The sequence below is a fragment of the Dehalobacter sp. TeCB1 genome (assembly GCF_001707455.1).
GTDB lineage: Bacteria > Bacillota > Desulfitobacteriia > Desulfitobacteriales > Syntrophobotulaceae > Dehalobacter > Dehalobacter restrictus.
This window is the reverse complement of the sequence record NZ_MCHF01000034.1, coordinates 1-44,701: the sequence shown is the minus strand read 5'-3', so window position 1 is coordinate 44,701 and position 44,701 is coordinate 1. Positions and strand designations below refer to the sequence as shown.

The 44,701-nt window shown below is 45.3% G+C and carries 44 protein-coding genes, 2 tRNA genes and 1 other RNA gene; 41 read left to right on the top strand and 6 right to left on the bottom strand.

Going from position 1 to position 44,701, the window contains the following annotated elements; all coding sequences use genetic code 11:
- Window positions 1-256: 256 nt before the first annotated feature.
- The 30 genes from rpsU (at window position 257) to A7D23_RS09370 (ending at window position 29,028) form a co-directional block, all read left to right on the top strand.
- Window positions 257-433 carry a 30S ribosomal protein S21 gene (gene rpsU, locus A7D23_RS09515; RefSeq protein ID WP_015044591.1) on the top strand — a complete coding sequence of 59 codons (177 nt, stop codon included), beginning with the start codon at window positions 257-259 and terminating at the stop codon, window positions 431-433.
- Window positions 434-448: 15 nt separating this feature from the next.
- Complete coding sequence (locus A7D23_RS09510) at window positions 449-904, top strand: GatB/YqeY domain-containing protein (RefSeq protein ID WP_015044590.1); 456 nt, start codon at window positions 449-451, stop codon at window positions 902-904.
- Between the two features lie 218 nt (window positions 905-1,122).
- Entirely contained in the window at window positions 1,123-1,395 is a 273-nt protein-coding gene (locus tag A7D23_RS09505; RefSeq protein WP_019225745.1) for a YabP/YqfC family sporulation protein, read from the top strand.
- Window positions 1,396-1,397: 2 nt separating this feature from the next.
- On the top strand, window positions 1,398-2,600 hold the full coding sequence (yqfD, locus tag A7D23_RS09500; RefSeq protein WP_019225744.1) for a sporulation protein YqfD: 1,203 nt from the start codon (window positions 1,398-1,400) through the stop codon (window positions 2,598-2,600).
- A gap of 32 nt (window positions 2,601-2,632) precedes the next feature.
- A complete protein-coding gene (locus tag A7D23_RS09495; protein WP_019225743.1) occupies window positions 2,633-3,613 on the top strand; it encodes a PhoH family protein in 981 nt (326 codons plus the stop codon).
- Between the two features lie 6 nt (window positions 3,614-3,619).
- A complete protein-coding gene (locus tag A7D23_RS09490) occupies window positions 3,620-5,875 on the top strand; it encodes an HDIG domain-containing metalloprotein (protein ID WP_019225742.1) in 2,256 nt (751 codons plus the stop codon).
- A gap of 9 nt (window positions 5,876-5,884) precedes the next feature.
- Complete coding sequence (gene ybeY / locus A7D23_RS09485) at window positions 5,885-6,496, top strand: rRNA maturation RNase YbeY (RefSeq protein WP_019225741.1); 612 nt, start codon at window positions 5,885-5,887, stop codon at window positions 6,494-6,496.
- Window positions 6,497-6,511: 15 nt separating this feature from the next.
- On the top strand, window positions 6,512-6,877 hold the full coding sequence (locus A7D23_RS09480) for a diacylglycerol kinase family protein (RefSeq protein WP_019225740.1): 366 nt from the start codon (window positions 6,512-6,514) through the stop codon (window positions 6,875-6,877).
- Between the two features lie 232 nt (window positions 6,878-7,109).
- The gene (locus A7D23_RS09475) at window positions 7,110-7,535 is read left to right on the top strand and encodes a cytidine deaminase (RefSeq protein WP_019225739.1); all 426 of its coding nucleotides are present in this window, start codon (window positions 7,110-7,112) and stop codon (window positions 7,533-7,535) included.
- A gap of 96 nt (window positions 7,536-7,631) precedes the next feature.
- Window positions 7,632-8,549 carry a GTPase Era gene (gene era, locus A7D23_RS09470; RefSeq protein WP_025205220.1) on the top strand — a complete coding sequence of 306 codons (918 nt, stop codon included), beginning with the start codon at window positions 7,632-7,634 and terminating at the stop codon, window positions 8,547-8,549.
- Window positions 8,550-8,645: 96 nt separating this feature from the next.
- Window positions 8,646-9,287 (top strand): deoxyribose-phosphate aldolase, encoded by a 642-nt coding sequence (deoC, locus tag A7D23_RS09465; protein WP_025205221.1) that lies wholly within the window; start codon window positions 8,646-8,648, stop codon window positions 9,285-9,287.
- Window positions 9,288-9,416: 129 nt separating this feature from the next.
- Window positions 9,417-10,160, top strand: a complete 744-nt coding sequence (gene recO / locus A7D23_RS09460; RefSeq protein ID WP_025205222.1) for a DNA repair protein RecO — start codon at window positions 9,417-9,419, stop codon at window positions 10,158-10,160.
- A gap of 116 nt (window positions 10,161-10,276) precedes the next feature.
- A complete protein-coding gene (locus tag A7D23_RS16565) occupies window positions 10,277-10,399 on the top strand; it encodes a hypothetical protein (RefSeq protein ID WP_282432014.1) in 123 nt (40 codons plus the stop codon).
- Between the two features lie 105 nt (window positions 10,400-10,504).
- Window positions 10,505-11,383, top strand: coding sequence for a glycine--tRNA ligase subunit alpha (glyQ, locus tag A7D23_RS09450; protein WP_015044578.1), 879 nt, complete (start codon window positions 10,505-10,507; stop codon window positions 11,381-11,383).
- Between the two features lie 2 nt (window positions 11,384-11,385).
- Window positions 11,386-13,458, top strand: coding sequence for a glycine--tRNA ligase subunit beta (gene glyS / locus A7D23_RS09445; protein ID WP_025205224.1), 2,073 nt, complete (start codon window positions 11,386-11,388; stop codon window positions 13,456-13,458).
- Window positions 13,459-13,735: 277 nt separating this feature from the next.
- Window positions 13,736-14,398, top strand: a complete 663-nt coding sequence (locus A7D23_RS09440; protein ID WP_068883577.1) for a helix-turn-helix transcriptional regulator — start codon at window positions 13,736-13,738, stop codon at window positions 14,396-14,398.
- 24 nt (window positions 14,399-14,422) lie between these two features.
- Complete coding sequence (locus tag A7D23_RS09435) at window positions 14,423-15,253, top strand: pyruvate, water dikinase regulatory protein (protein ID WP_019225733.1); 831 nt, start codon at window positions 14,423-14,425, stop codon at window positions 15,251-15,253.
- Entirely contained in the window at window positions 15,246-17,909 is a 2,664-nt protein-coding gene (gene ppdK / locus A7D23_RS09430; RefSeq protein WP_025205227.1) for a pyruvate, phosphate dikinase, read from the top strand. Before A7D23_RS09435 ends, ppdK begins: the two co-directional genes overlap by 8 nt.
- Before the next feature lie 477 nt (window positions 17,910-18,386).
- Window positions 18,387-19,376 carry a deoxyguanosinetriphosphate triphosphohydrolase gene (locus tag A7D23_RS09425; RefSeq protein WP_019225731.1) on the top strand — a complete coding sequence of 330 codons (990 nt, stop codon included), beginning with the start codon at window positions 18,387-18,389 and terminating at the stop codon, window positions 19,374-19,376.
- Between the two features lie 126 nt (window positions 19,377-19,502).
- Window positions 19,503-21,338, top strand: coding sequence for a DNA primase (dnaG, locus tag A7D23_RS09420; protein ID WP_019225730.1), 1,836 nt, complete (start codon window positions 19,503-19,505; stop codon window positions 21,336-21,338).
- Between the two features lie 61 nt (window positions 21,339-21,399).
- On the top strand, window positions 21,400-22,485 hold the full coding sequence (gene rpoD / locus A7D23_RS09415) for an RNA polymerase sigma factor RpoD (RefSeq protein ID WP_199269253.1): 1,086 nt from the start codon (window positions 21,400-21,402) through the stop codon (window positions 22,483-22,485).
- A gap of 161 nt (window positions 22,486-22,646) precedes the next feature.
- Window positions 22,647-22,721: transfer RNA gene (locus A7D23_RS09410), tRNA-Asn, on the top strand.
- Window positions 22,722-22,729: 8 nt separating this feature from the next.
- Window positions 22,730-22,804 (top strand) — tRNA-Ile (locus tag A7D23_RS09405).
- Between the two features lie 66 nt (window positions 22,805-22,870).
- Complete coding sequence (locus tag A7D23_RS09400) at window positions 22,871-23,734, top strand: class I SAM-dependent methyltransferase (protein WP_242837019.1); 864 nt, start codon at window positions 22,871-22,873, stop codon at window positions 23,732-23,734.
- Complete coding sequence (locus tag A7D23_RS09395; protein ID WP_019225728.1) at window positions 23,719-24,870, top strand: Nif3-like dinuclear metal center hexameric protein; 1,152 nt, start codon at window positions 23,719-23,721, stop codon at window positions 24,868-24,870. Before A7D23_RS09400 ends, A7D23_RS09395 begins: the two co-directional genes overlap by 16 nt.
- A gap of 387 nt (window positions 24,871-25,257) precedes the next feature.
- Window positions 25,258-25,622: RNase P RNA component class A (rnpB, locus tag A7D23_RS09390), an RNA gene on the top strand.
- Window positions 25,623-26,392: 770 nt separating this feature from the next.
- A complete protein-coding gene (locus A7D23_RS09385) occupies window positions 26,393-26,779 on the top strand; it encodes a hypothetical protein (protein WP_242871514.1) in 387 nt (128 codons plus the stop codon).
- Window positions 26,779-27,147: a hypothetical protein gene (locus A7D23_RS09380; protein WP_019225726.1), complete on the top strand. Its 369-nt coding sequence runs from the start codon at window positions 26,779-26,781 to the stop codon at window positions 27,145-27,147. The genes A7D23_RS09385 and A7D23_RS09380 overlap by 1 nt, the downstream gene beginning before the upstream one ends.
- 584 nt (window positions 27,148-27,731) lie before the next feature.
- Window positions 27,732-28,190 carry a MarR family transcriptional regulator gene (locus A7D23_RS09375; protein ID WP_019225724.1) on the top strand — a complete coding sequence of 153 codons (459 nt, stop codon included), beginning with the start codon at window positions 27,732-27,734 and terminating at the stop codon, window positions 28,188-28,190.
- Between the two features lie 4 nt (window positions 28,191-28,194).
- On the top strand, window positions 28,195-29,028 hold the full coding sequence (locus A7D23_RS09370) for a DUF6544 family protein (protein WP_026071861.1): 834 nt from the start codon (window positions 28,195-28,197) through the stop codon (window positions 29,026-29,028).
- 77 nt (window positions 29,029-29,105) lie between these two features.
- Here the strand turns inward: A7D23_RS09370 and A7D23_RS16560 are convergent, their stop codons facing one another.
- Window positions 29,106-29,240 carry a hypothetical protein gene (locus A7D23_RS16560; RefSeq protein ID WP_019225722.1) on the bottom strand — a complete coding sequence of 45 codons (135 nt, stop codon included), beginning with the start codon at window positions 29,238-29,240 and terminating at the stop codon, window positions 29,106-29,108.
- 68 nt (window positions 29,241-29,308) lie between these two features.
- Window positions 29,309-29,689 carry a hypothetical protein gene (locus tag A7D23_RS15855; RefSeq protein ID WP_026071860.1) on the bottom strand — a complete coding sequence of 127 codons (381 nt, stop codon included), beginning with the start codon at window positions 29,687-29,689 and terminating at the stop codon, window positions 29,309-29,311.
- A gap of 174 nt (window positions 29,690-29,863) precedes the next feature.
- Here A7D23_RS15855 and A7D23_RS16405 point away from each other — a divergent pair, with 174 nt between their 5' ends.
- On the top strand, window positions 29,864-30,022 hold the full coding sequence (locus A7D23_RS16405; RefSeq protein WP_019225721.1) for a hypothetical protein: 159 nt from the start codon (window positions 29,864-29,866) through the stop codon (window positions 30,020-30,022).
- Between the two features lie 41 nt (window positions 30,023-30,063).
- Here A7D23_RS16405 and A7D23_RS09355 read toward each other — a convergent pair whose 3' ends face one another.
- A complete protein-coding gene (locus A7D23_RS09355; protein ID WP_019225720.1) occupies window positions 30,064-30,588 on the bottom strand; it encodes a hypothetical protein in 525 nt (174 codons plus the stop codon).
- Between the two features lie 234 nt (window positions 30,589-30,822).
- On the opposite strand from A7D23_RS09355, the gene A7D23_RS09350 reads away from it, so the two are divergent.
- The 7 genes from A7D23_RS09350 (at window position 30,823) to A7D23_RS09320 (ending at window position 37,234) form a co-directional block, all read left to right on the top strand.
- Window positions 30,823-32,409 (top strand): LCP family protein, encoded by a 1,587-nt coding sequence (locus tag A7D23_RS09350; RefSeq protein ID WP_019225719.1) that lies wholly within the window; start codon window positions 30,823-30,825, stop codon window positions 32,407-32,409.
- Between the two features lie 449 nt (window positions 32,410-32,858).
- Entirely contained in the window at window positions 32,859-33,659 is an 801-nt protein-coding gene (locus A7D23_RS09345; RefSeq protein ID WP_019225718.1) for a DUF5685 family protein, read from the top strand.
- Window positions 33,660-33,676: 17 nt separating this feature from the next.
- On the top strand, window positions 33,677-34,246 hold the full coding sequence (locus A7D23_RS09340; protein ID WP_019225717.1) for a DnaJ domain-containing protein: 570 nt from the start codon (window positions 33,677-33,679) through the stop codon (window positions 34,244-34,246).
- 26 nt (window positions 34,247-34,272) lie between these two features.
- The gene (locus tag A7D23_RS09335; RefSeq protein WP_019225716.1) at window positions 34,273-34,683 is read left to right on the top strand and encodes a Zn-finger containing protein; all 411 of its coding nucleotides are present in this window, start codon (window positions 34,273-34,275) and stop codon (window positions 34,681-34,683) included.
- A 379-nt stretch (window positions 34,684-35,062) separates the two neighbouring features.
- Entirely contained in the window at window positions 35,063-35,509 is a 447-nt protein-coding gene (locus A7D23_RS09330) for a DUF2975 domain-containing protein (RefSeq protein ID WP_019225715.1), read from the top strand.
- 14 nt (window positions 35,510-35,523) lie between these two features.
- The gene (locus A7D23_RS09325) at window positions 35,524-35,742 is read left to right on the top strand and encodes a helix-turn-helix transcriptional regulator (RefSeq protein ID WP_019225714.1); all 219 of its coding nucleotides are present in this window, start codon (window positions 35,524-35,526) and stop codon (window positions 35,740-35,742) included.
- Window positions 35,735-37,234: a DUF4173 domain-containing protein gene (locus A7D23_RS09320; RefSeq protein WP_019225713.1), complete on the top strand. Its 1,500-nt coding sequence runs from the start codon at window positions 35,735-35,737 to the stop codon at window positions 37,232-37,234. Before A7D23_RS09325 ends, A7D23_RS09320 begins: the two co-directional genes overlap by 8 nt.
- 213 nt (window positions 37,235-37,447) lie before the next feature.
- Here the strand turns inward: A7D23_RS09320 and A7D23_RS09315 are convergent, their stop codons facing one another.
- The gene (locus tag A7D23_RS09315) at window positions 37,448-38,335 is read right to left on the bottom strand and encodes a metallophosphoesterase family protein (protein ID WP_025205229.1); all 888 of its coding nucleotides are present in this window, start codon (window positions 38,333-38,335) and stop codon (window positions 37,448-37,450) included.
- A gap of 173 nt (window positions 38,336-38,508) precedes the next feature.
- Between A7D23_RS09315 and A7D23_RS09310 the strand changes: the two genes are divergently transcribed.
- Window positions 38,509-38,655, top strand: coding sequence for a small, acid-soluble spore protein, alpha/beta type (locus tag A7D23_RS09310; RefSeq protein WP_019225711.1), 147 nt, complete (start codon window positions 38,509-38,511; stop codon window positions 38,653-38,655).
- Window positions 38,656-38,818: 163 nt separating this feature from the next.
- Here A7D23_RS09310 and A7D23_RS09305 read toward each other — a convergent pair whose 3' ends face one another.
- Window positions 38,819-39,511 (bottom strand): DUF4412 domain-containing protein, encoded by a 693-nt coding sequence (locus A7D23_RS09305; protein WP_025205230.1) that lies wholly within the window; start codon window positions 39,509-39,511, stop codon window positions 38,819-38,821.
- Window positions 39,512-39,701: 190 nt separating this feature from the next.
- Between A7D23_RS09305 and A7D23_RS09300 the strand changes: the two genes are divergently transcribed.
- On the top strand, window positions 39,702-40,169 hold the full coding sequence (locus A7D23_RS09300; protein WP_025205231.1) for a DUF1232 domain-containing protein: 468 nt from the start codon (window positions 39,702-39,704) through the stop codon (window positions 40,167-40,169).
- Between the two features lie 47 nt (window positions 40,170-40,216).
- Window positions 40,217-41,347 carry an aldo/keto reductase gene (locus tag A7D23_RS09295; protein ID WP_025205232.1) on the top strand — a complete coding sequence of 377 codons (1,131 nt, stop codon included), beginning with the start codon at window positions 40,217-40,219 and terminating at the stop codon, window positions 41,345-41,347.
- 21 nt (window positions 41,348-41,368) lie between these two features.
- Here A7D23_RS09295 and A7D23_RS09290 read toward each other — a convergent pair whose 3' ends face one another.
- Window positions 41,369-44,377 carry an EAL domain-containing protein gene (locus A7D23_RS09290; RefSeq protein WP_242871513.1) on the bottom strand — a complete coding sequence of 1,003 codons (3,009 nt, stop codon included), beginning with the start codon at window positions 44,375-44,377 and terminating at the stop codon, window positions 41,369-41,371.
- Window positions 44,378-44,701: the final 324 nt, after the last annotated feature.

The window sequence follows — 44,701 nt, the reverse complement described above, 5'->3', positions numbered from 1 at the left end:
ATTATAACACATTACCACAAATTGCTCAATACTAAATAGCAATAATTTGACGATTTTCTAACAAAAAAAGCCCTGTTTTCAAGGCTTTCAAAGATTTTAATATTTATGCAAGTGTCAAAGACCCGGAAAAACCGTCAGATTAGGACTGAGTTGTGTTTTGATATGCCAAAAAAGCAGGCTCCTTCCAGCTTGACGTGTCCATATTCATCCTTTATAATTATTTCGTATCATTTACCAGTGGAGGGAGGGATAAAAAATGAGTGAAGTCAGAGTCGGTAAAAATGAATCCCTGGATTCCGCACTCCGCCGGTTCAAGCGAAATTGTCAACGTTCGGGGGTATTATCGGAAGCTCGCAAACACGAGCATTACGAGAAGCCAAGCGTTAAGAGAAAAAAGAAATCTGAGGCTGCGCGGAAACGTAAATTCAAATAAGGGAGTTGGCTCCAATTGTCCCTGAAGGATCGTCTGATTGAGGATATGAAGACAGCTATGAAGGCCAAAGAGGAGGGGAAGGTTAGACTTTCTGTTATCCGAATGGTACGGGCTGCCATCAAATACGCTGAGATAGACAAGAAAATGGAGTTCAACGATGATAATCAGGTTATCGAGGTTCTTGCCCGCGAGTTAAAAATGCGGCGGGATGCGATGGAACAGTTTGCCAACGCGAACAGGCCCGACAAAGTTCAGGAGCTCGAAGAGGAAGTCGCCATCCTAATGGAATACTTACCTCAGCAGCTCACTGAAGGGGAAATCCGCGAAATAGCTAAAGAAATCATCGCTGAAACCGGTGCCCAAGGCCCCAAAGATCTGGGGAAAGTCATGGGAATTATTACGCCGAAGATAAAAGGAAGAGCCGAAGGGAAGCTTGTGAATCAAGTCGTGAGAGGACTCCTGGGTTCCTAAAAAAGAGTAGTGAAAAACTGCCGCTAAAACATAAGCGGCAGTTTTTTTGTTTTAATTGGCGTTAAATTTTGCGTCCATTAAGCTATCATATTAAAAGTGAGCGAGCATCTGCTCTTTTATTTTCCTTTGCTCTCCTTTGTTCCTCTGGTTCTCCCGCTAACTGCTTGGACTATTCTCTGCTCCTGATGCATAGACATGCTATGAAGGGAGTGGTAAGCGTGCTGAAAAGGCTTCAAAAACATGCTGGTGAGATCCTGGAATTTCCGACGGATGTCCTGAATAACGGACCTAAAATAACCATTATCGGACGCAGTGAGATCATCATAGAATATTTTGATGAAGTGGTCGGATTTTCGGATCAGGAGATTACTTTGCAGACTTCCGAGGGTAAACTCTGTCTTAACGGAGATAAATTTATCCTTACCACTGTGCAGGATCATGAGATCAATATCCGCGGCCGGTTAACCGGACTAAGCTTTGGGGAGGGCTGAAGGTGTTCGGAAAATTTGGCAGGTACCTGCACGGAAGGGTAACCATTCAAGCGCAGGGTAAGAATTTAGCCGGATTTATTAATGAGGCGCTTAAAGACAGGATTGAATTTTATAATGGAAAAAAATTGACGGATAGCTTTTTGGCCGAAATCAATGCTGCAGATTTCAGGCGTTTGCGTAAGGCAGCCAAAAAAGCAGGAATCAAAATCAATATCCGGAACAGGTACGGATTTCCGTTTGTAGCGCTACGCTGGCAAAAACGCAAGGGCCTGATTTTTGGTGTTTTTATCATCATTGCAGCACTCACGGTTCTTTCTCAGTATGTGCTTTCCATTAGTGTGGAAGGAAACAGCAGGGTGTCAGCGGATCAGATTATTGCCGAAGCCGGGAAAGCCGGCTTAAATAAATGGGTGCTGAAAAGTTCTCTTGACCTTGATCAGATGAGCAAACAAGTTCAGGAGAGCATGCCTGACCTGGTCTGGATGACGATGGAAGAGCGCGGAACGAATATTAAAATCAGAGTCGTCGAAAAAACCCTGCCGCAAACCGTTTTATTCCGGGGAGATCTCCTGGCAGCCAAAACAGGTTATGTGGAAGATGTGATCGTCATTCAGGGGCAGGCGCTAATCGCTGAAGGACAGCTGGTTACCGCCGGACAGGTTTTGATCAAGGCTGCAGGAGGAATGACGGAATACAGCTTTGACGTATCTGGTCAGAACAGAACCAAACAAAACGCGACCGATGCGCCGGCGGCCAAAGGGTTTGTCCGGGCAAAGGTCTGGTACAGCGCGGATAAGATTATTCCCATGGAAGAGGATAGGACGGAAAAGACGGCAAATAGGACCAATGGCTGGGGAATAAAAATAAATAATCGTGTAATAATGATAATGAATCAGGATAGCCCCTATTCCGATTCGATCCAAGAAACCTGCACATATGCATTGCCCAGTTGGAGGAATTGGCGTTTTCCTGTCGAATTGTTAAAAGTACATTATGAAGAAACTCAAAAAGTACATGTAAGCCGTGCGGCAGCAGAAGCAAGGAAGCTTGCCGAGACCCTGGCCAGGGAGGAATTGAAACAAAAACTGCCTTCAGGGGTCAAAGTACTGCATGATAAGGTCCGGATCCTTTCATCCCAAAAAGGAACGGAACATGTCAGGGTTGAAGTTGAGACCTTTGAAGATATAGCGGTATATAAAAAATAAGCAAATATCTTTGCATTTGGAGGAACTCACATTTGCGTAATGAATCAAAACTCAACCTGAAAGATAAAGAAGAAGCATTAAACCTGTTTGGTCTCGAGGACGTCAACTTAAGATTTCTGGAAGAACGTCTCGGCTGTCAGATTGTTTTTCGCAGTGAAGAGATGACGATTTCAGGCGAAGAACAGCAGGTCAAGCTTGCCGAAGCAGTCCTCAAACAGCTTCTGGACTTAATTCGGAAAGGCAATACACTGACCCTGGCAGATGTAACTTATGTTGTTTCCCAGGTGGAAGAGGGCAGCGCGAAGGATATGGCTCAAAACCTCACCCATATCATCGCGACGACGCAAAGGGGGCGTCCGATCAAACCCAAGACGCTCGGACAGGCCAAGTATGTTAAAGCCATTGCTAAGGATTCACTCGTCTTTGGCATCGGACCCGCCGGCACAGGAAAGACCTATCTGGCGGTGGTCATGGCGGTCAAGGCGCTGAGGGCCAAAGAAGTGAACAGGATTGTTCTCACCCGGCCTGCGGTGGAAGCCGGAGAAAAACTCGGTTTTTTGCCCGGGGATTTGCAGGAGAAGGTCAATCCGTACCTCAGGCCGCTCTATGATGCGCTCTATGATCTTCTTGGACCGGAAACGACCGCGCGGTATATTGAGAAAGGTACGATTGAGATTGCTCCGCTGGCCTATATGCGCGGGCGTACGCTAGACGATTCCTTTATTATTCTGGATGAGGCCCAAAATACATCCCCGGAGCAAATGAAAATGTTTTTGACCAGACTCGGGTTTGCCTCGAAAGCAGTGGTTACCGGCGACATTACCCAGGTTGACCTTCCCCGCGGTAATTATTCAGGGCTGATTGAAGTACAACATATCCTGAAAGGTATCGGAGATATTTCCTTCCATTACTTTACTTTGGACGATATTGTACGTAACCCGCTTGTACAAAGCATTATTCACGCTTACGATGCGCAAGATATAAAAGAGGACAAGCAGTCCGGTAAGGATTGATGGGACTTGAATAAAAAATTGAAAACAATGCTTTTGCCTAAAGAGACCAAGAATGCTATGACAAAATACCAGATAGCATTATTTCTGCTGTTCTTTATTCTTTTAACCGCGATATTGGCCTCGGATCTTTTTCAGTCTAAATTAAATATTGAATCCGGTGAACCCAGTCCGGAATTGATTACGGCACCTTATGAAAAGAAAGTGACGGATCTTGCCAAGTTCCAGGAGGAACAGAAAGCAGCAGCGAATGCGGTCGAACCTGTTTATATGGCCGATGACGGTCAAATCTCCAACTTGTCAAAAGATTTGGATCGGACATTCGAGATTCTGGCGGATCAGAAAGATTCTAAGGACAGTCTTACTGAAAAAATGGACGAGCTCCGCAAGAGAGTCCCTTTCAGCGAATTATTGGACAGCACGCTTGGAGCGCTGCTGAATTTGTCTGATCACGAGATTGTAACTGCCTCTGGAACTGGTTCAGTTGTCATCCTTGGGATAGCAAGCAATGCCGAAAGCGGAGCGAGATCTCAGGCAGAAGTATCACTCTTGCAGGACCGAATGATTGAACAGATCAATAAATCTAGCATGACTGAACCTGTGAAAGAACTTATAAATGAATTTATCGAGCAGTGTGTGATCAAACCGACACTGACCATTGATAAAGAAGCGACAAAGAAAATGCAGGATATTGCCATTTCCGACGTTAAACCATCCATCCGGACCTATCGAGAAAATGAAAAAATTATCGGACCGGGGGAAATTGTTGATGATCAGGTTTATCAGGCCTTGCAGGCGTATGGATTGATCAAAGTAAAATCTCCGTGGAAGCCGGCTTCCGGAATTGCAATTATTGTCTTGGTTTCAATGATCATTTTGATTTTGTTCGCCTACCAGTTCAGTCCAGACACGTTTACCCACTGGCAAAGGATGGTGCTGATCGGACTCCTCATGATTGTTGCATTGGCCATGGGTAAAGCCTTTATGGCGATCAGTCTTGGGGACAATGAATTAAATACTTTGACGGCTATCCTGATACCTGCGGCCTGGGTTACGATGACGGTGACACTCCTGCTTGGCGTTAAGATTGCAGTTCTGGTAGGCGTCATTCTGGCTATTTTCACCGGAATGATGGCAGATCCAGGGAATATGGGAGCAGCAGGTTCGCTGGCAGCCTTATTTTCTTTGCTTAGCGGTATTGTCGGTATACAGGGTGTTGCCAAACTGGACCGCCGTTCTGAGCTGGCCAGGGCAGGATTGTTTGTGGCTTTGGTAAACATTGCCCTTGTAAGCGGTGTTGCCTTGATCCTTCAGATCAGCCCAACCGATTGGCTGATCGGCTGCATACTGAGTGTTGCCAACGGATTTTTGTCGTCTGTTCTTACCATGGGTATTTTGCCCTGGCTGGAACAGGGCTTCAACATTACATCGGCTGTAAGACTGTTGGAATTATCCAACCCGAATGCGCCACTATTGAAAAGCTTATTGATCGAAGCGCCAGGGACCTACCATCACAGCGTCCTGGTCGGGAATCTAGCCGAAACTGCCGCTGAGGAAATTAAAGCCGACCCTGTGCTGGTCAGAGTCGGCGCACTCTATCATGATATCGGCAAGCTGAAAAGACCGTACTTCTTTATAGAAAACCAGTTTTCCAAGGATAATCCCCACGAGAAGATTGCCCCGACGCTTAGTTCGCTGATTATCATTTCCCATATCAAAGACGGGCTAGAAATGGCCAAAGCGCATAAGCTTCCATCCAATATTCAGGATATTATTGCGCAGCACCACGGGGACAGCACGGCATCGTTCTTTTACCATAAAGCACTCGAAGAGAATCCGGATATTTCGGAAGAAGCTTTCAGGTATGACGGGCAGCGTCCCCAGTCTAAAGAGGCGGCGTTGGTTCTTCTGGCGGATAATGTTGAAGCAGCCGTTCGTTCCCAGAAGGACAGTTCGCCGGGAAAAATTGAAGGATTGGTGCGTAAGATTATTAAGGAGAAATTTGATGAGGGCCTGCTTGATCAATGTGACTTAACCTTTAAGGATCTGGATAAGATATCTATAGCTTTTGTTAAGGTTCTAAGCGGAATATTCCATTCCAGGATCGAGTACCCTGAATTGCCGTCCGCCAAGACCAAAGTGGCAGAGGAAGCGGGCACTGATCAGAAACAGGAGGAACCCAAAACGCAAAAAGAGAATGAGTCTCCGGCTAAGCAGGACAGCGAGCCTGGTTCGCCGTCTGAAAAAAATAATTCTCACGAATAGGGGGAGAAAATGGAACTAGATATCAGTTGGGAAGAGGATTCTGTTGCAGAAGATGAACAAAATAAAATAGCAAAACTGCTTCGTACGGGCATTCAGAAAGCGCTTCTTGAGGGAGGCGGCCAGGATGACGCTGAGATCGGACTTGTCCTGACCAATGATGAATCCATTCATCTCCTGAATAAGACGTACCGCGGAATTGACAGCCCCACGGACGTCCTGTCTTTTGCCCTTCGGGAAAAGGGGGAAGGAGAGCCGGAGATTTATTTTAGTCCTCAGTCGGACAAAGATAAGAAAGAACGGGTTGAGTATTCTCTCGAAGAAATTATCGACGAAGAAGATCAAGACCTCGACGAATACGAAGCAGATAATTTTGAGGAGTACGAAGAGGATGACGATGATTTGAGCTACTGCGATACAACTCTCGGTGATATCGTGATTTCTGTCGAAAGAGCCCGTTCTCAGGCCATTGCGTATGGGCATTCCTTTGCCAGAGAGATTGTTTACCTGGCAGTGCACGGAACACTGCACCTTCTGGGGTACGATCATGGCAGTGAGGAGGATTCCAGTGTCATGAGGCGTCTGGAGGAACAGGTTATGGATCAGCTGAGCCTGCTGCGCTGACAAGGGGGAAGAATAATGCCGGATATCCATAAGCCTGCTGGTTTTATTGGCAGCTGCAGACGGTCTTTGCAAGGGATTGCTTACTCGCTGAGAACAGAAAAACACCTCAGATTTCATTTTTTTGTCGCTGCGGTTGTTGTTTTGGCCAGCGCTTACTTTCGTCTTTCAGGCGTTCACTGGCTATTTATTATTTATGCCATTGGCAGCGTTCTGGTGGCGGAATTGTTCAATACCGCGTTGGAAAGCGCGATTGATTTGGCTGAACCCGGGTACCATCCCCTTGCCGGCCTCGGCAAGGATGTTGCTTCCGGTGCCGTACTGGTTGCCGCCATACAGGCCGTGATTATCGGAATCATTATATTCGGATCTTATATTTTTTAGAGTAGACCTGTGGGACAAATACCGCTTTTCGGCTGTTGCGCCATCCTTGACTTGTCGCTCCTTGCCCTCCATGGCACCGCGACATTAGGCCATCCGTGGCCGTCAAAAGGCCGCGCTTTGCACTCTATGCTCCGCTCACAGCGGAACTGTAGCCCTCAGACTGATCTTAAGATTGTTTAAGGAAGTCTGCAAGTCGTAGCGTTGTTATTATCTAAGACGGGGGCGGAATGAGATGAAGAACGAACAGGTTTTGGACATCAACCAGGCTGCGGAGCTGATTCGCCAGGCGCATCAGGCTTGTGAAGATGCTTATGCCCCTTACTCCTGCTACAAGGTTGGAGCCGCCGTTCTCTGGGAATCCGGAAGAATTACTTCCGGTGTCAATGTCGAGAATGCTTCCTATGGCCTGACTGTCTGTGCGGAACGTAATGCTGTGTTCCATGGGATCGGTTTGGGGGAAAGGCGGATCAAAGCGGTTGCTGTCGCAGTTCCGCTCGAGGAAATACCGTCCCCATGCGGTGCCTGCCGACAGGTGATCCGGGAATTCGCATCGGATTGCCTTGTTTTGCTCAGCAATGGCAGCGGAGAAATCAGGAAAACCCGTTTGAAGGATCTTCTTCCTGATTCGTTTGGCCCGGAGTTTTTAAAAAGCATTTAGGTTAAGAGACCACATGTTATACAGCTATAGGATATATAACGATAGGATACACAATTTTATGATACGAGACTTTATGATACAAGGAAGGTAAAGCATTTGAACAAGCAGGATAAAAAAGGTTTTCGATCGGGTTTTGTTGCGGTGATCGGACGGCCCAATGCGGGGAAATCGACCTTGCTGAATACGCTTTTGGGTCAGAAAGTGCTGATTATATCTGATAAGCCGCAGGCAACCAGAAACAGAATCCGGTGTATCCTTACCGAAGAACGCGGGCAGATCATCTTTTTTGACACGCCCGGTATCCATAAACCGAAGCACCGTCTGGGTGAATACATGGTCGCGGCCGCCAAAAGCACTTTGCAGGGCGTCGATTTTGCGATATGCGTCGTCGATGCCTCTGTACCGTTTGGATCGGGGGATGAATACGTGCTTCAGGTCATTAAGGACAGCGGAGTCCCGTGCATTTTGGCCTTAAATAAAATTGACCTGATCTCCAAGGATCAGCTGCTGGAGAAAATAGCCGGCTTTGCCAAAATAGCAGATTTTAAAGAAATTGTTCCAATTTCAGCTTTACAGTCCGAGAATACCATAAAGTTAATGGATCTGATTTTTGAAGCGCTTCTGCCTGGCCCAATGTATTTTCCGGATGATGTCGTCATTGACCAGCCGGAAAAGTTTGTCGTTGCAGAACTAATCAGAGAAAAGCTGATGAACCTGACCAGAGAAGAAGTCCCGCACTCCGTCGCGGTCGTGGTCGATAAGATGGAAGAGAAAAAATCCCTGATTAAGATAGAGGCTGTGATCCTCGTCGAGCGTGATTCCCAGAAAGGAATTGTGATTGGCAAGGAAGGAAATGTCTTAAAAGAAGTCGGAAGGCTCGCCCGGGAAGAAATTGAAACGCTGCTTGGCAGCAAGGTATTCCTTGAACTTTGGGTCAAAGTCAAGAAGGACTGGCGCAACCAGAATAACCAGCTCAGGGATCTGGGATATAATCTGAAGGACCTGAAAGAATAAATGTCGCGGGGTACATTAGGTTTACAAAAAATAGGGTATCTTAGCATATTAGCGATACGGGAAAGTATAAAAGAACGCTGAAGGGAAGGTAGATTTATGAATATCGCCGGAAGAATTGACCATACGCTTCTGAAACCTGAAGCGACGGAGAAGGATATCGTTGATCTTTGCCATGAGGCTGTCAAACACGGTTTTGCTTCCGTTTGTGTAAATCCCGTGTATATTTGTACCGCCGCACGCCTGCTGCACGGAACCAGTGTCATACCGTGCACGGTCATAGGTTTTCCACTTGGAGCTGCGTTTATCGAAATAAAGATGCAGGAGATTCTGGCAGCAAAAGCCCATGGTGCGCGGGAAGTTGATGCCGTGATGTGCATCGGCAAAGCCAAATCCGGCGATTGGAAGGCCGTACAGCGTGATGTGAATTTGATGGTTCAGACGGCACAGGGCTGCGGTCTAAAAATAAAAATAATTATTGAAACCGGGCTTTTAAACGAGGACGAAAAACAAAAAGCAGCTGAGATTGTCCGGGAAGCCGGAGCAGACTATATCAAAACATCGACCGGTTATTTTGGTGGCGCAACAGTTGAAGACGTCAAGAACCTGAAAAACTGGGCAGGCCCTGGTGTTAAAGTCAAAGCATCCGGCGGAATCAAGACGAAAGAGTTTGCCTTGGAACTGATCAAAGCAGGTGCCGACAGACTCGGAACCAGTTCCGGGATCGTAATAATCCAGTAGTATTTAGTTCTTAGATGTATTAACTGTTTAGTCAATAGAAATTACATAAATAGGAATGCTACCCAAATAGATAGCATCTATTGAAGATATAATAGGGAATAAAGACACGACCGGGGATGATGTTGGGAGATGGCAGTCTATCAGGCGGATGCGATTGTGATCCGCAGCAGGGAGTATGGTGAGTCGGACAGGCTTATCACGCTTTTTTCAAGGGAAAAAGGAAAACTGGAGGCTGTGGCCAAGGGGGTTCGGAAACCCAAAAGCACCCAGAGGGGCGGGACGCAGCTTTTCACGTATGCCGATTTTTTGCTGTACAGGGGGAAAACACTGGATACGGTGAATCAGGCTCAGCCCCGAGAAAACTTCATCCATCTCTGGGACGATTTTGATCGGACGATCACTGCGTCGGCAATGGTCGAACTGCTGGATATTTCTACTGTCAGGGAACAGCCTGATCCGGAACTGTTCACCCTTACCTTAAGCTTTCTTTTTTTGCTCAAACATCTTGACCCGTATATGGCTCAGGCCGCTTATGCGCTCAGGCTCATGCACCTACAGGGGTATCTGCCGTCAATGGAGGGTTGTACCGAATGCGGCGGAGACCTTTCCGGCGAGCAGGTCTATTTAAGTGCGGAGGCCGGAGGTTTTCTTTGTGCGGCCTGTAAAAACAACCGGATCGTCATAGCGCTGAACCCGGGAAGCCTGGCCCTGATGCGCCAGCTGTACCAGGCCGATTTCGTGAAGATTGATCGACTGCGCTGGAACAAAAAAATGCGGCAGGAAATCCTCGAAAGCCTTTGCCATTACTGTGAACAGAAATTTGAACGCAAACTCCTAGCCTGGAGACAAGGCAGTGAGTTCTGGAACAAGTGAGTTCTGGAAGAATTGACAGTGAAGCTTTATTGGCATATAATATCTCAGATAAAGGTTATACTGCATATAAGTAGCTTCCTTTTTATGAAAATATTTTGTCCGCATAGATGGAAAAGATGCCTGCAATAGCCGCTAAGAGAGTCCGGGAGGGTGAGAGCCGGACAGGTGAAAACAGGTTGGGCAGTCTGGAGCGGATCAGGTTCAAAGAGGATTCCAAGTTATCTGACAAAGTTACGTAAGTATATTGGAATCAAGCAGGGTGGAACCGCGGGAAATACTCTCGTCCCTGCAGCAATTATTTGCTGTATGGATGGGGGTTTTTATTTTTGAACGGAGGAAATCATATGAAATTTCAAGATCTTATTCTGGCCCTTAACCAGTTTTGGGGGGAGCAGGGATGTATTATTGCTCAGCCCTATGATATTGAAAAAGGTGCAGGAACGATGAACCCGGCCACTTTTTTACGGGCGCTGGGACCGGAACCCTGGAATGTGGCTTATGTGGAGCCGTCCAGACGTCCGACCGACGGCAGATACGGTGAAAACCCGAATCGTCTACAGCACTATTTTCAGTACCAGGTCATTCTGAAGCCTTCGCCGGATAATGTTCAGGAGCTTTATTTGGAAAGCCTGGAGCGGCTCGGAATTAATCCGGCCGACCATGATATCCGGTTTGTGGAAGACAACTGGGAATCCCCTACACTGGGGGCCTGGGGCCTTGGTTGGGAAGTTTGGCTGGACGGCATGGAAGTCACGCAGTTCACCTACTTTCAGCAGTGCGGCGGCATTGACTGCAAACCCGTCTGCGCAGAAATTACGTATGGGATAGAAAGACTGGCGACCTTTATTCAGGGCAAGGACAGCGTCTTTGATATTGAGTGGGTCGGAGACATTAGCTACGGTGATATTTATCTGCAGAATGAAATTGATTTTTCACGCTACAACTTTGAAGTGGCTGACATCGATGCGCTGCGGCAGTGGTTTGATATGTACGAGAAGGAATCAGAGCGGACCGTCCAGGCAGGCCTGGTCGTGCCGGCCTACGATTATGTACTGAAATGCTCTCACGCGTTTAACCTTCTGGAAGCCCGGGGGGCGATCAGTGTGACGGAAAGAACCGGGTACATTGCCAGAGTAAGACACCTGGCCCGTCTGTGTGCCCAGGCCTATGTCACCCAGAGGGAAACACTTGGGTTTCCTTTACTGAAAAAAAGGGGGGAATAAAAATGAGCAAGGACTTTTTACTGGAAATCGGCATGGAAGAAATGCCCGCCAAATTTGCACCAGGTGCAGTGGCCCAGCTGGAGAACAATGCCCGAAAAATGCTGGCGGAACTGCGTTTAGCGTATAAGAATCTGCAGTGCTATGTGACACCGAGGCGCCTGGCGCTCTATGTAGAAGCTCTGGCTGAGAAACAGCAGGATATCAGTGAGGAAGTCAAAGGACCTGCCCAGAAGGCAGCGTTTGATGCTGAAGGCAAACCGACCAAAGCTGCTGAAGGATTTGCGCGCGGACAGGGCGTCAAGACCGAAGACTTTTTTTTGAAAGAAATCAATGGCGTGCCCTATGTGTATGTTGTAAAATACCAAAAAGGCGAAGAAACCGAAAAGCTGCTGTCACAGGTCTCGCTGAATCTTGTTACGAGCCTCAACTTCCCGAAACCGATGCGCTGGGGAGATTATGAGATCCGTTTTGCACGCCCGATCCGCTGGCTTATCTCCTTGTTTGGCGACGAGGTAATCCCTTTCAGCTATGCCGGAATTCAGGCCGGAAGAACCTCACGTGGACACCGTACGCTTGGCAGCTATATCCGGATTGTTCAGCCGGCTGAATATCTGAATGCGCTGGAATCGGTTTTTGTGCTGGCTGACCAGGAGAAAAGAAAACAGAATATCTGGAGCCAGATCCAACTGTTGGCCGCTAAGGTCGGCGGCAAAGTCGACCAGGACGAGAACCTGCTGACTGAGATCTGCCATCTGGTGGAATATCCGACCGCTCTTCTGGGCGAAGTCGATGTCAAATATATGGTCCTGCCGGGAGAAGTCATCACCACGCCGATGAAGGAACATCAGCGTTATTTTCCGGTCAAGGCGGAAGACGGCAAGCTGCTGCCGTACTTTATTACGGTACGGAACGGCGACAGAACCTCACTCGATATCGTGAAAGAAGGTAATAAGAAAGTGCTCAAAGCCCGTTTGGAAGATGCCGCTTTCTATTACCGGGAAGATCTGAAAAGTCCGCTGCATACCCTGATTCCGAAACTGGACAGGGTTGTGTATCACGAGAAACTTGGTACTGTCGGACAAAGGGTCGCCCGTCTTCAGAAACTGGCTGTTGCGATTGCGAACGAAATGGGTCTCGATACAAAAGAAACAGAACTGGTTGACCGGACGGCCTATCTGGCTAAAGCAGATCTTGTGTCGCACATGGTTTACGATTTTCCTGAACTTCAGGGAATCATGGGTGCGTACTATGCCGGAAGCAATGGCGAAGCCCCGGCCGTTTGTGCTGGAATCCTTGAACATTACCGGCCGCGTCATGCCGGAGACGCGTTCCCTTCCTCTGTAACCGGGAAAGTGGTCAGTCTCGCTGATAAACTTGATGCGATCGTCGGTTCTTTCGGGATCGGCATCCAGCCGACCGGTTCGCAGGACCCCTATGCGCTAAGGCGTCAGGCGCTTGGAATTGTCGGACTGATGGTTCAAGACGAACTGGACCTGTCTCTTCTGCGGCTAATCGAAGAGTCCTACAGTATATTCACCGTGCAGGGAATCACGCTGGAACCGCTGGAGAAGATCAGACCGGCCCTTCTGGACTTCTTCGTCCAAAGGGTCCGCTACCTGCTCCAGGAATCCGGACTGCGCTATGATACGATTGACGCTGTCATGGCCCACGAAACAGAAAAGCCTGCTCATCTGATGAAAAAGGCCGTAGTACTCGCCCAAGTCAGGGATGAAGCTGACTTTGTCTCCTACAGCAACGCCTATGTCCGTTGCGTGAACCTCTGCAAGAAAGCAGCTGCCGCTGCATGGCAGGTTTCCGATTTACAAGTAAGCTCGGAGCTGGCGCTCGCCGAATGTTTGCACGAAAAAGCTCCACTGATTCGGACGGCTGTGAACGATGCGGATTTCAGGAAAGCCTACGCGTTTGCTACTGAGATCGTACCATTGATCGAAAAACTGTTTGAAGATGTCATGATCATGGTCGAAGATGAAGAGCTCAGAAATGCTCGTCTGGGATTGTTGAAGAGCTGTGTGGAAGCCCTGGGCTGTCTCGGAGACCTGACACTTCTTGCGTAGGTTCACCCTCGTTTTCAGAGGGATGACATTGATCGTCTGTATGTCTCTGTATGTCTGATTCTTCTGAGGGTTGATTTAGATTATTTCTGGAGGTATTTTGGATATTTTTCTAAAATGTATTTTTAATGTATTTTTTGTTTTTCTTTTTTAATGATAAGGCTTTCCTTTTTTTGAATATGTTATATAATATAGAAATATGACATACTATATCATTGGATTACCATCAATGTGCTACGATATTTGAGCTTTAGTTTCTATTTTCCGGAGGGTGAGAAAAATGCAGCTTTCCGAGCGCCAGGAGAAGATCCTCGAACTTGTGAAAAAATCCAGCCCGATGACGGGAGAACAAATAGCCAGTCAGCTGAATTTGAACAGGGCGACGTTAAGACCTGATCTGACAATTCTGACCATGGCGGGTGTATTGGAGGCGCGTCCCCGAGTCGGCTATTTTTATAATGGAAATGCGGGACCTTCACCTATCGCCCAAAGGTTCAGGCAGCTCAGAGTCGGTGATTTCAAATCAATTGCAGCTGCGGTCAAGGAGAGCGTCTCGATTTACGATGCAGTCGTATCCATGTTTACCAACAATGTCGGCAGCCTGATCGTGATTAATGATGAACGTGAGCTTAAGGGGATGGTTTCCCGCAAGGATATCCTGAAGGCTTCACTTGGCAATATGGATCTGCACGGGATGCCGATCAGTGTCATCATGACCAGGATGCCGAATATTATCATGGCTGCATCCGATGAATCCGTACTCGAGGCCGCCAGAAAGCTGGTACAGCACCAAATTGATACGCTTCCGGTCGTCGAAAGCTATATCAATGAGGGAGGTCGCGAAAGTTTTGAGGTAGTTGGCAGATTTACAAAGACCAATGTAACCAGCCTGTTTGTAGAACTGGGCCAGGATAAATTTCCAAATACCGCAAAGTGGTTTTAGAGGAGAAAGCGAGGGGGTGTTTTGGTGACCGATCAAATCCCGGTAATTTATGTAATTTCCGATGCGCTGGGAGAGACGGCAGAGTTTGTCAGCAGAGCGGCAGCAGCACAGTTTAACGGAATAAAGACAAAAATTCGCCGGGTGCCTTATGTTCTGGACGAAACGCATATTGATGACATCCTGGAAGAAGCGGTAGAGGAACAGGCAATTCTCGTTTACACGCTGGTCCTGACAAATTTGAGGCTCTACATAGAACGACGGGCCAAGGAAAAAAATCTGATCACCATCGATATTTTGAGTCCGCTGATTTCGGCATTGGCTGATAAAACCGGACTTGATCCCAAAAATATACCCAATGTTACGCACCGACTGGATGAACAGTACTTTCGGAAGGTAGAGGCTGTGGAGTTTGCAGTTAAATATGACGATGGCAAGGACCCGCGAGGACTGCTGTATGCTGATGTCGTCCTAATAGGCGTGTCCCGGACCTCAAAAACACCGCTAAGCATGTACCTTGCCCATAAAGGGATTAAGGCTGCGAATATCCCGCTGGTGCCGGAAGTGACACCGCCCCGGGAACTGTATGAAGTTCCCCGGAATAAAGTCTTCGGGTTGATCTTAAGCCCGGAAAAACTGAACCAAATACGCAGTGAACGGCTGAAAACGCTGGGACTTGGAGCATCTGCCGATTATGCCAATCTGAACAGGATTATGGAAGAGCTCGACTATGCCAAACAGATCATGAAAAAGATTGGCTGTGTAATCATAGATACCACCAATAAAGCGGTCGAAGAAACCGCAAGTGTGATTCTGCAGAAAGTAACAATAAACGGGGAGTTGAGAAAAGATGGTTGACAAAAAATATGTGTACTTGTTTCGTGAAGGCAGTGCCGACATGAAAAACCTTCTTGGAGGCAAGGGAGCAAACCTGGCTGAAATGACCAACATCGGACTGAATGTCCCGCAAGGCTTTACGATTACCACGGAAGCCTGCCTCGAATACTATGACTGCGGCGAGCAGCTGCCCGGAGGATTATGGGAACAGATCCTTCCCGCGATCCAGGATGTCGAGAGGGCAAGCGGCAAGAGATTTGGCGATCCCGAAAATCCGCTTCTGGTTTCGGTCCGTTCCGGTGCGAGGGTTTCCATGCCTGGGATGATGGATACAATCCTGAACCTCGGTTTGAACGAAGGAACAGCCAGCGGCGTCAGCAAGGCAACAGGCAATGAGAGATTTGCTTTTGACTGCTACAGACGCTTTATCCAGATGTTTGGCGATGTCGTACTTGGAATTGCCAGCCACAAATTTGAGAATATCTTGGAAGAAGTCAAAGAAAAGCAGGGTGTGACGTTCGATTCCGAGCTTTCTCCGGAAAGCCTGAAAGGACTTGTGGTCAAGTTTAAAGCGCTTGTTAAGCAGGAGACCGGTGTACCATTCCCTGATGATCCGTATGAACAGCTTAAGGAAGCGATCACCGCCGTTTTCAAATCCTGGAACAACCACCGGGCGATCGTGTACCGGAAAGCCAATGGTATTCCGGACAGCTACGGCACCGCCGTCAACGTCCAGTCGATGGTATTTGGCAACATGGGTAATGACTCCGGTACGGGCGTGGCCTTTACCCGGAACCCGTCAACCGGTGAAAAACACTTGTATGGGGAATATTTGATGAATGCCCAGGGTGAAGATGTCGTTGCAGGCATCCGTACACCACTTTCGATTGACAGCCTGCAAAATGACAATCCGGAAATTTACCGCCAATTCAGCGAGATCGCCAAGAATCTGGAAAACCATTATAAAAACATGCAGGATATCGAGTTCACGATTGAGAAAGGCAGACTCTACATACTCCAGACCCGTAACGGAAAATGTACGATTTCTGCTGCAATCCGCATTGCTGTTGAACTTTGTCAGGAAGGCCTCATCACCAAGGAAGAAGCAGTTGAGAGAATTGATCCGCATCAGCTGGAAAAACTGCTGCACCGCAGAATCGATGATGCCGCGAAGCTCGATGTTGTAGCGACAGGACTGCCTGCCTCACCGGGAGCAGCTTCCGGCAAGATTATCTTCAGTGCGGATGAAGCCGAAAAGCTTGGTCAGGCCGGAGAAAAAGTCATCCTCGTTGGTACGGAAACCACCCCGGACGATATTCACGGCATGCTTGCAGCCCAAGGGATTCTGACCAGCAGGGGAGGCATGACCAGCCACGCTGCTGTTGTAGCCAGACATATGGGCAAACCTGCAGTCTGCGGTTGTGATGCATTGAAAATTAACCTTGCCGACAAGATCTTTATGATTGGCGATGATGCTTATCCCGAAGGTACCGAGATTACGATCGACGGCGCAACAGGCAGGGTCATCAGAGGAACTGTTCCGATGAAGGATCCTGACTTAAGCGGTGAATTCCAAAAAATTCTGGAGTGGTCTGATGGAATCAGAAAGCTTCAGGTTATGGCCAATGCAGATAATCCGCCTGATGCTGCCAAAGCAAGAGAATTCGGCGCCCAGGGCATCGGACTTTGCCGGACGGAACACATGTTTATGGATCCTGCCCGTATCCCGATTGTCCAGAAGATGATTCTGGCTCAGACGCTTCCCGAAAGAGAAGCTGCCTTGGCTGAACTTCTGCCGATGCAGGAAGGCGATTTCTACGGCATTTTGAAGGCCATGCACGGACTGCCGGTGACGATCCGTCTGCTGGATCCGCCTCTCCATGAATTCCTGCCAAATGGCGAAGAACTTGCTCTCGAGATTCAGGAATTAAAACTCACGGCCAACCTGCAGGATGAAAAAGTCCAAAAGGAAATCAAGGATAAAGAGGTTCTGCTGAAGAAAGTCCGCGGTCTCCAGGAGATGAATCCGATGCTCGGGCATCGCGGCTGCCGTCTTGGAATCTCGTATCCGGAAATCTACGCGATGCAGTCCAGAGCTATTTTTAAAGCTGCAGCTAGACTCGTGAAAGAAGGAGTTGACGTGCGTCCGCATGTCAAGATCCCGCTTGTCATTCATCATAAAGAACTTGAAATTCTGCGCAAGCAAACCGAGGAAATCGCTCAGGAAATCATCAAAACCGAAGGCGTCAAGATCAACTACCAAATCGGAACGATGATCGAAGTGCCGAGAGCGGCGCTTACCGCAGACGAAATTGCACCGTTTGCCGAGTTCTTCTCGTTTGGAACCAATGACCTTACCCAGACTGTTTTAGGCTTCTCCCGTGACGACGCTGAAGGCAAATTCCTGCCCGACTATTTGAACCAGAATATCTTGGCCAATAACCCATTTGCAGTCTTAGACCGGGACGGCGTTGGCAGGATCATGAAGATCTGCGTCGATCTCGGACGTAAAGCAAATCCGGGCATCAAAATCGGAATCTGCGGTGAACACGGCGGAGATCCTTCCTCAATCGAATTTTGCCAGGAAATCAACCTGGACTATGTCTCCTGTTCACCCTTCCGCGTACCAATTGCCCGCCTAGGCGCTGCTCAGGCTGCCTTAAAGAATCGGGCTTAAGCGGCACTGCACGATATCAAAACCTAGACCAATGGGAATGACGTCATCAATAACATTGAGGCGTCATTTTTTTTTGTTTGGGTGGTTGTAGTTGTAGGCTGTATTGTGGTACCCAGACCTACCTACCCGAATATTGAGAGGTCTTGTCACTATAATGTCTTTACGTAATGTGGTAAGCAATCAGCCCCAGAGCGCAGTTAACTGACAATTTAACGTGAAAGATGACTTTTGCAGTATTTTGTAAATATTTTATTTTATGATACAATTTAATACTTTAAGCAGGATTTTTAAACTTAATGTTGAATTAAACAGTTAAAGAATTGAAAGAACGTCTGAAGGTTTTTTGTGAAAAATAAAAGACGAAGTACAAAGTCTTAGCTTATTCCGCCAGAAAGTGGCGGAATTGTGGCCTCAGGTGCTATTTCTTTTGTTTTCGCGTCTGATCCCTTTTGATTCTTGTGAAGAAGGTGGTTGTAGATGTCCCAGTCGATCAGGTTAAGAACGGAGGAACATGAATTTCAGCGGCTCTCGCCTCTGGCAGCGAAAAGTGCCGAAGCAAGGAGAACGAGAGAAGAAGTCGAATGCAGCGTTCGAACCAGGTTTCAACGAGACAGGGACAGGATTTTGCACAGCAAGCCTTTTCGCCGTCTGAAACACAAAACGCAGGTCTATATTGCTCCTGTCGGAGATCACTATCGAACCAGGATGACGCACAGCCTGGAAGTCGCACAGATCTGCCGGACTATCGGCCGGGCGCTGAGCTTAAACGAAGATCTGATTGAGGCAATTTCCCTGGGTCACGATGTCGGTCATACACCTTTTGGACACGTCGGAGAAGAAACGCTGGCCTCCCTGATCGGCCATTTTGAACACAATGAACAGTCGGTCAGAATCTACACTGTCCTTACCGGAAACGGCGAGGGCCTAAACCTCACGGAGCAGGTTCTGGACGGAATTCTACACCATACCGGTCCTGGGATGCCCAATACATTGGAGGGGCAGATTGTAAGGATTGGAGACAGGATTGCCTATCTCTGCCACGATTTTGACGATGCTTTGCGCGCTGAGATTCTGTCCGTGAACGACCTTCCGGCCACGATCAGAAAAGAGATCGGCTCCAGCACCAGCGAAATGATCACGACCATGGTCCTCGATATGATTCAGGCTTCCGAAGGCAAGGACACGATTTGTCAGTCCGCAGAAATCTCCGCAATCATGAAAGAATTCCGCGACTTCATGTTTGAGAGAGTATACTACAGCAGCTCACTGCAGGAGGAACGAAGCAAAAGCCGATTGATTTTGGGAATTCTTTTCGATTACTACCTGCATCACCCGGAAATTCTGCCTGAAGATTATCTGAGATGGACAGGGGGAGATCTGAAACAAGCCATCACTGACTATGTTGCGGGTCTGACAGACAACTATGCCATCAGCATCTTCAAACATCTTTTTATTCCTAAAGAGTAGCAGGGAGATAAAGTACTAAACAAAAAGTGCAAAAAATTGTCTCAAAATAAGAAGGAAAAATAAAAAGTTTATCGAAAAAGATAAAGACTTGTCAGAAAAACGTAAATCCATGAAGGGCGTGCTGGTATGGATTATAAAATATCTGAGGATTTTATCGAAGAAGTACGCCGCCAAGCTGACATTGTTGAAATTATCTCTGAACATGTGGTGCTGAAACGTACGGGCAAAAACTATCAAGGGCTTTGTCCGTTTCATTCTGAAAAGACACCGAGTTTCAATGTAAATCCCGATCGTCAGATGTTCTACTGTTTTGGCTGCCACACCGGCGGAAATGTTTTTTCTTTCCTGATGAAGAAAGAAGGCTTAGCCTTCATCGAAGCTTTGAAGAAGGTAGCCGGGAAGTATGGGATGGCGCTGCCGGAAAGAGAGCTTTCTTCGGAGGAAAGGAAGAACGAAGCCCAGCGCAGCCGCTGGCGGGAGATTCATGAGTGGGCTGCCTGCTACTACCACGACGTGCTTCTGCATCGTCCCGAAGGACAGGATGGACTGGCTTACTTTGAACACAGAGGGATTGGCCCCGAAGTCATCCGGGATTTCCGTCTTGGGTTTGCGCCGGACAGGTGGGATGGCTTGATCAGGGAGCTTGCAGACAAAGGAGTCGCACCGGAAGAACTGGCTGAATTCGGGCTCGCTGTCCGTAGGGAAACCAGTGAGCAGGAAATCAGTTATTACGACAGGTTCCGCAACAGGGTGATTTATACTATCCTCGATGTCAAAGGGGCTCCGATTGCTTTTGGCGGAAGGGTGCTCGATGATTCTACACCTAAATATCTGAATTCACCGGAAACAAAATTTTTTCATAAAGGACGCAATCTTTACGGCATTCATCTGGCTTCCCGGGGAATCAGGGAGGCAGGGTATTCTTTACTCCTTGAAGGGTATATGGATACAATCGCAGCGCAGAGAGCAGGCTTCACAAATGCTGTCGCCTCACTCGGAACCGCCCTGACTAAGGATCAGTCCAGGCTGCTTAAAAAATATTCAGGCAAGATCGTAATCGGCTATGACTCGGATAAGGCAGGGATTCAGGCAGCCCTGCGCGCCGGTGAGATCCTTCTTGATGAAGGCCTGAACATTCAGGTGCTGCTGCTCGAGGATGCCAAGGATCCTGATGAATTCCTGAAAAAGCACACCGTCGCTGAATTCCGCAAGAAACTCGAAAATACCATTACTTTCATCGAGTTTAAATATAAAATGCTGATCCGGGACACCCCCCTGCGGACCATACCGGATAAAGCAGAGCTGATCAGAAAGCTTGCTCCCGATATCCTTAAAGTTTCAAGCGTAGTTGAGAAAGAAGGATATGAAAGATATCTAAGTCTGGAGCTCGGTCTCACGCTCGAAGCAGTTCAGCACGAGATCGACAGCTTGACGAAGAAAACCAGAGGAAACAGGGGTAATTCCGAAATTTTTTCGCAACAACAGGATATTTCTGTAAAAAAAAGAAATACTATAGAAGGGACGGACATTGACAGTTCTAACGAATCTTATGTCCATTTAGGAGTTTTCCGGGCCGAACAGACCATTCTCAGAATCATCCTGGAGAATCCCAATTATAAAAATCAAGTAGCCGACAACCTGGATAAGGAATTTTGGAGGCTGCAGGAACATAGATATATCTTCGAGAATTTCCCGGAAAACAGTTTGAATCTTATCAATGATGACAGCTGGTATGAGAAGGTTCAAAGGCGTCTTGCCGAAATATATGAATTGTCCATCGATTTCGATAAAGCCGATATGCTCCTTAAGGACTGCATTGCTTTGATTAAGGAGACAAAGAAGAAAGAGACGATCGAAGATTTGCAGGCCAAAATGATTTTGCTGGAAAAAACTGGAGATATGACTGGGGCGCTTGTCCTGCTCCAGGAGATAGGAGAGCGGTTGAAACGTGGCGAGAAATAATAAGAAACAATTTGTTGCGAATTATCCGCTGGAAGGGGAGAATTCCGTGACCGTAGATGAAATGAAAAAGGAAAATGTCTCGACTTTAATTGAGCTGGGCAAAACCAAGGGTAATCTTACCTATGATGAGATTGCCAATGCTTTGCAGAAGGTCGACCTTTCTGAGGACCAGATTGAGGAGATCTATGACCAGCTGAGCGGGCTCGGTATTGATGTTGTTGACGACAGCGTCGAAGTGGTTATCGACAAAGAAACAAAAGATCTTGCCGACGAGATCGCTAATGAAACAGACATTGACCTTTCCATTCCTGAAGGTGTGGGGATCGACGATCCCGTCAGGATGTACCTGAAGGAGATCGGCCGGGTTCCTTTGCTGACAGCGGAAGATGAGATTGAACTGGCTCTCAAGATGGAGGCCGGGGATGAAATGGCCAAGCGCCGTCTGGCGGAAGCAAACCTGCGTCTGGTGGTCAGTATTGCCAAGCGCTATGTGGGCCGCGGCATGCTTTTCCTGGACCTGATCCAAGAGGGCAATCTTGGTCTGATTAAAGCTGTGGAAAAATTTGATTACCGCAAAGGCTTTAAATTCAGTACGTATGCAACCTGGTGGATCAGACAGGCCATCACGCGCGCGATCGCCGACCAGGCCAGAACGATCCGCATACCGGTTCATATGGTCGAAACGATTAATAAACTGATCCGGGTCAACAGACAGCTCCTGCAGGAACTGGGCCGCGATCCAACCCCGGATGAAACAGCCAAGGTCATGGAGATACCGGAAGAACGTGTGCGGGAGATCTTAAAGATCGCTCAGGAACCTGTTTCTTTGGAAACACCGATCGGGGAAGAGGAAGATTCCCACCTCGGAGATTTTATTCCCGACGAGGATGCTCCGGCTCCCTCTGAAGCCGCGTCATTCATCCTGCTCAAGGAACAGCTTGAAGAGGTCCTTGAGACGCTCACCCCAAGAGAAGAGAAAGTCCTCAGACTGCGTTTCGGACTCGATGACGGACGCACCAGGACTTTGGAGGAAGTCGGCCAGGAATTCGGCGTAACCAGAGAAAGAATCAGGCAGATCGAGGCCAAGGCGCTGCGCAAGCTCCGCCATCCAAGCCGCAGCAAAAAATTGAAGGATTATTTAGACTAAAAATCAGGATTTTCTTAAAAAATTCTTGTTATGCTAAAGACAATAAATAAGACTAAAAAGGATTAAGAAAAGTTGAGATGAATCCAGATAACGCAAGATAAAATTGATAAAACATGCTTGACCATCGCGCAATAATTCCGTATAATAAACGTCGCAGGCTTTCCTCGATAGCTCAACGGTAGAGCAATCGGCTGTTAACCGATAGGTTGCTGGTTCGAATCCAGCTCGGGGAGCCATATTTTTTGGGCCTATAGCTCAGCGGTAGAGCGGCCGGCTCATAACCGGTTGGTCCCTGGTTCGATCCCAGGTGGGCCCACCACCAAAAATAATGAATTTGAAATCAAAAACAAAACTCTGGTGCAAGCCGGAGTTTATTGTTATAGGGATGATAACATTGAGGAATACAATGGTTTCAGAACAGCAAGATAATAAACTGGAAAATAAAACGGCCATAAAGCTTGGCTCCCGCCTGGAGACAATTGCGTCACTGGTGCCCGCCGGCGCCAGAATCGGGGATATCGGTACGGACCACGCCTATCTGCCTGTCTATCTGGTACAGGCCGGAGTGATTTGCCAGGCTGTCGGGGTAGATGTCCACAGAGGGCCTTATGAATCTGCTGTCGAAAATGTTAAAGCCTATGGATTACAGGACAACATCCAGATCCGGCACGGAGACGGACTGATTCCGCTGGAGTCGGGAGAAGTCGATACATTGGTCATTGCCGGTATGGGCGGCGTGACGATCCTCGAAATACTCGCCACGAAGCCGGACGTACTGCAGAGTGTTCAGACATTGATCCTTCAGCCGCAGGGCGCAGAAAACAGGGTCAGATTCGAACTGCTTTCTGAGGGTTGGAGGCTGAGCGAAGAATGTCTGACAGAAGAAGACGGCAGGCTGTATACCGTCATTTGCCTGTCCCGCTCAGAAGGTCTGGATAGAGAGGAAGTCGAACAGCGGATGAAGCAGGTCATTCAGGATATTGCCGCGGACTGTACCGGAGTGCCTGCGTTGGAAGCAGCAAAGGATCTGGAACAGACGCTGCGTAATTTCATCTGGCAGCTCGGACCGCTGATCATCGAACGCAAAGAACCCCGGTTAAACGACATCATTGCCGACACCACGAGCAATCTCAGAAGAGTCGTTCTGGAAATGATGCGCACAAACAGGGCTGCAGTTTCCCAGAGAGCAGAACAGATGAGGCAGGAAATCGCCATGATGGAGGTAATAAAAAGATGGCTGTATCAGTAGGCCAGGTTGAACAACTCATCGAAAAGATAGCGCCGCGTTCCTGGGCAGAAGACTGGGACAATCCCGGACTCCTGGTCGGCAGCAGCGCCCAGCGCGTCAATAAGATTTTACTGACGCTGGACGGAACCATGGAAGCCGTCGAAGAAGCTGTTTCGGAAAAAGCTGAACTGATTGTTTCCCACCACCCGCTGCTGTTTAAACCGCTGAAGAATCTCCGTATGGACAACCAGGCGGCCTTGGCCCCCCTATCGCTTTTCCGCAATGGGATCTCATATTATGCTGCCCACACGAATCTGGATCAGTCGTATTTGTCATCGAGCCTGACGTTTGCGGAAATGCTCGGACTGCAGAAAAAAGAGTTCCTGGAAACCACCTCTGCTGAGAAACTGATTAAGATCGTCACTTTTGTTCCGGAAGAACACGTCGAGACCATCCGGAAGGCTCTGACCGCCGAAGGCGTCGGCAGTGGAATTACCGATGGCGAGCACAGTGATGCCTACAGCGAATGTTTCTTCCAGACAAACGGTGAAGGCATGTTCCGGGCGCTGGACGGAGCCGAGCCAACTATAGGAAAAGTTGGAGAGCTGACCAGAGTACCCGAGATCCGGCTCGAGAGCATTGTCGAAGAGCGCAGCCTTGGCAGGGCGATTAAGGCTTTGCATAAGGCACATCCGTATGAAGAACCCGCTTACGACCTGATACCACTCCGAAATACCGGGAAACCCAGAGGATACGGGGTGATCGGAACATTACTGAAACCTGTCAGACTAGCCGATTTGTGGGAAGGATTTCTGAAGCAGCTTACGGAGAAGTATGGCCATGACTGTTCTTCAGTGCGATTGGCAGGAGATCCTGACAGAAAGATCAAAAAAATTGCCATTTTAAATGGCAGCGGAAGCAGTTTTGTGGCGAAGGCTGCCTTTAAGGGTGCTGATTTATATATCACAGGAGAGATCGGCTACCATAACGTGCTGGATTGTCTCGAATCAGGTATGGCCGTCGGTGAGCTCGGGCATTTTCTTAGCGAAATCCCAATGATCCATGCACTTTACGATTATATTAGAGCCGATCGAACAATGGATGACGTAGAAGTGGTTATCAGCGCGGCGAGCAAAATACCGTGGTTGAAGCGTTGATAAAGTTATCAACATGACTGAATTGTCTGAAAGATAAATCTATAGTTGGTTCCAATAGCGTCCTGGTTATTTTTGGGCGGATGATCATAAGAACTCAAAAGTTATGCACAATTTGTTCACAACTTGTGCATAACTAAGAATTAAAATAATTACAAAATTATAGGGAAAATTTGATTATAGTGTTATAAATTGTAGCTTGAATTTTGTTTTTGGAATGATATACTGTGATTACGCCGTAATTTGTCGAAGCAACTAATGTCGAAACAAATCATTGAATTCCTGATATACGCTATATGAAATAGGCAACAAATTGATTACGGCGATTTACTTTAGATACGCTTAAGAATTATTTGACCAAACACAAATAATCTAGTAAGATTGGATAGCGAAGTCAACCGGATGGTCGCGGGGACAAGTGCCGAAAGGTCGTCTCTGAGGAAAGTCCGAGCTCCACAGGGCAGGGTGCCGGGTAACGCCCGGCGGGGGGAGAATCCCTTTGAGGAAAGTGCAACAGAGATATACCGCCGCTGCCAAGCGGTAAGGGTGGAAAGGTGAGGTAAGAGCTCACCGGCAGTCAGGTAACTGGCTGGCCCTGCAAACCCCACCTGGAGCAAGACCAAATAGAGGAACGATGGAGCTGCCCGCTCTGTTCCCGGGTAAGGTCGCTTGAGACTGTCGGTAACGGCAGTCCTAGATAGATGATCATCACCTCGCAAGAGGTACAGAACTCGGCTTACAGGTTGACTTCCGCTATATTTCCGGGTAACATCTTTCAATTAAACGAATTTTGGGCTGGTTGCCCTGTCTTATAACTTGGTCTGGGACCAAGTTTTTTTATTTGTCAAAAAGGCTATAAGGATATAGAAATTTTCAGCTGCAATTTAGTATTTTTCCTTGTTCCTTTCTGTGGACCTTCGGAATACGCCGAAAAAGATGTGGCAACCATCGCCTTGGACAATATGCCCGCCGCTTATCACAAAGGAAGAAAGATTGCCATACATCGGATATCGTACCAAAAGAAAGATCCGATCATCAACGCCCACCAATACCGATTGATATTATTTACCAATAGACATAAATTTACATCGGTGTTGACAGGTGATATCTTTTTTTTAACTCATGTCTCCATTATAACTTAGTTTTTTAAAATTTGTGTTTGACTCATTGGGGTCATTATACACAGCCCCGTCCACTGGAACTTGCAACGGTGTTTCCGTTTAAATACATATTAGTATTAATTTGACAGTTATATAGCAAATATTATATAGTATTTACGATATCATAAAAATAACGTCATAAAAATAAAGGAAAAGGAGTATAAGCATTTATGAAAAGTGAATAAAATTATATAATATAAAAAGACTCGCATCAGTAAATATGAAATTAGTTAGTTTAGTTTTAAAAAACAGAAAGGGGAGTATGGTATCGCGTTTTTCAATATATGGATATCATACAAAGTATTTCTATGATACAAAAAAGGAAAATATTTACGTCGGTTGCGGTTGGTCTTGGAGTATTGTCTTTGGCTGTACTATTATTTGTAAATGTTAATAGAGCTTATTCAGACAGCGTTAATTCTCAAGAAGAATCTGCATTTGAAAATTTAGCAGTAGAAACTTTAAAAATAGACACAAATAAGGCTAAGCCTGTATATATGAGAGAAATATATGACGATAATGTTTCTGAATTGAATTCTGATTTAAGAAATAAATGTCAAGATGCTCTTAAATCTTTAACGAAAGATGGGACTCACAAAATAGGTGACTTCATGCCAGTATTTTTCATCGAAGGAAATGATAAAGTATCAATAGCAATTAAACATGATGACGGAACCTTAACTCTTGATGAATTTGATATATCAAAACATGACCCAATTAAATTAAATCATATAGCCAGAGAGGTGAAATAATGAATGGAAAAAAATTAAAAATTACCGTATTAATATTGGCATTTTGCCTTTTATGTTCCAATGCTGCATTTGCTTGGAATATGGCCTGTGATTCTGAACTCAGTAGCGGTATAATAAATATTGGAGGTTATTCTGTCACTAGTACTGACATAGTATGCGATGAAGTTGAAGCATATAGTGAACTTTATCGTAACTATACTCTTGTAGATTATGATTTTGTATTGAATTACGACGTTACTTGGGCACAAACCGAGGTTTCTGTCGGTAACCCGCTTGGAATACAGCATTTTGCGATTTATGGAGATCATCGATCCAAGGATGGTCAAGTGGAATATAATGATAGTAGTTATAGTATGAGAGACATTTAACTCTTAAAGGTAGAACAGACCGGGGATGATTGTGAATTAAAGAATTAATTATAAATATAATAATTTACAATTGGGCATACAAATAATTTTTTTACTCCCGCGCAGGATAGGGCAACGCTGGGGAGCGACCTCAGCGGCGCGTGAGGTTTTGCAGGGCGGTGTATTCATTCATGAAGCACCGCTTTTTTACGGCCCTGGAAAACCAAGCGATAAACCCAGGGGGTTCGGGGGCAGCAATGTCGTCAACTTAAGAACTTATATTACACTTTTTCCCCTAAATTTAGGATGCCTTATGCAAGGCAAGCTGGAAGGCTGAGGTTAAAAACAGAAGATGATATTGCCGATCTAGTGAAACAAGTCAGAAAAGAAATGTGGTAAACCACTTATTTCAATAACCGTAGAATTTGCAAGCGCTTGCAAATTCTACAAATTGAGAAATTTTGCCGCATCGAAGGTATAATTTTTTCGCAACAAAGGTTTACAGCAAAAGGATTGACAAATAGGTAACATGTTACATATACTAAAAAAGTAACATGTTACCTATTTATATGGAGGCAGTCAAGAACGATCTGGAGGTGTATCAGATGGACGAAATGAAAAAGCAGGCCAATATCTTCGGAATGATCTTTGTTTTAGCTAACAGGCTACAAGTACTTGGGGATGCTTTTGATCAGAATATTACCATTAAGCAGTGGCTTTTTTTAGTCAGTGTAGCCCGTTTTGAAGAACCGCCGACTGTTAGCGAAGCAGCTGATTATATCGGTTATTCCAGGCAGAATGCCAAACGTCTGGCAGCGACGCTCGAAGAAAGCGGATTTATAACCATCTCCAAAGACAAAAATGATGCCAGAGCTTTGAGAATTGCACTCACCCCCAAATTTAACACCTATTTTGGCGAACGGAGACACAGGGAATTAGCATTCATGCAGAAGCTTTTTAACGGATTTGACCCTGAATCAACAGATGGATTTTACCAAGGGCTAGTCAAGATCGGTCGCAATATCGAAATGATGGAGAATGAAAATGAAAAGATTAAGGAGTAAAAAAATGATAACGTTAGGTGTTGTTACAGGTATTCTTGCAGCGATTATTTTGCTGGCCGTCGTTTACTTTATCCAACCTTATTCGTCTTTAAAATCAGACTTTAATAAGACGGCTGCCCAGCTTATTTCCGAGACCCGACCGGAAACAGAAATGTTTTCGCAGCAGGATATCGCCCATCTGCCTGAGCCTGTACAAAAATATTTTAATCACTGCGGCTATATCGGTACTTCCAAAATGTCCTGGATGAAAACCGAATTTAAAGATGTACCTTTCTCCACCGGCGTGGATAAGGCAACGCTTACCATTGACTATACGCAGTACAACTTTGTTGAAACGCCGAACCGCTTGGCTTTCATTGACAGTGCGATGTACGGAATACCTTTTCAGGGCTTCGACAGCTACAATCAGGGCGTGGGCTCCATGAAAGGCGTGATCGCCAAAGCCTTTACGCTGTTTGACCAAAAAGGTGTCGAAATGGATAAGGCCTGTCTGGTAACGGTTCTCGCAGAGAGTTTGTATGTACCGAACATTGCCTTACAAGACTACATCACTTGGGAAGCGATTGACGATACGCATGCCAAAGCGTCGATTACTTCCTTCGGTATAAGTGCGAGCGGCATCTTTACCTTCAATGAAGTGGGAAAAATGTTTGAATTTACCACCAATGACCGAATGGCTGTAGGTTTTGACGGCAGTAAGCAAAGCATCCCCTGGTCGGCGGTATATGAAGGTTATGAGAGGAATGAGAACGGCATTTTCAAACCGACCATTTTAAAGGCAGTCTGGCATTATCCGGAAGGTGACCTGACATATTTCAACGGAAAAATTTCTTCTTAATCAAGGTAAATTAAACGGTTATAAAAAGAAAAGCCCTCATATAAAATTAAGAAAATAAATAAATTTAGAGAAAATATTTATCGTTTAGCTTCAAGCCGTTCTAGTCTTTCAGAAACACGTTGATTGGTTTCGATCTGACTCTCGCGGAAATCGAATAAAGCATTGACTTTTCCAGAAAGATCATGCTCCACACGCGCTTGGCTTTGGCGCATATGGATGATGTCCCCCTTAATCGTTTGTATGTCCTGCTGCATCAGCTCTTGGCTAACAGCAATTGTATCTATACTCGTCCAGATTTGCTGCTGGCCTGCCTTGAGCTCTTGCTGATTAGAGTGAAGTTTCTGCTGGCCTGCCTTGAGCTCTTGCTGATTAGAGTGAAGTTTCTGCTGGCGCCTGCCTTGAGCTCTTGCTGATTAGAGTGAAGTTTCTGCTGACTTGCCTTGAGCTCTTGCTGATTAGAGTGAAGTTTCTGCTGACTTGCCTTGAGCTCTTGTTGATCAGAGTGAAGCTGCTGCTGACCGGTCTTGAGCTGTTGCTGATCAAAGTGAAGTTGCTGCAGCCCTTCTTCAAACCGATCCTGCCGGTTATCAAGTCGTTCCATTCTTTTCCCAAGAGAACCCAATTGATCCAGTACCAGTTCCTGAAATTGATCGTTATCCATCTGGTTTACCCCCTTTCAGTTGAGGTTACTTCCTACTGTCCTTATTATACCATATAATGGATGATATGAGAACGTATGTTTGCTTGAAGTATTTTTGTTTTTGCCTTTGGACAAAGATATAAGTATATTTTATAGTGTTTCTAGTGTAATGGAAATGGTCTGGATGACCAATTTATGTTGGCAACAGCATTGTCTAGGACAAATTTTATAATCGAGTACCTTCAGGCTGGCTTTTTAGATTACCTGACTGAAGATCAAAAACTTTTTATTTTGAAAATGGCACAAAAAAAACCGCCGATGAGCGGTTTTGTTTCTCCCAAAAGTTATACCTGAGGTCTATAGATCTCTTGTTTAACTGTTGAAATTTAAATTATCTAGATCAAACGTACATTCATATTCACGGTTGGATGATCTTCAACGGAATCTTGGATGAGATTATTACTATAGGATTTTTGGGATTTTTGGTGTTTTAGATACTGAGCATAGTGTTGCAGCCATAAGGCATGAAATTCCTTATCAATCTTAAAGTCTATGAGCTTATCTAATAAATCTGAATTCAGGTTTTCTTCTACTAAGTCAGCGTATATTTCCAACATCTGATTTTCTAAGGCAAACCCAATCTTACAGATATTTTCCTGCCCGGCTAATTCAATCGCCTCCCCGATAATGCTCCCGGCAATGTCAGCAATACTTGCTGTGATTAGCGGGATGTCTATGTTATGTTCACGAAAAAGCTCAGTAAAAAATTCAGCATGCTTTTTATCAGCTTCGACGATTTTGAATAGAGCTTTGTTAAATATCGGATCGTCGCTTTCAGACAATTGGGACTGATAATAATGGATCTGAAGGTTCTCCAGCTCGTAGATCCTTTTTAATTTTGCTGTTCGTTTTTCATCCATTTTAAATCTCCTATAGAAGAGTAAGTATTCATTAGTTTTCTCTGGTTTTGTAAAAATTATTTGCCAACGATCTCTCAAATTGCATGCCGAGAATAATGGTACTATCTCAAAGATCAGATCAAATCGATTTCACTAAGCAAGAAATGTTGGATACTGCGATAAAATTTATTGCTTGGTTGGCAGAATAACAAAAAATTGGTATTGATACATGCGGTAATAAGTGGTATGTTTTTTATGGCACAAAATCAAAATGGGGTGAATGTATTGGTTGAAAAAAAGAGAAAGAAGAAAAAACTGAAAAAAGTTTTTATGATCATAGCACTGGTAATCGCAGGCATTGTTGCCGGGACGGCAGCATTTGCCTTCTATTTCGCTAAAGGAGGCAATCTGCCCGGCGACAGTGTGAATTTGAACAATCGGGTCAGTATTCTTTTGATCGGGACGGATAAAAGGCCAGGGGCAAGTTCTTACAATTCGGACTCGATCATTGTAGCCAGCTTTGACCCGAAGACGAAACTTATTTCCTTACTGTCCATTCCGAGAGACACCCGGGTAACACTCCCCGGATCAAAAAGCTATTGTAAGATCAATGCCGTTCCCATGTTAAAAGGGATTCCGGAGCTGGAAAAACAGGTTACCGAACTGACCGGTATTGAGCTGGATGGGTATGTCCTGACGAATTTTAATGGGTTCAAGGATATGATCGATACGCTGGACGGGATCACCATTGACGTGGAAAAAGACATGAAATATGAGACCGGGGATAAAGAGGACGGCTATATCAACCTAAAAGCCGGGGTACAGGAATTAGACGGGACAAAAGCGCTCCAATATGCCCGTTTCCGTCATGACGCAACCGCCGATATCGGGAGAACCGCCAGGCAGCAGAAAGTACTGACCGCTGTGGGTAAAAAAATGCTTCAGCCTGCCACCCTATTAAAATTGCCCGAGCTGATTCCGGAATTAATGAAGGCTGTGGAAACAGACTTGTCTCTGAAAGATCTCCTAAAACTCGCCGGGGCGGCCAAGTCCTTTGAAGATGCAACGATCGTGACCCAAACACTGCCCGGCGATGCAATTAATCTTGATGGGTTAAGCTACTGGGAGGTAAACAGAGACGCAGCCAAAGAAGTCGCTCAGAACCTTCTTTTAGGTAAAACCACTGATAAAGTCTGGGACAGCACGGTCCTTGCCTCCTTGGATCCGGAAGTTAAAGCCCACCTTGCGGCCCCGTCTACGGCAGCTGCGATCGATATACCGGAAATATCCGGCGTAACTGCACCTGAACCGGGGGCGATACCCGTGACAACGATCCAAACGGAGCAGTATTCAGGAACAATCACCTGGTCGCCTGCTGACAGTACCTTTGTTGACGGCCAGGAATACACGGCGACGATTACGCTTGTTCCTAAAGCAGGGTATACCTTAAAAGGCGTCGGTGCGAACTTCTTCACCGTACCGGGAGCAGCAGCGCATAATGCTGCAGGATCCGGGGTCATTACGGCAGTGTTCAAGGCGTTACCACCTATAACGTCAGCAGCCACCATCGACATTTCGGAAATAGCCGGGGTTACACCGCCTGCACCGGGAGCGGCACCTGTGACAGCGACCACCGAAACGGAGCAGTATACCGGGTCGGTCACCTGGACGCCGGCCGACGCCCCCTTTGTGGAAGGCCAGCAATACACAGCGACCATCACGCTGGTTCCGAAAGAAGGATATACATTGGAAGGCATTAGCGCAAACTATTTCACAGTGCCGGGTGCAACAGCGACAAACGCGGCCGGATCGGGGGTCATAACAGCGGTATTTCTACTATGATGCCGTATACCAATACCGTATTAACCAGCCGGGGTTGTCCAACAAAACTGCCTTTGAAGTCAGGCTGAAGAGATCCTGATTTCAAAGGCAGAATACTGCGTACGGCGGAACGGTTTTGGTCAAGTTTTGTTTATAATGGCAATTCGGGGGAACGCAGCCTTTTGTCCGCTGCTGTTCTGAGTTACCGGGAAAATGGAGGTTATATTCATTTTTATATTAGCAGTAAATTTTCGCAAAACAAAATATTCGTAGTTGCATCAACATTTTCCTTCTGGTATAATTGCGTTATCGTAAATCAAAGGGGAGTAGCTGGATAATAAAGTCGTCAAGACGGATTTCGATCCCGGCTTTATTGCAATTGACTGATTGTAAGCGAGACCTTTGCCCTTGGGGGTGAAGGTTTTTTTATTTATATTTAAATATGATATGAATGAAGTCAGGTGAAAAATATGTTCGGTTATGTCGTCGCCAATATCGATAAGCTAACTGCCGAAGAAAAACTACACTATCGGTCGTGCTACTGCGGTTTATGCCAGACGCTGGGAGACCGTCACGGCACCCTTAGCCGTATCACACTAAACTATGACATGACTTTCCTCGTACTGTTCCTTTCCGCGCTTTATCAGAAAGATACCACCATTCAAACCGGGCGATGCATCATGCATCCCCGCAAACCTCACTGCTATTGGCATAACGAGATCTCAGATTATACCGCCGATATGAGTATTGTCCTGACTTATTTCAAATTTCTCGATGATTGGAAGGACGAACGGAAGATCCTGTCGCTGGGTGAAGCCAAGCTGTTCGAAAAGAAATACAGGCAGGCTGCCATCCGCCATCCCAGGCAATGTGCTGTCATCAGTGAGTGCTTGAACACCCTTTCCGACATAGAAAAATCAGGGGAACTGAAACCGGATATTCCTGCAGGTTGTTTCGGCAGACTCATGGGCGAAGTCTTCGTTTTCCAAGAAGATGACGATGCCCAAGATTTACGTAACTTTGGAGAATCGCTTGGCAAATTCATTTACATTATGGATGCCTGTCTTGATCTCAAAATGGACATCCAAAAGGAATGCTATAATCCGCTGACTGCGTTGTCAACAGATCATTTTCCGCAAATATTAAATCTGCTTATGGCCGACTGTATGGAAAAATACCGGCAACTGCCAATCAAACGCGATCAAAACCTTATTGAAAACATTCTCTATTCAGGCGTTTGGACAAGGTATGAAGCAGCGAAAAGAAAGTAAAGGGGAGATAAGAAAGAATGATATCCGATCCTTATCAAGTACTTGGTGTTCCTCAGACGGCTGCGGATGATGAAATAAAAAAGGCCTATCGCAAACTGGCCAAAAAATACCACCCGGACCTGAACCCCGGCAATGCGGAAGCGGCTAAAAAAATGAGTGAAATCAATGCCGCTTACGAACAGATCAAAAGCGGAAACCCCTACCCAAACACCTATTACAACGGGAGCAACGCTTCCCGAGAATATGCTTCCTCAGCGTATGATTCGGTAAAACACTATATCAATTTGGGCTATTTTCGCGAGGCGTTGAATATTCTGGCCAGGATGAGTGACCGAAGTGCCGAATGGTACTATTGCAGTGCTGTTGCCAATGCCGGTATCGGCAACATCATCACTGCGCTGAACCACGCCGAAACAGCCGTACGCATGAATCCCGGCAATCCGGAATACCAACGCATCTTGAATATGCTGCAACGCGGCGGACACGTTTATCAGCAACAAAGACGCGGCTTCGGCATGCCGAATGACACGCTGGACAAACTCTGTTTTGGCTTATGTATCGCGGACCTTTGCTGTCCGTTCTGTTGATGAAAATAGCGTAAGGAGTGTGGGCAATGGGTAATTTGAAAAATAAGCTGACACGTTTGATGATTGGCCGGTACGGCATTGATCAGTTGTATTATGCTTTACTTGGGGTCTGGTTTGTATTACTGATCGCCAATACGTTTATCCGTTCAGGAATCATCAGTATTTTGATGGGGGCTGTTCTGGCTGGAATGATCTTCAGAACCTTATCCCGGAACATCTATAAAAGACGCCAGGAAAACGATAAATTCATGAAAATGTGGAATAGGATTAAGGCTGAAGGTTCTTTGACGATGCGCCGAATCAAAGAAATTAAAACCCACCGTTTCCGCAAATGCCCGCACTGTAAAAGAGTACTTCGGCTGCCGCGGCGAAAAGGCAAACATACAGTAAAGTGCCCTTGCTGCCATCATGAATTCGAGCTCTGTATCCGCTTATAACTAAGAACAAATAAATTTGATCATCGTAGTACTTCATAAACAGTAAGAACTAAAAAGAATAACCTTGGAACTTTCAAGTCATTCCAAGGTTATTTTTTTTGGTTAATATTTTGCTTTGATGATCTGTTTAATATTTTTTTCCATAGAAGAACGAGTAAATCAAACTGCAAGTGGGTTACAAAGCTGCATTTTGTTTTCGTTACAAAGACCGCGTTTTGATTTACAAAATGGCATCTCGCCTTTCAATTAAGTTTTCAATTTAGTCGTTTGAGTTTATCTATAAACAACATAAATATATTGATAAATGATAAATTAATATTGACTTACAATAATATACCATTTACAATAGAACCAAAATAGATAGAAAGGGTATGATACAATGTGGAATCCAAGTAAGTCCGTAAGACTATCTTCCATTTGTACCAAGATCGCCATTGTCCTGGTCATATGTGCAGCTTTTGCTATGCCGAATTTAATCCCTACATATGTAAACTATACAGGAAAAGATCCTGAAATCATTCATTCCTTGCTCCTAACGGTCTATGCCTGTGTTCTGCCGGGGATGTTATCGTTGATCTGTCTTGGCAGGCTTCTTTCCAACATCAGGCGGGAAGAAGTGTTTATAGAAAAAAATGTCAAACTCCTGCGGGTGTTGTCATGGTGCAGTTTTGTCGTCTCCGCCATTTTGTTCATCTCAGGATTTTATTATATTCTTTTTGTGATTATAGCCGTTTGTGCCGCTTTTTTAGGGCTGATCCTGAGAGTGATCAAAAATGTTTTTGAACAGGCGATTGTTATCAAAAGAGAAAATGATTTTACGATTTAGGGGAGGGATTCTCATTGATTGTCGTTAATCTCGACGTTATGATGGCAAAAAGAAAAATTTCTGCCGGTGAGCTGGCGGATAAAATCGGAATCACTCCGGCTAATCTTTCAATTCTAAAAAACAATAAGGCAAAGGCTATCCGCTTTTCGACCCTGGAACAAGTTTGCAAGGTTCTGAATTGCCAGCCCGGAGATTTATTAGAGTATCGGAAAGGAGAACAGGAAGATGAATAACAGGGAGATGAATAACAGTACGGATACGGCAACCTATACAAGGAGTGATATTGTTTTCGCATTGGCAATGCTGGTCTGCGGCTTCTTATATTGGAATCTGATCCTGGCTGCCGGTCTTGGTGCGGGTGTTACCTTATTTGCAGCAGTATTCTGTCTGTCTACCGTCCTATATCTGAAATCAGGTAAGTTCCGTCAAACAAGAACGAGCTGGTTATGTTTCATTGTCATTATCCTGTCGTCCCTGGTTTTTTTGCTTTTTGATAATATCCTGATCAAAGGACTGAATTTTATCTTTCTTACAGCCGCTGTCATCTATTGGATCAGCCTGTTTACGGGCAGAAACCTGGAGAAAAGGATCTCCGCCTATATCCTGGGCGATCTTTTTAATCAGGTTTTGGTCATCCCATTCCGCAATTTTGCCTGCTGCTTTGGCGCGGTCAAGAGACTGTTTGGCAGAAATCAAAAGGGGAAATCCCTTCTGGCCGGCGCGGTTGGTATTCTTGTGATGATTCCGATCCTGGCCGCAGTCATCAACCTATTGACACGAGCCGATGCTGTTTTCGCAGGGATGATCGCCAATCTGCAGTTTTCGGTATCGATGAATATTATCGTCCAGATATTGATGGGAATTCCCGTCGCCTGTTATCTGTACGGATTGATTTACGGCGACCGGCATGGGAGGAATACGGGATATGTCACCATCGAGACTGTTGACAAAACGGCCGCTGCTTTCCGTTTTTCCCCGGGAGTGACCGTATACACCGCCTTGACAGCGTTGAATCTTGTCTTTGTGGTTTTTTTTCTTTCTCAGATCACCTATCTTTTCTCGGCATTCAATGACCGTCTCCCGGAACTCATGACGCATGCGGAGTATGCCCGCAGAGGTTTTTTTGAACTTTGTGCGGTAGCCGGGATCAATATGGTCGTGATTACGGTGGCCCATCTTATTGTGAAAAGGGACAAGGTGAGGATTCTGCAAATAGAAACAGCCATTTTATGCCTTTTCACCCTGATGTTGATCATTACGGCCATTAGCAAGATGGTGATGTACATCCATTATTTTGGTTTGACCCCGCTGCGTGTCTATACGACTTGGTTTATGCTTGTGCTGCTCTTTCTGTTTGCGGTGATTGCCGTCAGACAGTTTAAAAAATTTAACGCAGCCAGGATCATGCTGGTCGGATTTGTAGTGTTTTTCATGATCCTGAGCTACGGGAACATCGACGGCCGAATCGCTGCCTATAATATTGACAGGTACAGTAACGGAACCCTGGAGAATCTCGATGTGCAGGCTTTGTCCGGCTTGTCTGATGCAGCGGTCCCGTACATCTACACCTTATACCAGGAAACAACGGATCAGAGCCTGAAGGCGGATCTTAAAGCAGCCATTGATCAATCAGCTGGATCTGCGCTTGGAGCGTCGCGTCAAGAAACATTCCGGGATTTCAATTTTCAGCGGCATACGGCGGAAAGCATCAGAAATATGCTCTGATAGCTCCGGCAGCCAATACAAAAGGGCTGTAACACCACTTAGCCCCAAATGAAGGATAGGTTATTTTAAATCGCTATCCAACGGCGTTACTTACAGTCCCAGTCATCAATAAGGAGCGGACGCTGTCAATGATCGGCGTCATGGTTTCGGTTGGCGCAAGTGCGGAGCTTGTAAATATCATGACGATACAAAATAAGAGGAAAGACCAGAGACTTAAAGGTATCCCTTTAAGTCTCTGGGTCCTGCAAGAACTTCCCGGCCTATATACAAGGTACCGTTATCCTTGGTTTTGATATTCCATTTAACCAGTGTAATATTGCCTTCCGCGATCTCTATGCCTGTGATCGAACGCGGATGAACACAACTGCCGTCATTAAAATATAGCGGTTTCCCCGCATCAGGGAACATGGGCCTATGGGTGTGACCGGCAATCAGCATGTGCTTTTCCTGATTGACCCATTCAGTAAGGTTTTGTTCTATAGAATCCTTCTTATGATAATTTTTGGCTGTACTGGTGGGGTCTTTAAAACCGAACAACTCAAGTTTCTTCCATACATATCTGACCAGAAATCTTCTTAACCCCCAAAACGTATAGTCCAACATACTGCCTTGGTGCCCATGGATCAAAAGAATTTTTCGGTCTGAATCCTTATACCGTAAAACGAGCCCCTCGTGAAATTTAACATTCTCAAATAAAGGAACGTGACGGTTTTCCTCGGCATCATAGTACCGGTTAAAGCATTTCTGTACAAAATGATCATTGCTTTTGACCATGTCATGGTTTCCGTAAATGAAATAAAGGCGGCCTTCATTATAATATTTTTGCAGGAGTGAAAATGTATCCTTATGAACAGGCACGATGTCCGACATGTTTTTATACTTCCACAGTTCGTCACCGTCACCAAGCTCGATATACGTGTACTGTTCCTTATAATAATGCGTTAACGCTGCAAAATACAGATTCTCATTCCCGGAAAAATCGTCAGCCCAGCTGCCGTCCCCCCTATGGACATCACTCATTAAAATCATCTTCGAGGAATCGTCAACAGGGATTTCTTCAGCAGATTGAAAAGCTTTGGATATACGATCCACAGCATTCATAGGATACCACCCGCCCAAAAGCATCTTCGTTTAATGTCAATATATTCAGGGGGCAGTATCAAGAGTGCCGGTCTTTTTTGACTATATGATCTATAACAAAAACTGCCAGTGTAGAAAAGGTAAATATGTTAATAATAAGTGTACATTCCAAAAAGGAAAGGAGGGAAAAAGTAATGGCAAAATATAGACTTCCTATAGACAAGAGTCAGGCAGCTAGTTCAATGGGTGTAAACTTAGGCCCTGATACATCTGCTAGACAAAATGGTTCCGTAGGTGGATACATGGTGAAGAAGACTTTTGAAAGCCTCGGCATGCGTTAAGACTGATTTTCGAGAGCAAATGATTATAAGCCGGAAGGGAACCGTGAGAGAATACGGTTCCCTTTTCTTTAACCTTAAATAGGATACCTCAGAATTTCAATCATTATACCGGTAAAAAATTCCTAAAAGTATTTGGAAGAAGTCATGGAAATCCTCATGGGATTTATTGAATAAGAATCTCTTTCGGTAAGTCAAATGTACCTTCGGGGATGGAACCTGCACCGACTTTAATGTCTGTATATTCTGAGGTATTGGTCTGCCCGTCCTGAACCAGTTCAAACTTAATGACGATTCCGTATTTTGTGCTTAACCAATCTTTATAATTCCCTTGGCCGCTGGTTACAGAAATTATTTTGCATTCCAATCCGTTAAGCGTTTGTGTTCCGATGATTTGGTAACTTACATCAGCATTTTCATCTGTATCTAATGCCAGTGAATAGTCCATGGGGGTAATATTGTCATTCCCTTTATATTCGTTAATATTTACCTTGGCAGCCACAATTTGTCCTGGCCGGTAGGAAACGATTTCTCCCTTTTCTAAATCGAAGATGGAGACCGTTCTTTGCCCATTCGTAATCGTATCCGTTTTCATTTTGGTATCTTTAAACCAAACGTTGCTTTCGGAAGATACTCCCGCATTCGTTGTTACAAGATGATAAGAGATCTCTCTGAGACCTGTACCTTTCATAATTAAGTTTGAAACCACTTCCTGATCACTGGTGTTATTGGTTCCAGCGGAGGAAACTGCAGCCGAAGGAGCAGAAGAATTGTTTTTAAAGCTGCAAGCGGAAAGGATCAAGGTACTTATGAGCAATAGGACGGTAATCGTAAGAAGCTTCTTGTCAGTGATTTTCATGATTTACCTTCTCCAAGCGTAAGAGTTTATTGTCGGTTAAGAAGATATTCGTCATGGACAGGAAAATACCCTTTGAAACCTTGGTGCAATTGTTAGAGAAAGAAGCTACAATAAAAGCAATAAAAGACGACGCCTATAAAATATTCTGTTGTACATAAAATAACGAAAAATAACGAAAAGAGGTTAGATCATGAGTGACCAAATGAGGAACGACCATGAGAACGACCATAATGATTTTTATCAATCTCTAAGGAAAAAGATCAAGGATTACTTCACAAGTGAGGAAGGTAAAACGAATAAGTATGCAGAGTATATCCTGATTGCCCCCGACTTATTTCATCTTCTGTGCAAATTGACTATAGACAAGGAAGTCAACGTAGACGATAAAGCAAAACTGGCGATTGCGATTGCTTATTTTGTCTCACCGATTGATTTAATCCCTGAGCTTTTTGTAGGACCGGTAGGATTTGTTGACGATATATCCGTGGCTGCTTATGTCCTGAACACCATTATTAATAACACGAACCCGGAAGTTGTCCGCAGGCACTGGGCCGGTGAGGGTGATATCCTGATTAAAGTCCAGGAAATCATAAAAGTTGCCGATAATATGGTTGGCACCGGACTGTGGAAGAAAATTAAAGAGATGCTTAGTAAATAACGCAATAGGGTATAACAAAGAATGAAGATAAAATGGAGTGTAATATCATGCAATATACGCTACTAGGAAAAACGGGACTCCAAGTTTCAAGGCTGGGGCTTGGCTGTATGCGATTCCCGAAAAGTGAAAAAGAAGCGATAGAAATGGTGCGGTATGCGGTAGATCACGGAGTCAATTACCTGGACACCGCTTACATCTATCCAAACAGTGAAATGATTACCGGGAAAGCGCTTCAAGGGGGCTATCGGAATAAGGCGTTGATCGCCACCAAAAGCCCCATATGGAAAATCGGCAAACACGGAGACTTCGAGAAATACTTGGATGAAGAGCTGAAACGCTTGGGAACCGATCATATTGACATGTATCTTCTCCACAACATGAACCATGACAACTGGGAGAAAGTCAATCATTTTGATGGTCTTACTTTCCTTGATAAAATGGTCCAAAAGGGTAAAATACTGCACAAGAGTTTTTCTTTTCATGGGACACTGCCGGCATTCAAACAGGTCGTGGATGCCTTTGACTGGGAGATGGCACAAATTCAGCTGAATATTCTGGATGAAAATCAGCAGGCCGGGATTGAGGGGTTGAGATATGCGGCAGGAAAGGGTCTGGCGGTTGTTATCATGGAACCGTTAAGGGGCGGCTACATGCTGGCTAACGTTCCCGAAGCAGTCGCTGATTTGGTTCATCAATATCCGGAGAAGAGATCCTTGGTCGCGTGGTGTTTCCGCTGGCTTTACAATATGCCTGAGGTTTCCGTGATTCTTAGTGGCGCCAGTACGCTGGAGCAGTTGAAGGACAATTTGCGGATCTTTGATGAATCTGCAGTCAACGTAATGTCCGAGGCCGACCAAAATCTGATCAAAAAAATCCGGGAAGCTTTCGAGTCCAATAACAGCATCGGCTGTACAAGCTGCAGCTATTGTATGCCTTGTCCCCAAGGCGTAAGCATTCCTGAAATATTCAGACTCTACAACAGCCACCAGCTCATGAAAACGCATTGGGTAGACAAAGGGATGTACAGGGAAAGTCTGCTCCCCTCCGGTTCCGGAGCTGATCAGTGTATTTCTTGCGGAATCTGTGAGGAACATTGCCCACAGGCGCTGAGTATCCCGGTCTTGCTGAAGAAAGTACATGAGGAATTTACAGCGAAAACAATCGGTGGGTGGAGTTGATTTTGTAGAAAGACTATGTATCTATAGGATATTGGCGCATGGTTTTCTTAATAATTCTTCGATTTCCTCAGCAGGCATTGGTCGGTAGAAATAATAACCCTGAACCTCGTCGCACATGTTCTGACTTAAGAATTGTACTTGTTTCTCGGTTTCCACCCCTTCGGCAATAACCTCCAGGTCTAGATTTTTAGCAAGATTTATGATGACTTTGGTGATTGCTCTGTCTTTTTCATCTTTTTCAATACCGTGAACAAAATGCATATCCATTTTCAATCGATCGATCGGCAAATTTTTCAGCCTGTTTAAAGAGGAGTATTCTGTGCCAAAGTCGTCGATAGAGATGGTAATCCCTAACTTCTTAAAATCGTTTAAAACCTGAATAATATTTGCTTCATTTATCGCAGAACCTTCTGTAATTTCCAATTCCAGATACTTGGGTTGAAGTCCGGTTTCTTGAAGGACATTTGCGATCTGACCAACAATATTCGGGTTGCGAAGTTGATTTACCGAAATATTAACAGACATCCGCACCGGAGGATATCCTTTTTCCTGCCAGATCTTATTTTGCCGGCAAGCTGTTTTAAGTACCCATTCTCCGATCGTGTTAATGATCCCACTTTGCTCGGCAATCGGGATGAATACTGCCGGGGATACCATTCCCAACTCCGGATGCTTCCATCTTAACAAAGCTTCCATTCCGATGATTTTTGCTTCCGGAAGATGGACCTGGGGCTGGTAATACACCAACAATTCTTCGCGTTCTAAAGCTCGGAACAGACTGTTTTTCAGTATCATTTTATTCCGAATGTCCTCTTTCATCTCGGAAGAACAGAGGGCATACTGGTTTTTCCCTTTCTCTTTGGCCTTATACATTGCAATATCCGAGTTTATAATCAACGTTTCTGTATCTTGTCCATCAATAGGATATAGCGCAATCCCTGCACTTGCTGTAACAAAGAATTCCTTACCTCTTAGTACCGCCGGTTCTTTGAATAAACCCATTATTTTATCGGCAATGGCCATAACATCTTGATAGTCGGAAATATTATTCAGCAAAATCAGAAATTCATCGCCGCCAAAACGGGATACTGTGTCGGTTTTGCGGGTACATTCCAATAATTCCTGCCCGACTTTAGTGATCAGTTCGTCCCCGCCTTCATGGCCCAAAGTATCATTAACCGTTTTGAAAGAATCAAGATCCAGGAAAATCACCGCGAGCATCTTTTGAATCCGGCCGGCTTGGTGGATCGCTTGCGTAACCCTGTCCTGGAACAATACCCGGTTGGGTAGCTTCGTTAAATGATCATAGTAGGCTAATTGTTTAATTTCTCTTTCCGCCTGGACTTTCGTCAGAGCGTCTCCCAAAATATTTGCAATGACCTTGAGTAAATCAATCTGGTCTTCACGCCATTTTTTAGGGATTCTGCGGGAATCAATCCCAAATGAGCCTAATATCTGACCGTTTCCAGCAATGGGTAGGCAAATTTCTGATTTTGTATGAATAATTTTACCCTCTGATATCTGATTCATGAGGATCGAGTCTTCCGCTCCCGGGCATTCTATCGCTTCGCTGACAATAAGACCATGCCGGTACCAAGCAAACGGAAGGGTAACGCGATGTTGCTCCCTGTCCAGTAAATAAATCCATGCCCTGTCCATCTCAAAAAACCGTCCGCATTCCTCAAGCGCCTGATTGATTTTCTGCTCTAAATTCATTTGATTTGCTGTGATGAAATCCGAAGAAATCTTCGAGATTAATTTCTGCAGTTTTATCTGCTCAGCGTTTTCTCTCAGTCTGCGAATATACAGTTTATTGACATAGAAAGCCAACCAAAGAACGACAAGGAAAAATAAGATTCTTGCCAAATAGTCTTGAGCATTTATCTCAACGTTAACCTTTGGCGTGATGAACCAGCCCAGAATCTGGGTAGATATGATGGAGACTCCCAATGAAGCTAAGATAATGCGTTGATTGAACACCAGGGCAATAATTACAAAAATAATAGGAAACGCCCAAACCGTAATACTCCCGGTTTCAATAAACCTTAAAGTAAAAATTGGAATGGCCAGAACATTCACCACAAAATAAATAATATCTTTTTTATTTTCCGCGATAGGCATCCACTTCACGAACAAAATGACAAGTCCTAGAAAAAGGACAGCAATACTTGTCAATATGACAGGCGTTAAATCGTTCGTCATGTTAAAAAGAAAAAACGAAACAAAATTAATAACGCCGCAGGCAAACATAGCAAAGGCCATATAGCTGATAATATTGCCGCGGGTGGATTCATTTAAGATGGTTTCCTCAGCATTGATGATCTTCTCAGGCTTCATCAGTCCGTATTTTTTAATAGCGTAGTAAATGACGATGAGCGACATCGAGATAATAAAAGGAGCCAATTGGGGAAGCGGCATTTTCCAAAAAGTGCTGGCGACAATATCCGTAAAGGATGCAAAGATTAAGGTTGCAATAATCCAAGATAGGATGAGCCTTGCCTTTTTCTTACTACTCCGGGCAGAAGCTCTTCTCCCCCATAACCAAATCATTCCTGCGGAAACAATGCAGAAAATAATATAATAATAATTGAAGAAAGAATTAAAGCCACTATTCGGAACATTAATCCAGCCATTGACCGTATGAATTAATTTATACTTAGATTCCGCAGAACCGGAGATCCCATAAATATACATTGTCAGGACGGAGGGGAAATAAAGCAGCAGGTATAGCCACCATTTGTTTAACAAATTTTTTTTCTCGGTTAGAATTAAACTGAAATGAAGCAGGATACTGAAAAACGAACCCCAACCAACGACTGAGATCCTACGCCAGATTAAGCTAAGTTCTTGATTCTGGGCAGAAACGCAAATGGAAAACCCGAAAGCCCATAGACTCAAGGAAATACACAGTACAAAAAAAGCTTTGTTCAATCCGGCTTTCGGGTCAAGATAAAGTGTATAGGCCCCAAGAGAGCTGCTCATTACACAAGAAAAGAAAAATAAAACTGAAAAAAAATGTGATGATTCCATATTTCCCTTCTCTGATGGAAATACTGCTAAGATCAGATTTACATCATTTTTGATAAAGTAATCAACGGCTGTTAAACAAATTATTCTACTTTTAACTACATTTTCCTTCATCATTTTCAGAAAGCATCAACTATTTTACAGAACTGCCTTATAATGCAAATGAAGATTCAACTTTATGTCAAAAAACGTGTCAAAAAAAGGCGGTGTTGCAAAACTACAAATGTAGTGGGGCAATACCGCCTTCTCCAATAGTTAAATAAGTAGCCAGCAAAATCGTTATAGGTTTTAGCTGGCTTTTTTCATAACTGGATAGTCATAGGTATG

What these genes read in the sequence shown, in the direction of transcription:
- rpsU (WP_015044591.1), top strand. Translation starts at nt 257, where the DNA reads ATGAGTGAAGTCAGAGTCGGTAAAAATGAATCCCTGGATTCCGCACTC.
- ybeY (WP_019225741.1), top strand. Translation starts at nt 5,885, where the DNA reads ATGGAACTAGATATCAGTTGGGAAGAGGATTCTGTTGCAGAAGATGAA.
- A7D23_RS09480 (WP_019225740.1), top strand. Translation starts at nt 6,512, where the DNA reads ATGCCGGATATCCATAAGCCTGCTGGTTTTATTGGCAGCTGCAGACGG.
- A7D23_RS09475 (WP_019225739.1), top strand. Translation starts at nt 7,110, where the DNA reads ATGAAGAACGAACAGGTTTTGGACATCAACCAGGCTGCGGAGCTGATT.
- deoC (WP_025205221.1), top strand. Translation starts at nt 8,646, where the DNA reads ATGAATATCGCCGGAAGAATTGACCATACGCTTCTGAAACCTGAAGCG.
- recO (WP_025205222.1), top strand. Translation starts at nt 9,417, where the DNA reads ATGGCAGTCTATCAGGCGGATGCGATTGTGATCCGCAGCAGGGAGTAT.
- A7D23_RS16565 (WP_282432014.1), top strand. Translation starts at nt 10,277, where the DNA reads ATGCCTGCAATAGCCGCTAAGAGAGTCCGGGAGGGTGAGAGCCGGACA.
- glyQ (WP_015044578.1), top strand. Translation starts at nt 10,505, where the DNA reads ATGAAATTTCAAGATCTTATTCTGGCCCTTAACCAGTTTTGGGGGGAG.
- glyS (WP_025205224.1), top strand. Translation starts at nt 11,386, where the DNA reads ATGAGCAAGGACTTTTTACTGGAAATCGGCATGGAAGAAATGCCCGCC.
- A7D23_RS09440 (WP_068883577.1), top strand. Translation starts at nt 13,736, where the DNA reads ATGCAGCTTTCCGAGCGCCAGGAGAAGATCCTCGAACTTGTGAAAAAA.
- ppdK (WP_025205227.1), top strand. Translation starts at nt 15,246, where the DNA reads ATGGTTGACAAAAAATATGTGTACTTGTTTCGTGAAGGCAGTGCCGAC.
- A7D23_RS09425 (WP_019225731.1), top strand. Translation starts at nt 18,387, where the DNA reads ATGTCCCAGTCGATCAGGTTAAGAACGGAGGAACATGAATTTCAGCGG.
- dnaG (WP_019225730.1), top strand. Translation starts at nt 19,503, where the DNA reads ATGGATTATAAAATATCTGAGGATTTTATCGAAGAAGTACGCCGCCAA.
- rpoD (WP_199269253.1), top strand. Translation starts at nt 21,400, where the DNA reads ATGAAAAAGGAAAATGTCTCGACTTTAATTGAGCTGGGCAAAACCAAG.
- A7D23_RS09400 (WP_242837019.1), top strand. Translation starts at nt 22,871, where the DNA reads ATGATAACATTGAGGAATACAATGGTTTCAGAACAGCAAGATAATAAA.
- A7D23_RS09395 (WP_019225728.1), top strand. Translation starts at nt 23,719, where the DNA reads ATGGCTGTATCAGTAGGCCAGGTTGAACAACTCATCGAAAAGATAGCG.
- A7D23_RS09380 (WP_019225726.1), top strand. Translation starts at nt 26,779, where the DNA reads ATGAATGGAAAAAAATTAAAAATTACCGTATTAATATTGGCATTTTGC.
- A7D23_RS09375 (WP_019225724.1), top strand. Translation starts at nt 27,732, where the DNA reads ATGGACGAAATGAAAAAGCAGGCCAATATCTTCGGAATGATCTTTGTT.
- A7D23_RS09370 (WP_026071861.1), top strand. Translation starts at nt 28,195, where the DNA reads ATGATAACGTTAGGTGTTGTTACAGGTATTCTTGCAGCGATTATTTTG.
- A7D23_RS16560 (WP_019225722.1), bottom strand. Translation starts at nt 29,240, where the DNA reads ATGCGCCAAAGCCAAGCGCGTGTGGAGCATGATCTTTCTGGAAAAGTC.
- A7D23_RS15855 (WP_026071860.1), bottom strand. Translation starts at nt 29,689, where the DNA reads ATGGATAACGATCAATTTCAGGAACTGGTACTGGATCAATTGGGTTCT.
- A7D23_RS16405 (WP_019225721.1), top strand. Translation starts at nt 29,864, where the DNA reads ATGTTGGCAACAGCATTGTCTAGGACAAATTTTATAATCGAGTACCTT.
- A7D23_RS09355 (WP_019225720.1), bottom strand. Translation starts at nt 30,588, where the DNA reads ATGGATGAAAAACGAACAGCAAAATTAAAAAGGATCTACGAGCTGGAG.
- A7D23_RS09350 (WP_019225719.1), top strand. Translation starts at nt 30,823, where the DNA reads ATGGCACAAAATCAAAATGGGGTGAATGTATTGGTTGAAAAAAAGAGA.
- A7D23_RS09345 (WP_019225718.1), top strand. Translation starts at nt 32,859, where the DNA reads ATGTTCGGTTATGTCGTCGCCAATATCGATAAGCTAACTGCCGAAGAA.
- A7D23_RS09340 (WP_019225717.1), top strand. Translation starts at nt 33,677, where the DNA reads ATGATATCCGATCCTTATCAAGTACTTGGTGTTCCTCAGACGGCTGCG.
- A7D23_RS09335 (WP_019225716.1), top strand. Translation starts at nt 34,273, where the DNA reads ATGGGTAATTTGAAAAATAAGCTGACACGTTTGATGATTGGCCGGTAC.
- A7D23_RS09330 (WP_019225715.1), top strand. Translation starts at nt 35,063, where the DNA reads ATGTGGAATCCAAGTAAGTCCGTAAGACTATCTTCCATTTGTACCAAG.
- A7D23_RS09320 (WP_019225713.1), top strand. Translation starts at nt 35,735, where the DNA reads ATGAATAACAGGGAGATGAATAACAGTACGGATACGGCAACCTATACA.
- A7D23_RS09315 (WP_025205229.1), bottom strand. Translation starts at nt 38,335, where the DNA reads ATGAATGCTGTGGATCGTATATCCAAAGCTTTTCAATCTGCTGAAGAA.
- A7D23_RS09310 (WP_019225711.1), top strand. Translation starts at nt 38,509, where the DNA reads ATGGCAAAATATAGACTTCCTATAGACAAGAGTCAGGCAGCTAGTTCA.
- A7D23_RS09305 (WP_025205230.1), bottom strand. Translation starts at nt 39,511, where the DNA reads ATGAAAATCACTGACAAGAAGCTTCTTACGATTACCGTCCTATTGCTC.
- A7D23_RS09300 (WP_025205231.1), top strand. Translation starts at nt 39,702, where the DNA reads ATGAGTGACCAAATGAGGAACGACCATGAGAACGACCATAATGATTTT.
- A7D23_RS09295 (WP_025205232.1), top strand. Translation starts at nt 40,217, where the DNA reads ATGCAATATACGCTACTAGGAAAAACGGGACTCCAAGTTTCAAGGCTG.
- A7D23_RS09290 (WP_242871513.1), bottom strand. Translation starts at nt 44,377, where the DNA reads ATGGAATCATCACATTTTTTTTCAGTTTTATTTTTCTTTTCTTGTGTA.